This is a genomic window from Selenomonas sp. oral taxon 892 str. F0426, assembly GCF_000468035.1.
Taxonomy (GTDB): Bacteria; Bacillota; Negativicutes; order Selenomonadales; family Selenomonadaceae; genus Centipeda.
The window spans coordinates 138649-195473 of the sequence record NZ_KI260540.1; the positions used below are offsets into that span (position 1 = coordinate 138649).

The 56825-nt window shown below is 58.2% G+C and carries 53 protein-coding genes, 2 tRNA genes and 3 pseudogenes (1 of these 58 running past the window's edge); 34 read left to right on the forward strand and 24 right to left on the reverse strand.

Annotated elements, in window-relative coordinates; all coding sequences use genetic code 11:
• The 3 genes and pseudogenes from HMPREF1992_RS11225 to HMPREF1992_RS07595 all read left to right on the forward strand — a co-directional run.
• Positions 1–631: pseudogene (locus HMPREF1992_RS11225) on the forward strand (hypothetical protein); the annotation flags it as partial.
• Between the two features lie 12 nt (positions 632–643).
• Positions 644–1960, forward strand: a complete 1317-nt coding sequence (locus HMPREF1992_RS11340; protein WP_021685300.1) for a YgcG family protein — start codon at positions 644–646, stop codon at positions 1958–1960.
• A gap of 139 nt (positions 1961–2099) precedes the next feature.
• On the forward strand, positions 2100–2672 hold the full coding sequence (locus tag HMPREF1992_RS07595; protein WP_021685301.1) for a hypothetical protein: 573 nt from the start codon (positions 2100–2102) through the stop codon (positions 2670–2672).
• A gap of 512 nt (positions 2673–3184) precedes the next feature.
• Here HMPREF1992_RS07595 and HMPREF1992_RS07605 read toward each other — a convergent pair.
• Together HMPREF1992_RS07605 and HMPREF1992_RS07610 are read right to left on the reverse strand one after the other, a co-directional pair.
• Positions 3185–3793 carry a transcriptional regulator gene (locus tag HMPREF1992_RS07605; RefSeq protein ID WP_021685303.1) on the reverse strand — a complete coding sequence of 203 codons (609 nt, stop codon included), beginning with the start codon at positions 3791–3793 and terminating at the stop codon, positions 3185–3187.
• A 188-nt stretch (positions 3794–3981) separates the two neighbouring features.
• Positions 3982–4650 (reverse strand): VWA domain-containing protein, encoded by a 669-nt coding sequence (locus HMPREF1992_RS07610; RefSeq protein WP_021685304.1) that lies wholly within the window; start codon positions 4648–4650, stop codon positions 3982–3984.
• A gap of 143 nt (positions 4651–4793) precedes the next feature.
• On the opposite strand from HMPREF1992_RS07610, the gene HMPREF1992_RS07615 reads away from it, so the two are divergent.
• The gene (locus HMPREF1992_RS07615; RefSeq protein WP_021685306.1) at positions 4794–5282 is read left to right on the forward strand and encodes a methylated-DNA--[protein]-cysteine S-methyltransferase; all 489 of its coding nucleotides are present in this window, start codon (positions 4794–4796) and stop codon (positions 5280–5282) included.
• A 258-nt stretch (positions 5283–5540) separates the two neighbouring features.
• Here HMPREF1992_RS07615 and HMPREF1992_RS07620 read toward each other — a convergent pair whose 3' ends face one another.
• The gene (locus HMPREF1992_RS07620) at positions 5541–6104 is read right to left on the reverse strand and encodes an acyl-CoA thioesterase (RefSeq protein WP_021685307.1); all 564 of its coding nucleotides are present in this window, start codon (positions 6102–6104) and stop codon (positions 5541–5543) included.
• A gap of 156 nt (positions 6105–6260) precedes the next feature.
• On the opposite strand from HMPREF1992_RS07620, the gene HMPREF1992_RS07625 reads away from it, so the two are divergent.
• The 4 genes from HMPREF1992_RS07625 to HMPREF1992_RS07640 all read left to right on the forward strand — a co-directional run bounded on the left by HMPREF1992_RS07625 (position 6261) and on the right by HMPREF1992_RS07640 (position 10646).
• Entirely contained in the window at positions 6261–8015 is a 1755-nt protein-coding gene (locus HMPREF1992_RS07625) for a 1-deoxy-D-xylulose-5-phosphate synthase (RefSeq protein WP_037359046.1), read from the forward strand.
• Between the two features lie 191 nt (positions 8016–8206).
• Positions 8207–9964, forward strand: coding sequence for a 1-deoxy-D-xylulose-5-phosphate synthase (locus HMPREF1992_RS07630; protein ID WP_021685309.1), 1758 nt, complete (start codon positions 8207–8209; stop codon positions 9962–9964).
• A gap of 54 nt (positions 9965–10018) precedes the next feature.
• A tRNA-Ala gene (locus HMPREF1992_RS07635) sits at positions 10019–10094 on the forward strand.
• A 63-nt stretch (positions 10095–10157) separates the two neighbouring features.
• Positions 10158–10646 (forward strand): pyridoxamine 5'-phosphate oxidase family protein, encoded by a 489-nt coding sequence (locus HMPREF1992_RS07640; protein ID WP_021685310.1) that lies wholly within the window; start codon positions 10158–10160, stop codon positions 10644–10646.
• Positions 10647–10705: 59 nt separating this feature from the next.
• Here HMPREF1992_RS07640 and HMPREF1992_RS07645 read toward each other — a convergent pair whose 3' ends face one another.
• Complete coding sequence (locus HMPREF1992_RS07645) at positions 10706–12133, reverse strand: aldehyde dehydrogenase family protein (RefSeq protein ID WP_037359050.1); 1428 nt, start codon at positions 12131–12133, stop codon at positions 10706–10708.
• Positions 12134–12345: 212 nt separating this feature from the next.
• Between HMPREF1992_RS07645 and HMPREF1992_RS07650 the strand changes: the two genes are divergently transcribed.
• The 5 genes from HMPREF1992_RS07650 (at position 12346) to HMPREF1992_RS07670 (ending at position 17901) form a co-directional block, all read left to right on the forward strand.
• Positions 12346–12978, forward strand: a complete 633-nt coding sequence (locus HMPREF1992_RS07650) for a hypothetical protein (protein WP_021685312.1) — start codon at positions 12346–12348, stop codon at positions 12976–12978.
• A 162-nt stretch (positions 12979–13140) separates the two neighbouring features.
• A complete protein-coding gene (locus HMPREF1992_RS07655) occupies positions 13141–14172 on the forward strand; it encodes an iron ABC transporter permease (RefSeq protein ID WP_196801395.1) in 1032 nt (343 codons plus the stop codon).
• Positions 14169–14942, forward strand: a complete 774-nt coding sequence (locus tag HMPREF1992_RS07660) for an ABC transporter ATP-binding protein (protein ID WP_021685314.1) — start codon at positions 14169–14171, stop codon at positions 14940–14942. Before HMPREF1992_RS07655 ends, HMPREF1992_RS07660 begins: the two co-directional genes overlap by 4 nt.
• Positions 14939–15988 (forward strand): ABC transporter substrate-binding protein, encoded by a 1050-nt coding sequence (locus HMPREF1992_RS07665; protein ID WP_021685315.1) that lies wholly within the window; start codon positions 14939–14941, stop codon positions 15986–15988. Before HMPREF1992_RS07660 ends, HMPREF1992_RS07665 begins: the two co-directional genes overlap by 4 nt.
• On the forward strand, positions 15985–17901 hold the full coding sequence (locus HMPREF1992_RS07670) for a TonB-dependent siderophore receptor (protein WP_021685316.1): 1917 nt from the start codon (positions 15985–15987) through the stop codon (positions 17899–17901). The genes HMPREF1992_RS07665 and HMPREF1992_RS07670 overlap by 4 nt, the downstream gene beginning before the upstream one ends.
• Before the next feature lie 374 nt (positions 17902–18275).
• On the opposite strand, the gene HMPREF1992_RS11820 is transcribed toward HMPREF1992_RS07670, so the two are convergent.
• Positions 18276–18425: a secretion protein HlyD gene (locus HMPREF1992_RS11820; protein ID WP_071782456.1), complete on the reverse strand. Its 150-nt coding sequence runs from the start codon at positions 18423–18425 to the stop codon at positions 18276–18278.
• Between the two features lie 185 nt (positions 18426–18610).
• Here HMPREF1992_RS11820 and HMPREF1992_RS07675 point away from each other — a divergent pair, with 185 nt between their 5' ends.
• Positions 18611–19342: an NAD-dependent protein deacylase gene (locus HMPREF1992_RS07675; RefSeq protein ID WP_021685318.1), complete on the forward strand. Its 732-nt coding sequence runs from the start codon at positions 18611–18613 to the stop codon at positions 19340–19342.
• Positions 19343–19507: 165 nt separating this feature from the next.
• Here HMPREF1992_RS07675 and HMPREF1992_RS07680 read toward each other — a convergent pair whose 3' ends face one another.
• Complete coding sequence (locus tag HMPREF1992_RS07680) at positions 19508–20392, reverse strand: DMT family transporter (protein WP_021685319.1); 885 nt, start codon at positions 20390–20392, stop codon at positions 19508–19510.
• 61 nt (positions 20393–20453) lie between these two features.
• Positions 20454–20529: transfer RNA gene (locus HMPREF1992_RS07685), tRNA-Thr, on the reverse strand.
• A gap of 149 nt (positions 20530–20678) precedes the next feature.
• Here HMPREF1992_RS07685 and HMPREF1992_RS07690 point away from each other — a divergent pair.
• The 5 genes from HMPREF1992_RS07690 (at position 20679) to HMPREF1992_RS07710 (ending at position 26020) form a co-directional block, all read left to right on the forward strand.
• A complete protein-coding gene (locus tag HMPREF1992_RS07690) occupies positions 20679–21668 on the forward strand; it encodes a hypothetical protein (RefSeq protein ID WP_037359053.1) in 990 nt (329 codons plus the stop codon).
• 176 nt (positions 21669–21844) lie between these two features.
• On the forward strand, positions 21845–22765 hold the full coding sequence (locus HMPREF1992_RS07695) for a DUF3829 domain-containing protein (RefSeq protein WP_037359056.1): 921 nt from the start codon (positions 21845–21847) through the stop codon (positions 22763–22765).
• A 151-nt stretch (positions 22766–22916) separates the two neighbouring features.
• The gene (locus HMPREF1992_RS07700; RefSeq protein ID WP_021685323.1) at positions 22917–24041 is read left to right on the forward strand and encodes a hypothetical protein; all 1125 of its coding nucleotides are present in this window, start codon (positions 22917–22919) and stop codon (positions 24039–24041) included.
• A gap of 345 nt (positions 24042–24386) precedes the next feature.
• Positions 24387–25058 (forward strand): CsgG/HfaB family protein, encoded by a 672-nt coding sequence (locus HMPREF1992_RS07705; protein ID WP_021685324.1) that lies wholly within the window; start codon positions 24387–24389, stop codon positions 25056–25058.
• 59 nt (positions 25059–25117) lie between these two features.
• Positions 25118–26020 (forward strand): LPP20 family lipoprotein, encoded by a 903-nt coding sequence (locus tag HMPREF1992_RS07710; protein WP_037359060.1) that lies wholly within the window; start codon positions 25118–25120, stop codon positions 26018–26020.
• A gap of 95 nt (positions 26021–26115) precedes the next feature.
• On the opposite strand, the pseudogene HMPREF1992_RS07715 reads toward HMPREF1992_RS07710, so the two are convergent.
• Positions 26116–26301, reverse strand: a pseudogene (locus HMPREF1992_RS07715) (IS3 family transposase); the annotation flags it as partial.
• Between the two features lie 74 nt (positions 26302–26375).
• On the opposite strand from HMPREF1992_RS07715, the gene HMPREF1992_RS07720 reads away from it, so the two are divergent.
• Positions 26376–26681: a nucleotidyltransferase family protein gene (locus tag HMPREF1992_RS07720; protein ID WP_021685327.1), complete on the forward strand. Its 306-nt coding sequence runs from the start codon at positions 26376–26378 to the stop codon at positions 26679–26681.
• A 145-nt stretch (positions 26682–26826) separates the two neighbouring features.
• Here the strand turns inward: HMPREF1992_RS07720 and HMPREF1992_RS11825 are convergent, their stop codons facing one another.
• A complete protein-coding gene (locus HMPREF1992_RS11825; protein ID WP_071782457.1) occupies positions 26827–26952 on the reverse strand; it encodes a secretion protein HlyD in 126 nt (41 codons plus the stop codon).
• A gap of 73 nt (positions 26953–27025) precedes the next feature.
• Between HMPREF1992_RS11825 and HMPREF1992_RS07730 the strand changes: the two genes are divergently transcribed.
• On the forward strand, positions 27026–27394 hold the full coding sequence (locus HMPREF1992_RS07730; protein WP_021685330.1) for a TIGR02328 family protein: 369 nt from the start codon (positions 27026–27028) through the stop codon (positions 27392–27394).
• 103 nt (positions 27395–27497) lie between these two features.
• Here the strand turns inward: HMPREF1992_RS07730 and HMPREF1992_RS07735 are convergent, their stop codons facing one another.
• On the reverse strand, positions 27498–28697 hold the full coding sequence (locus HMPREF1992_RS07735) for a diaminopropionate ammonia-lyase (protein ID WP_021685331.1): 1200 nt from the start codon (positions 28695–28697) through the stop codon (positions 27498–27500).
• A 294-nt stretch (positions 28698–28991) separates the two neighbouring features.
• Here HMPREF1992_RS07735 and HMPREF1992_RS07740 point away from each other — a divergent pair, with 294 nt between their 5' ends.
• The 3 genes and pseudogenes from HMPREF1992_RS07740 to HMPREF1992_RS11515 all read left to right on the forward strand — a co-directional run bounded on the left by HMPREF1992_RS07740 (position 28992) and on the right by HMPREF1992_RS11515 (position 31435).
• Positions 28992–30260: an S-layer homology domain-containing protein gene (locus HMPREF1992_RS07740; protein WP_021685332.1), complete on the forward strand. Its 1269-nt coding sequence runs from the start codon at positions 28992–28994 to the stop codon at positions 30258–30260.
• A gap of 176 nt (positions 30261–30436) precedes the next feature.
• Positions 30437–30673: a hypothetical protein gene (locus HMPREF1992_RS11505; protein ID WP_021685333.1), complete on the forward strand. Its 237-nt coding sequence runs from the start codon at positions 30437–30439 to the stop codon at positions 30671–30673.
• A 106-nt stretch (positions 30674–30779) separates the two neighbouring features.
• A pseudogene (locus HMPREF1992_RS11515) lies at positions 30780–31435 on the forward strand (alpha/beta hydrolase fold domain-containing protein).
• 72 nt (positions 31436–31507) lie between these two features.
• Here HMPREF1992_RS11515 and HMPREF1992_RS07755 read toward each other — a convergent pair.
• Positions 31508–33256: a malolactic enzyme gene (locus tag HMPREF1992_RS07755; RefSeq protein ID WP_021685336.1), complete on the reverse strand. Its 1749-nt coding sequence runs from the start codon at positions 33254–33256 to the stop codon at positions 31508–31510.
• A gap of 31 nt (positions 33257–33287) precedes the next feature.
• Here HMPREF1992_RS07755 and HMPREF1992_RS07760 point away from each other — a divergent pair, with 31 nt between their 5' ends.
• Entirely contained in the window at positions 33288–33557 is a 270-nt protein-coding gene (locus HMPREF1992_RS07760; RefSeq protein WP_037359070.1) for a GNAT family N-acetyltransferase, read from the forward strand.
• A 178-nt stretch (positions 33558–33735) separates the two neighbouring features.
• Here HMPREF1992_RS07760 and HMPREF1992_RS07765 read toward each other — a convergent pair whose 3' ends face one another.
• From HMPREF1992_RS07765 to HMPREF1992_RS07790, 6 genes are all read right to left on the reverse strand, one after another.
• Entirely contained in the window at positions 33736–34503 is a 768-nt protein-coding gene (locus tag HMPREF1992_RS07765) for an ABC transporter ATP-binding protein (protein ID WP_021685338.1), read from the reverse strand.
• Complete coding sequence (locus HMPREF1992_RS07770) at positions 34500–35513, reverse strand: iron ABC transporter permease (protein ID WP_021685339.1); 1014 nt, start codon at positions 35511–35513, stop codon at positions 34500–34502. The genes HMPREF1992_RS07765 and HMPREF1992_RS07770 overlap by 4 nt, the downstream gene beginning before the upstream one ends.
• 8 nt (positions 35514–35521) lie before the next feature.
• Entirely contained in the window at positions 35522–36586 is a 1065-nt protein-coding gene (locus HMPREF1992_RS07775) for an ABC transporter substrate-binding protein (protein WP_021685340.1), read from the reverse strand.
• Positions 36587–36669: 83 nt separating this feature from the next.
• Entirely contained in the window at positions 36670–38883 is a 2214-nt protein-coding gene (locus HMPREF1992_RS07780) for a TonB-dependent siderophore receptor (RefSeq protein ID WP_021685341.1), read from the reverse strand.
• Between the two features lie 86 nt (positions 38884–38969).
• Positions 38970–40580 (reverse strand): nitrogenase component 1, encoded by a 1611-nt coding sequence (locus HMPREF1992_RS07785; protein ID WP_021685342.1) that lies wholly within the window; start codon positions 40578–40580, stop codon positions 38970–38972.
• Positions 40577–41488 carry a LysR family transcriptional regulator gene (locus tag HMPREF1992_RS07790; protein ID WP_037359074.1) on the reverse strand — a complete coding sequence of 304 codons (912 nt, stop codon included), beginning with the start codon at positions 41486–41488 and terminating at the stop codon, positions 40577–40579. Before HMPREF1992_RS07790 ends, HMPREF1992_RS07785 begins: the two co-directional genes overlap by 4 nt.
• Positions 41489–41705: 217 nt before the next feature.
• Between HMPREF1992_RS07790 and HMPREF1992_RS07795 the strand changes: the two genes are divergently transcribed.
• The 8 genes from HMPREF1992_RS07795 to HMPREF1992_RS07830 all read left to right on the forward strand — a co-directional run bounded on the left by HMPREF1992_RS07795 (position 41706) and on the right by HMPREF1992_RS07830 (position 49884).
• Positions 41706–44342: a heavy metal translocating P-type ATPase gene (locus tag HMPREF1992_RS07795; RefSeq protein ID WP_021685344.1), complete on the forward strand. Its 2637-nt coding sequence runs from the start codon at positions 41706–41708 to the stop codon at positions 44340–44342.
• Between the two features lie 141 nt (positions 44343–44483).
• Positions 44484–45008: a hypothetical protein gene (locus HMPREF1992_RS07800; protein WP_021685345.1), complete on the forward strand. Its 525-nt coding sequence runs from the start codon at positions 44484–44486 to the stop codon at positions 45006–45008.
• 134 nt (positions 45009–45142) lie between these two features.
• Positions 45143–45883: an AzlC family ABC transporter permease gene (locus tag HMPREF1992_RS07805; protein WP_021685346.1), complete on the forward strand. Its 741-nt coding sequence runs from the start codon at positions 45143–45145 to the stop codon at positions 45881–45883.
• Positions 45876–46187, forward strand: coding sequence for an AzlD domain-containing protein (locus tag HMPREF1992_RS07810; RefSeq protein WP_021685347.1), 312 nt, complete (start codon positions 45876–45878; stop codon positions 46185–46187). Before HMPREF1992_RS07805 ends, HMPREF1992_RS07810 begins: the two co-directional genes overlap by 8 nt.
• 55 nt (positions 46188–46242) lie before the next feature.
• Positions 46243–47343 carry a DUF4178 domain-containing protein gene (locus HMPREF1992_RS07815; protein ID WP_051290503.1) on the forward strand — a complete coding sequence of 367 codons (1101 nt, stop codon included), beginning with the start codon at positions 46243–46245 and terminating at the stop codon, positions 47341–47343.
• A 44-nt stretch (positions 47344–47387) separates the two neighbouring features.
• Positions 47388–47819 (forward strand): DUF350 domain-containing protein, encoded by a 432-nt coding sequence (locus tag HMPREF1992_RS07820; protein ID WP_021685349.1) that lies wholly within the window; start codon positions 47388–47390, stop codon positions 47817–47819.
• A gap of 201 nt (positions 47820–48020) precedes the next feature.
• A complete protein-coding gene (locus HMPREF1992_RS07825) occupies positions 48021–48581 on the forward strand; it encodes a hypothetical protein (protein ID WP_021685350.1) in 561 nt (186 codons plus the stop codon).
• 1 nt (position 48582) lies between these two features.
• Entirely contained in the window at positions 48583–49884 is a 1302-nt protein-coding gene (locus tag HMPREF1992_RS07830) for a glutathionylspermidine synthase family protein (RefSeq protein ID WP_021685351.1), read from the forward strand.
• 89 nt (positions 49885–49973) lie between these two features.
• On the opposite strand, the gene HMPREF1992_RS07835 is transcribed toward HMPREF1992_RS07830, so the two are convergent.
• From HMPREF1992_RS07835 to HMPREF1992_RS07865, 7 genes are all read right to left on the reverse strand, one after another.
• Positions 49974–50681 carry a CsgG/HfaB family protein gene (locus HMPREF1992_RS07835; protein WP_021685352.1) on the reverse strand — a complete coding sequence of 236 codons (708 nt, stop codon included), beginning with the start codon at positions 50679–50681 and terminating at the stop codon, positions 49974–49976.
• Positions 50678–51523 (reverse strand): hypothetical protein, encoded by an 846-nt coding sequence (locus tag HMPREF1992_RS07840; protein ID WP_156023447.1) that lies wholly within the window; start codon positions 51521–51523, stop codon positions 50678–50680. The genes HMPREF1992_RS07835 and HMPREF1992_RS07840 overlap by 4 nt, the downstream gene beginning before the upstream one ends.
• 15 nt (positions 51524–51538) lie before the next feature.
• Entirely contained in the window at positions 51539–52318 is a 780-nt protein-coding gene (locus HMPREF1992_RS07845) for a hypothetical protein (RefSeq protein WP_021685354.1), read from the reverse strand.
• The gene (locus tag HMPREF1992_RS07850) at positions 52308–53168 is read right to left on the reverse strand and encodes a hypothetical protein (protein ID WP_021685355.1); all 861 of its coding nucleotides are present in this window, start codon (positions 53166–53168) and stop codon (positions 52308–52310) included. Before HMPREF1992_RS07850 ends, HMPREF1992_RS07845 begins: the two co-directional genes overlap by 11 nt.
• Entirely contained in the window at positions 53165–53842 is a 678-nt protein-coding gene (locus tag HMPREF1992_RS07855) for a CsgG/HfaB family protein (RefSeq protein ID WP_021685356.1), read from the reverse strand. Before HMPREF1992_RS07855 ends, HMPREF1992_RS07850 begins: the two co-directional genes overlap by 4 nt.
• A 186-nt stretch (positions 53843–54028) precedes the next feature.
• Entirely contained in the window at positions 54029–55483 is a 1455-nt protein-coding gene (gene panF, locus HMPREF1992_RS07860) for a sodium/pantothenate symporter (RefSeq protein WP_021685357.1), read from the reverse strand.
• Positions 55480–55743 carry a DUF997 family protein gene (locus HMPREF1992_RS07865; RefSeq protein ID WP_021685358.1) on the reverse strand — a complete coding sequence of 88 codons (264 nt, stop codon included), beginning with the start codon at positions 55741–55743 and terminating at the stop codon, positions 55480–55482. Before HMPREF1992_RS07865 ends, panF begins: the two co-directional genes overlap by 4 nt.
• Positions 55744–56037: 294 nt before the next feature.
• Between HMPREF1992_RS07865 and HMPREF1992_RS07870 the strand changes: the two genes are divergently transcribed.
• On the forward strand, positions 56038–56825 hold the beginning of the coding sequence (locus tag HMPREF1992_RS07870; RefSeq protein ID WP_037359082.1) for a methyl-accepting chemotaxis protein. Its footprint extends 1186 nt past the window's final position; 788 of the gene's 1974 nt are visible here — the first part of the coding sequence; its start codon is at positions 56038–56040; its stop codon lies beyond the right edge, outside the window.

The following is a 56825-nucleotide window of genomic DNA, read 5'->3' on the forward strand; positions in this document are numbered from 1 at the left end:
CCAGTCCATGTACGTCCCCTTCTGGCTGTTCGACGCACATGTGAACGTCGATGCAAATTTCAATGCGGAGCTCACGAACACCCGCGAAACAACGAATGAGACCGTCACCGAAATATCCCACTACCGCTGCGAGCGCAGCGGCGAGATGACGTTCCACGGGATCCCCGTCGATGCCAGCAAGCGCATGGACGACTCCTTCATGGACAGCATCGAGCCATTTGACTACAAGGATCTCGTTCCCTTCTCCGCCGCATATTTCACAGGACACCTCGCGGACAAGTACGATGTCGATGTGAAGGAGTCCCTGCCGCGTGCCGACAGCCGTCTCGCAGAGAGCGCCTCCTGGGTGCTCGCCACCAGCGTCAAGAACTACACCAACGTCACCCCCGAGGGCGCGCCGCTGATCCATAAGGAAGAGGGAAATGTTCGCTATGCGATGCTGCCCGTCTGGATCCTTACCACGAATTACAAGGGAAAGCCGTACACATTCATGATGAACGGACAGACCGGCAAAGTCGTCAGCTCCTCACTGCCGCGGGACGAGTTCAAGGAACGCTATTACCCCCTCGTGCCCGCTGTCCTCGTCTTTCTCATCACCTGCTGGATCGGGTGGCTGATCTTGGACTGGTAGGAGGTACGGCACATGATGAACGAAATGAAACACGGACGTAGTGCACTTCTCGCGCTGCTCCTCCTCTGCCTCAGCCTCCTCGCCCTCACCCTGCCGCAAAAGGCAATGGCAGCGCCGGAGGTACCGGGACTCAGAGAGTCCTGCGTCATCGACGAGATCCACATCCTCACGAATGCAGAGATGATGCGGCTCGACGCGAAACTCAAGAAGATTGAGGACGCACACCACATCCGCATCCTCGCGGCAACGGTCAAGGACTGGAAGGACAAGCCGCTCGAACCGCTCGCGCGGCAGATGATCGCCAGCGATCTTGCCGCTGGCGGCGAGAACGGTGCCATTCTCCTCCTCCTCGCACCGGAGAACAGGAACTACTACCTCATCACCGATGGAAAGATGCGCACACGCATCTCTGATGAGGGACTCGAACACCTCACGGAGAAATTCCTGCCTGCCCTCAAAGAAATCCGATATGCAGACGCATGCAATGCATACGCTGCGACCGTCGATGAGATCCTAACCTACTACGAGCGGGAGCAGCGCCCCTTCACCAGAGCGGGCGTCCTCAGCGCAGTCGCTGCCGCCGTGGCGCGCGGAGGCGCGGATGCCGCCCCCATCGGAGCGGTGCGCGTCATGGACGAGGCGGATCTCCTCACCGATGCAGAGGAGCAGGCACTCGATGCCAGCATCGCCGCGTTTGAAAAAGCACACGGCGTACGCATCCTCGTCGGCAACGTCAAGGACACGCACGGGCAAGTCCTCGGCAAGATCGCAAACGCGGCCGTCGATCGGATCATGGATGGCGGTGCGAACGGCACGATCGTCTTCCTCCTCGCGCCGAAAGACCGTGATTTCTACGTCTCCACCGACAACAAGATGCGCCAGCGCATCACCGATGAATACGGCATCGAGTACCTCGCAGACAGCTTCGTCCCCGATCTCAAGGACAACGAATACGGCAAGGCATACACCGCATTTGCCGCCACCGTGGACGAGATGCTGACCTACTACGAGAAGGAGGGCAAACCGTACATCCCTCTCGATCCATGGGCGATCGTCGGGATTCTCGGCACGGCTCTTCTCCTCGCAGCGCTCGTCCACGGTTCGATTTCCTCCTACCTTGAGGAGGGGATGGATACCACCGAGCACGCCTCCGAGGCGGATGACTACCTCTCATACACGAGCGTCCGCATCACACACAGCAAGGACACCCATATCCGCACCTCAGAATCCCGGCGGGCGAAATATGAGCCAAAACCCTCGTCCTCCGGTTCCCACATCACCTCTTCCAGCAGTGACAGCGATCACGGCGGTGGCGGTGGGAAATATTAGGAAAGTCCCAGCCTCCCCCGTCGGTACGGGGGAGGGGGACCGCGTAAGCGGTGGAAGGGGCGCTTGCAGCGATACCGCTGACATAAGGGCAAGGGTCGCCTTGAGCGTCTAGAAAAACTCTCACAAAGGAGCGATCATCATGAAAACACGATTCCTCAGTCTTCTCTGCACTGCCCTCTTTGCCGCAGGCATCCTCCTCAGTGCGGCGACAGCATCTGCCCACGGTATGACCTATTGGGAGGCGACACTTGTTCTGGATGATACGGCTACGGGCGGACAGAATCAACTGGAACCGCGCAAATCCACACTCGGCGATGCCCGCAGGGCAGTCGTCCGCGCAGGACTTGCGGATGACTACCAGGAGAAAGACTCCTCAGGCGACGGCATGCGCTTCGTCACCTTTACCTTCAACGGTGCCGAGCCCTTCGTCTTCCGCGCCGTCACAGGAGCGAAGGACACGCGCGATGCGGGCGACCTCACCATAACGAGCTATGATGTCATGGGGCAGAGCGTCCGCACCCTCAGCGGACTCCGTGTCGGAAAGAGCTACGAGGACATCGAGGAGATGTACGGCGAACCCTCCTTCTCCGAGACAAACGAGGACGGGCTCACCGCCTGCACCTACGCATTTGACGACAAAGCCGCTACGCTCACCTTCGACATCGACGGCGCAGGGATCATTCAGGCAATCCACTTCCGCAGCGAGATCTGAGTATTTGTGCACACAAAAAACCACCCGTAAAGGGTGGTTTTTCTATGTGGAAGAACATATCTGATTTTCTCCACAGGATTCACGGGAGATAGCGTACTCGTCCATCAGGAAGCCTGAAATAATGCGGCTGCGGCTCAGACAGCGTCCGTGGACGAAGACGCTTGTATAGAGAGCGTCCCATCCATTTGGTCAACATATAAAAAGCGGCAAGGATGCATAGGATCATCCCAGACCAAAGACAAAACACGATCAAAACGGCGACCAAATACAGAAAAGCAGCCATGTTCGTCTCCTCCAATCTGACAATGCCCGATTCCTTAAGGAATCAAGGACGTTCGTCACGCCAGCAAAGCACTCCGCCCCTGTGTTCCTCCCGCATCATATCCATCGTTCACCCACACTCCCCTCCTAACGTTTTCGCCTTCATCTATGCTCATTCCAGCAAAACATCCATCGCCGCAGGTCGCCCAGCGGGCGACATTTTCTTTATCGGTATAGTAAAAAGTCTCACGTCACAGCACATCCATCCCCATCTCGTACAGGATTCCGTTCACCGTGTCGATATCGTAGCCCTCCATGATGCAGAACTCCATGACGAGATCGAATTTGCTTGCCGGCGAGATGCTGTACCCCGCGCTCGCGAGGAGATCCCGTGCCTCGTCGATGTTCAGCCTGAGTGCAAAGATAAATGCATAGATGACCTTCGCGGACGGTGCCTGTCCGTTACGAATCTTGGAGAAATACTTGCGATCAACGCCCGCGCGCTTGTACGCCTCCGCATCGGTCATACCGCGCTCGCTGATGAGGCGCAGGAGGCGTTCGGAGAAAGTTTCTTTCGGCTTGTCGAGTTTGCTCTTGAGGCGCGAGAGAATGCCGTCCAGACCAACATGCAGACAGGGAGGCTGGACGCCTAATGCGCGGGGCTCTTCATGTACGCCGGGGCTGCGCGCAATGCCGTGCCGCTCGCGCACCTCCTCAAAGGGGCGCGGCGCAGGATGCTGCATCTTGCACTGTGCTTCCTCAATCACGTCACCGACATCGAGCAGGTGCTCGGCGATATAGCGGCGAATCTTTGCAAGAAGCTCTGCAGATGGCGTTTTGTGCAGCGGTATCATGGACATGCCCCTCTCAGTTTCTTTTCATAAAATTTTAACACAGGGGTTTTGTCCCTGCAAGAGATTTGTTTTCATTGATTTACCACAGATACAACCGTCCTTGTTGATATTTGCGATATCGCAGCAAGCGCCCCCACCGGCTCACTTCGTTCGCCACCTCCCCCGCTGCAGCAGGGGAAGCTTTTCGTTCTCGTTCAGCGGCGACCTCTCTTCTTCTTTGCGAGGTGCTTACCGATCTTCTCCGACCATCCGGTCGGCACTTCGCCCACCGCAGAAAATGCGCAGGTCATCTCCGCAAGCGACGCGAAGTTCTCGCGCACCCCCGCCGCGTCACAGGCAAACTCGACAGCATTCTCGGCGTGAATGCCAAGTCCGCCTGCGACCTGCACTGCGTCGATGTTCGCCCCCAAGAAGACGAACTCCCAACCCGCCTCCTTTTCCTGTTTCTTCACCATCGCACGCACCTGATCCGCCGTATAGCACGTGCTTGCGTTCTCCATGCCATCGGTGGTGATGATGAACATGGTGCGTGCGGGACGATCCTCGGGGCGGGCGTACTTGTGCACGTTTTTGATGTGGTGGATCGCGCCGCCCATCGCATCGAGCAGAGCCGTTGAGCCGCGCGTGTAGTACTCCTTGTCCGTGAGCGTTGGCACCTCTGCGATCCGCACGCGGTCATGAATGACCGCGTCCTCATGGTCAAAGAGCACCGTCGAGACGAGCACATCCCCCCCGTTCCCTTTGTGCCGCGCGATCATGCCGTTGAATCCGCCGATGGTGTCGCTCTCCAGCCCCTCCATCGACCCGCTCCGATCCAAGATGAATACGAGTTCCGTCTGTCCGTTCGTCTTTGCCTCTGCCATGATGATCTCCTCCTCTATACTGTGTGACCTCTTCTATGGTGTCGAGTATAGCAGGGAAGCGAGGACGGGTGGTCGCATGACAGGCGACATTTTGAAAAAGGACACTTTTCTTCTATAATAGAATAACAGCAGGAGGGATTCCAATGATCTACACAGCACACTACAATTCCCCGCTCGGCGGGATCACGCTTACGAGTGACGGCATGGCACTCACGGGGCTGTACTTCGATGGGGAGAGAGATTTCCCTGATCTTTCGCCAGGGCGCAAAAAAGACCTCCCCCTGTTCGGAGATGTCATGCGGTGGCTCGATCTGTATTTCGACGGCAAGGAGCCAGACTTCAGCCCTGCGCTCAATCCCACAGGCACGGCGTTTCAGATGTCGGTATGGGCGATCCTGCGGACAATCCCATACGGGGAGACGACGAACTATGGGGCGATCGCGAAACGTCTTGAGAAAAAGACAGGAAAACGTATGTCGGCGCAGGCGGTCGGCGGCGCGGTCGGGCGCAATCCGATCTCGATCATCGTCCCCTGCCATAGGGTGATCGGCGCAAACGGCAGCCTCACGGGCTATGCGGGCGGACTGGACAAAAAGGAGTATTTGCTAGAACTCGAAGGAGCAATCGACTAAATCCCCCACACAAGAAAGGGGGTGTTGCATGAAGCCAAAAACTTCGTGCAACACCCCTTATCCATTATGTCAGCGATATCGTTACAAGCGCCCCTTCCACCGCTTACGCGGTCCCCCTCCCCCGTGTCTCACGGGGGAGGCTAGGATTATGGTATCTTAGCTTCCCCCGTCACAACGGGGGAAGTGGCGAGCACAGCGAGCCGATAGGGGCGTTCGTGCAACACCCCCTTTTCGTTTACAATATACGAAGTGCTGTTTTTACTTCTTCGCTTCGTTCGGCGTGTGCGCTTCGTTCGCCGCCGTGGTCTGCTGCGCAATGGCCTCACAGACGCAGCCGCCCGCAGGTGTGACAGTGCGGCGCTTGCGTGCCTTGTGCTCTGCGTAGCGGCGCTTGCCCTCCTCGAACGCGGCACGCGCCTCCTCGGTATCGAGCGTGAGCGGCGGCACGGACTTCGGACGTGCATTGCGGTCGAGTGCAACCATGGTAAAGTACGCCGAGAGCGCGAGCTGCGGATCGCCGCCGTCGTCCAGATCCTCGACGATGACGTTGACCGCAACCTCCATCGAGCTGTGCCCGACGTAGACGATGTCTGCCGTTACAACGACGAGATCGCCGATGCGGATCGGCAGATGGAACTCCAGCTCATCCACGCGCGCCGTGACCACGTTCGAACGCGCATAGCGCCGCGCCGCCGCATACGCCGCCGAGTCCATCAGCTTCATAATCTCGCCGCCGTGCACATTCCCGTTCGGGTTCGTCTGACTCGGCATCATGACCTCACTGATGACAATGCGGCTGCCCTTCATCTTACATTCCTTCATATGTATCCTCCATCAAAATTTCTGTCACAGTTTCGGCGTTTACTTTACCACTGCTCTCTGAAAATAATCCGTTGCATTTGCTACGCTCCTTGACATTCATGTACATTTCGGTGATATAATTCGCTCAGGGAAATGATCTTGCAAAGGGGGATTTCTATGTATTTGGAAACGATCACATCGCCCGCCGACATCAAGGGCTATACGGCGGAGCAGCGCAGAGTGCTCGCACAGGAAATGCGCGACGCACTCCTAAAGCGTGCAAGCATTCACGGCGGGCATTTCGGTCCGGACTTCGGCATCATTGAGGCGGTCATTGCACTGCACACGGTCTTTGACTCGCCGACGGACAAGATCATCTATGACGTATCGCACCAGTGCTACCCGCACAAGATGCTGACGGGACGCGTGGAGGCGTACATCAACGAGGCGCAGTACGACGAGGTGTCGGGCTATACGAATCCGGAGGAAAGCCCGCACGACTTCTTCAACATCGGCCACACGTCGACCTCGATCAGTCTCGCCTCGGGTCTTGCAAAGGCGCGGGATCTCGCGGGGCGCAGGGAGAACATCATCGCCCTGATCGGCGACGGCTCCATGTCGGGCGGCGAGGCACTTGAGGGGCTGAACGTCGTCGGTGAGATGGAGACGAACTTCATCATTGTATTCAACGACAACGGGCATTCCATCGCAGAGAACCACGGCGGGATGTACCGCACGTTCAAGGAGCTGCGCGAGACAAACGGCGCAGCGGAGGACAACCTCTTCCGCGCGATGGGACTCGACTACCGCTATGTGGCGGACGGCAACGACTGCGAGGCACTGATTGCGGCGTTCTCTGCGGTCAAGAACAGTACAAAGCCCGTCGTTGTGCATATCGTCACGCAGAAGGGCAAGGGCTACCAGTTTGCCGAGGAGGATCCCGAGACCTGGCACTATCGTATGCCATTCGACATGGAAACGGGCGCGCTGAAACATCCATACACGGATCCATATCAGGAGGCGACAAAGGCCTTCCTCAAGGAACAGACGCGGACAAATCCGAACATCGTCTTTCTCGCGGCGGGTACGATGGGCGCCATCGGACTCTCCCCCAAGGATCGCACGGAACTCGGCAGTCAGTACGTCGACGTGGGCATCGCCGAGGAGCACGCGGTCGCGATGGCATCGGGACTCGCACGCGGCGGCGCGCGCCCGATCTTCGGCACGTACAGCACATTCTTCCAGCGCGTCTACGATCAGATGGCGCAGGATGTCGCTGTCAACAACAGCCCCGCCGTCTTTCTCTCCGTCGGCGCGTCCATCTACTATATGAACGATGTGACGCACCTCGGCTTCTTCGACATCCCGATCTTCGCGAACATTCCGAACCTCGTATTCCTCGCACCCGCAAGCCTCCCGGAGTATGAGGCCGTGCTGCGCTGGTCGGTGGAGCAGACGCGCCATCCCGTCATGATCCGCATGCCGGTCGGCGGCTATGAGGAAAGCCCCTATCCCGTGCGCACAGACTACAGTGCGCTGAACAAATATCAGGTCGTGCAGGAGGGCGCAGATGTCGCCCTCATCGGTGCGGGCAACTTTGCCGCGCTTGCGGGCGCTGCCGCCGCACAGCTTGAGGCAGAGGGGATCAAGGCGACCGTCGTGAGTCCGATCTTTCTCTCGGGTCTCGACACCGCCCTCCTTGACCGCCTCAAGGAAAAGCACCGCCTCATCCTCACGCTCGAGGACGGCATCCTCGACGGCGGCTTCGGGCAGAAGGTCGCGGCATTCTACGGCATGGACGCAGCCGTCCGCGTGCGCTGCTACGGACTCTCGAAGGAGTTCCACGACCGCTACGACGCCGCCGAGCTTGCGCGCGAGCACCACCTCACCGCCGACCAGATCGCCGCGGATACGCTGGCGACACTGCGGTGATACGCGCTGAATGAATTGCGCCCCACATCGAATAATACCTGTACAACGCCTCGGAGATATGTTCCGAGGCGTTTTGCTTTCTGTTCTGTCTGGAAAATAACTAAAATTTATCCGATCGTGCTATTTTCTCAGAATTTATGCTATAATGAGAACGGTTCATTCACAAATGTCAACCTAGGAGGGCATCCGCCTTGTATCTTGAACATATCAGCAGCCCTGCGGACATCAAGGGCTATACTGCCGAGCAGCGACGCCTCCTCGCAGAGGAGATGCGTACGGCACTCATCCACCGCACAAGCCTCATTGGCGGGCACATCGGACCGAATCTCGGCATCATCGAAGCGACCATCGCACTCCACACGGTGTTTGATTCACCGCGCGATAAGATCGTCTTCGACGTGTCCCACCAGTGTTACCCCCACAAGATGCTTACAGGACGCGCCGGTGCATACGTCAACGAGGCAGAATACGGCGACGTCTCCGGCTTCACAAACACGGACGAGAGCACACACGATATCTTCAACATAGGGCATACCTCGACCGCCATCAGTCTCGCCTCTGGACTTGCAAAAGCACGCGATCTCGCCGGCGGTACGGAGAACATTGTTGCGCTCGTCGGCGACGGCTCGATGTCGGGCGGTGAGGCACTCGAGGGTCTGAACGTCGTCGGTGAGTTGGGCACGAACTTCATCATCGTATTCAATGACAACGACCAATCCATCTCTGAGAACCACGGCGGAATGTACCGTAAGTTCAAAGAGCTGCGTGAGACAAACGGCACTGCACCGGACAACCTTTTTCGCGCAATGGGGCTGGACTATCGCTATGTGAAGGACGGCAACGACGTCGAGGAGCTCATTCGCGTGTTCCGCGCAGTCAAGGACACGCCGCACCCCATTGTCATCCATATTCATACGCAAAAGGGCAAGGGGCTGACCTTCGCCGAGGCGGATCCCGAGGGCTGGCACCGTCATGCACCCTTTCATCTTGAAAACGGCATCGCCAAGAAGCCTGCCAAGCCCGACCCATACGCTGCAGCAACCGTGGATTTCGTTCTGGAAACGGCGAAAAAGCACCCGAATTTTATTTACCTGTCGGCAGGCATCGTCGGCGGCATCAACCTCAGCCCCGCCGACCGCGCACAGCTCGGCAGCCAATATCTTGACGTAGGCATCGCCGAGGAGCACGCCGTCGCTATGGCATCCGGACTCGCGCGCGGCGGCGCACGCCCGATCTTCGGCACATACAGCAGCTTCTTTCAGCGCACATACGACCAAATGGCGCAGGATGTTGCGATCAACCGCAGCCCCGCCGTCTTTCTCGCGACAGGCACATCGCTCTACCGTTCGACCGATGTGACGCACCTCGGCTTCTATGACATCTCCATCTTCTCCAACATCCCGAACCTCGTCTATCTCGCGCCGACGAGCGTCGCCGAGCACATCGCCGTCCTGCGCTGGGCGGTCGAGCAGCGCGAGCACCCTGTCATGATCCGCATGCCGTACACGGGCTACGATGAAAGCCCCTACCCGGTGCGTGCGGACTACGGCACGCTGAACAAATCCATCGTGGTGACCGAGGGCGCGGATGTCGCGCTCATCGGCGTCGGCAACTTCGCCGCGCTCGCGTCCGCAGCGGCAGAGGAACTCGCGCGCGAAGGGCTGCATGCGACCGTCATCAATCCGCTCTATCTCTCGGGGCTTGATGCGGAGCTGCTCGATTCGCTTCGTGCAAAGCACCGCCTCATCCTCACCGTCGAGGACGGCATCCTCGACGGCGGGTTTGGTCAGAAGGTCGCCGCGTTCTACGGAGCACAGGACAGTGTACGCGTGAAGAACTACGGTCTGCCGAAGAAGTTCTTCAACCGTTACACCCCCGCCGCCCTTGCGCGTGAGTATCACCTCACCGCCGAGCAGATCGCAGCGGATGTGCTGCGTGAGATGCGGTAAAAAAACCGCTTGCATTTTCCCCGTGTGCGCGTTATAATGTCCCTTGTCAGTCACGGGGACGTAGCTCAGCTGGGAGAGCACCAGGTTCGCAATCTGGGGGTCGAGAGTTCAATCCTCTTCGTCTCCACCATTTTTGACCATATACGGAGGAATCCATTCGGATATCCTCCTTTTTTTGATATGGAGGTGCGTGATGTTCCACAAAATGCGCCGCAAGGTACAGCAGCTTTCACCAGAGGAGACGGAGGCTGTGCTTCTGCGCGGAACGGCAGGCGTACTCGCCCTCACGGGTGACAAGGCATTCCCATACGCCGTGCCCATCAGCTACGTCTATGACGGCGAGCACATCTACTTCCACAGTGCGCTCGAGGGGCATAAGATCGACGCCATCCAGCGGAATCCGAACGCATCCTTCGCCGTGATCGATCAGGATGAGGTCATCCCCGAGAAATACACGACTGCATACCGCAGCGTTATTGTCTTCGGCAGCATCCGCATCATCGAGGACGAGGAGGAAAAGCGTATTGCCGTCCGCAAGCTCTCCCTCAAATACGCGCCCGACAATACTGAGCAGCAGCACAACGAGATGATCGACCGTACATGGGAGCGGTTCTGTATGCTCGAGATGAGCATCGCCCACATGACGGGCAAAGAGGGACGTGTCCTCACAGAGAAAAGATAATACAACGACAAAAACGGTCACGCATATTGCGTGACCGTTTTTTGACGGAGCAACAACATCTATCCCTCGATGTTCAACACGATGAGCTTCTCCTCGGTGAGTTCACGGATGGCATAGGCAGGTCCCTCGCGGCCGATGCCGCTGTCCTTGACGCCGCCGTAGGGCATATTGTCCATGCGGAAGGTTGCGCCGTCACCGATGATGACGCCGCCGACCTCGAGGTGCTCAGCGCAGTAGTTCGCGACAGCGAGGGAGTGCGTGAAGACGCCTGCCTGCAGTCCGTAGCGCGTATCGTTGACCGCTGCAACAGCCTCCTCTATCGTATCATAGGGGATGATGCTGACGACAGGCGCAAAGGTCTCCTCGGAGACAATCTTCATCGCTGGGGTAACGTCCGTCAGCACAGTCGGCTCATAGAACGCACCCCGTCGATTGCCGCCCGTGAGCACGCGCGCCCCCTCATCCTCCGCCTCATCTACCCACTCCTCGATGCGCTGGGCCTCTCGCTCGGAGATCATGGGGCCGATCTGTGTGTGCACATCCATGAGATCGCCGCTCTGGAAATTCTGTGCCGCCTCAACTGCCGCAGTACAGAACTCCTCGTAGATGCTGCGCGATACATAGACACGCTGGCAGGAGATGCAGACCTGCCCCGCATTCACGAACGCATGGCGTGCGCAGTGTTCGGCAACCCACGTGATATCATCCACATCCTCATGCACGATATTCGCGGAGTTCGATCCAAGTTCGAGCGAGATACGGCGAAAACCCACCGCCTCATGAAGCGCCTTGCCGACGGGCACACTGCCCGTGAACGAGAACATCCGAATACGGTCATCTGCTGTGAGGATACCCCCGATCGACTCTCCTGCCCCATATATGAGATTGAGGCAGCCCGCAGGAAGCCCCGCCTCTTGAAACACGTCGCACAGGAGTGAAGCCGTAAGCGGGGTCGCCGATGCGGGCTTATAGACGACGGTATTGCCGGCCGCAAGCGCCGGGCCGATCTTGTGTGCCGCAAGGTTCACGGGGAAGTTGAACGGCGTAATCGCGCAGACGACGCCAAGCGGACGGCGGATCGTGAACGCCATGCGGCCTCCGCACCCCGGTGCACCCGCAATCGGTACGGTGTCACCGCGCAGACGCTTCGCCTCCTCCGCCGAGAGGATGAAAGTCTGATAGGCGCGGTCGATCTCGCCGCGTGCGTCGCGGATCGGCTTGCCCGCCTCCGCTGAGAGTGTCGCCGCGAACTCCTCACGGCGCTCATGCATGAGGTTTGCCGCGCGCATGAGGATCTCGTAACGCTCGTAGGGACTGAGCCGTGCCTCATGAAAGGCTCGCTCCGCTGCATCCACTGCCGCACGCACTTGCTTTTCGCCTGCCGCGGCAATCTCGGCGATCTGCTCCCCCGTCGCCTTGTTGTGGACGGGAAGCGTGTCCTCCCCCGCGACGCGTCTGCCGTCGATGAACATTTTGATGGTCTTCATTTCATCGGTCTCCCTCCGAAAACGGTTCATATTGGCTGTCTTTTTATTTTCATTATAGGGACACTTCTTCCAAAAATCAAGAAATCACAGGCGCCGGATTTTTACGGATATATAACGCTATCCTTACGCCCTCCTCCATTCGATCTGCTACACTATCATTCGTCGATAATAATTAAGGAATCGCTGATCCCTTAGAGAACAACGGAGGAACCATGATGAAGAAAACTCTGCGCGCCGCGGCGCTTACCGCGGCAATGACAGCAATGCTCTCCGGCGCGGCACTTGCCATGCCGACCGTCACAGACGGACAGGAGACCAGCGAGGGCGCAGTCCTCACCTATCCCATCGTCCAAACCGACGCACCTGACGCACAGCAGCGCATCAACACCGTGATCGAGGACGATGTAAAGGCATTCATGCAGGAAATCGATATGGCACGCATGGGCAGCAAAAAGGCCTCTGCCCAGATGAGGTACAAGATCACAAACAGCAGCGGCGACCTGCTCAGCCTGAAAACGGAGCAGGTCATCTCCGAAGAGGGCGCAGCACCTCCGATGTCCTACACGCGCGGCTATCTCTTCCGCCTGTCCGACGGCAAGGCTCTCACCCTCGACGACGTGCAGCAGATGTCGGATCGAAAGGATCGTGCCGGTCGCTATACGCTGGACGCGCTGAACCGCCGCCTCACGGAGCCGAAGAACGGCGCTCCCGAAGGATATAAGGCGCTTGAAACGGCGCCCAAGGACATCTACATGGATGCCGACGGCCACATCCACGTACTCATTCAGCGCTATGAGGCCGCCTCCTATGCGGCGGGCGTCCTCGACATCGACCTCGACGCATAACACTTCCCAAACCTCCCATTTCCCGTCTGTACCCGCGCGGTGCAGGCGGATTTTATTTTGCGAAAGATTTTCATTGACAGCGACTATAAAATGCCGTATTCTCAACATGAATATCATTCGCTTTTAAGAACGTTTCAATGTACTCTCAGAAAGGAGCCTGCGTTGCCTATCCGCCAACTACTCTCCTCGCCCTTCGCGCTCACCATATTTCTCGTCCTCGCAGCTGTCTGTGCAATATCGGCAGGCAGTGTCTCCGTGCCGCTCGCCGATACGCTCGCCATCATCACGGCAAAGCTCGCGGGGCGCATCCCCGCCGTTGATCCTGCGCTCACGGACATTATATGGTCGCTGCGTGTGCCGCGCGTCCTGCTCGCAATGACGGCAGGGGCAGGACTGGCGCTTGCGGGTGTCGTCATGCAGGCGAGTGTGCAGAATCCGCTTGCGGAGCCGTTCATCCTCGGCATTGCCTCGGGCGCATCCGTCGGCGCAACACTCGCGATCCTCATTGGGACGGCGGCAATCCCCTTTGGTGTGCCGGGCGCGGCCTTCCTCGGGGCAATCCTTGCGACGCTCGCCGTCCTCATGCTCGCGGGGATTCATCGGCGCGTCTCGACCGTGAAGCTCGTGCTCGCGGGTGCGGCGATCAGCGCACTCTGCGTCGCAGCGACCAATTTTATCGTCTATATGGCGGCGGACGCGGAGGGGATGCAATCGGCGGCGTTCTGGACGATGGGCAGCCTTGCTGATGCGAAGTGGCACAGCCTCTTCCTCCCCGTCCTCATCGTCACCGCGCTCACCATCTATTTTCTCTCCCAGCTGCGCACACTCGATGTGCTCCTACTCGGCGAGGAGCTGGCCGTGACGCTCGGCATTGATGCGAGTGCAAAACGACGTCTCTACATGGGGCTCCTCGCACTCCTCACGGGTGTCCTCGTCGCAACTTGCGGCATCATCGGCTTTGTCGGACTGGTCGTCCCGCATCTCGTGCGTGCGTTTACGGGTGCGTCCCATCGTCGGCTGCTGCCCGCCGCACTCCTCGTCGGCGCAATGTTCCTCGTTGCCTCCGATCTGCTCGCACGCACCCTCCTGCCGGCGGGCGATCTGCCCATCGGCATCATCACCGCACTCATCGGCGCACCGCTCTTCATGAAGCTGCTCTTCGGCAGCAGCGGAAACTTCGGAGGCGGACGATGAAAAATATTCACATCGAAGGTCTGAAATTCTGCATCGGTGCAAAGGAGATCCTGCACGGCATCACCGCCGATCTCCCCGCTGATCGCTTCGTCGCACTCCTTGGACCAAACGGCTGCGGCAAGTCCACCCTGCTGAAGCACCTCTACCGCGTCCACCGCGTACAGACGGGAAAGATTACGATGGATGGCACACCGATTGCGGACATCCCGCTGCGCGCGGCGGCACAGGAGATCGGTGTCATGGGGCAGTTCCACGCCGTCGACTTTGATTTCAGCGTGGAGGAGATCGCCCTCATGGGACGCGCTCCGTACAAGGAGAGCTTCGAGGAGGACACGGAGGAGGATCGCGCACTCGTCTCTGCGGCGCTTGCGCGCGTCGGCATGACGGACGCGGCCGAGCGCTCCTTCAATGAACTCTCGGGCGGCGAGCAGCAACGCGTCATGCTCGCGCGCTGTCTCGTGCAGGAGCCGCAGCTGCTCATCCTCGATGAGCCGACAAACCATCTCGACATCAAGTATCAGCTGCATATACTTGAGCTGGTCAAAAGCCTCGGTATCGGCGTGATTGCCGCGCTCCACGACCTCAACCTCGCGGCGATGTACGCCGACCTCCTCGTCGTCATGAAGGCGGGGCGCATCGAACGGATCGGCACGCCGAGGGACATCATCACAGAGGAAATGCTCGCACACATCTACGGCGTGCGTGCAAACGTTACCTACGATGCGGCGGGGCTGCCGCTTGTCGACTACCGCACGGAGCAGATGCCATGAATGCGACGCAGACAAAGGGAAGGACACTCCGCCGCATCACTAATATGCTGCGCCTCCTCCCCCTGCTCGCCTTCAGCGCCCTCATCCTATCGCTCGCGGCGACCGATGGGCGCGGCTCGTACGCGAGGGACACGGTGTCGGACGGCATTGCATACACAACATCGGACAGTGAGGGACGTCCTGCTGCGTTCACACTCGCCCATACACCGGAGCGCGTGCTCGTCTCCTACCCGGGGGCGACGGAGCTGCTCATCGACCTTGGCCTTTCGGATCGCATCATCGGAACGATTGCACCCTACGGTGCAGAGCCGCCCGCCTACGCAGACGCATACGCGGCACTTCCGATTCTTGCCGCGCCCTACGTCCCGAGCCGTGAGGAGGTTGTGGCGCTCCGCCCCGATCTCATCATCGGGTGGTCGCATCATTTTACGCCCGAGGCGCTTGGCGATGTCTATTCCTATTTCGACCGCAGCATCGGTGCGTACATTGTCCCCGCCACCGTGCGCAAGGGACACCCGAGCCTAGAGGAAACGGTCTATCCGTTTATCGCAGATATGGGTCATATCTGCGGTGTGGAGGAGCGTGCGGCGGCGTATACCGCAGGGCTGAAGGAGCGCGTCGCCGTTGTGGAGGCACGGACAGCGGCGCGCGGACAGCGCTATACTGCGATGATCTTACAGGCGCACGGCAGCAGTCTCTACAGCATGTACGGCCCTGCCTACATCATCGACGACATCGCACGCAAGGCGGGGGCGGACAACATCGTCGACCGCCAGATGCGCGCCGTCGGTCCCGAGCGCGTCCTTGGCTTTGCGCCCGAGGTCATCATCTATGTGAATCCGGAGGATTGCACGGAGGAGGAGGCACGCGCGGAGCTGCGCGGCGATCCAAATCTCCAAAATATGAAAGCCGTACGGGAAAATCGCATCATCATCGTGAATTTTTCCGATGTCAACAACGGGAATGGGCGCTGTATCACGGCGCTTGAAGATATAGCCGCAGGGCTGGATGCCCTCAGGGATGAATTAGAAGGGATGAAAAGATGAAAAAATCAATACTCAGCGGACTGATTGCGGGCGCACTCACCGTTGGCATGGGCTGTGCAGCAGCACCGGCAAGTGCGGAGGAGGCAGCAGGTGAAGCGATGCAGTCCTACACACTGGACGATATCGTCGTCACGGCGAGCCGCAGCGAGACGGCAATCAGCGACGTGCCGGCGGATGTCACGCTGATCTCGGAGGAGCAGATCGAGCGCGGCAACTACAAGAGTGTCTCCGATGCCCTCAAGGGTGCAAACATCAACATCGTGCAGAAGGGCTTTGCCGCCTACCCGGTCATCAACGGCGACACACGCGTCCTCGTCATGGTGGACGGCAAAAAGGTCAACTGGGATCACCTCATGGTCAGCGGCGATGATAACGCAATCAACGTTGATCAGGTTGCCATCGGCGAGGTGGAACGGATCGAGATCGTGCGCGGGCCAAACTCCTCGCTGTACGGCGAACGCGCCGTCTCGGGTGTGGTTAACATCATCACGAAGCGTCCGGCGGCGGGGAAACCGAGCGGCTCCGTCAACATACAGCTCGGCTCGTGGGGTGAGAAACGTGCGGGGATAAACGTCAGCGGCGGCGATGAAAAGAATATGATCCGTATCGGCGCAGCACATGAGCGCCGCAAGGATTTCCAGTATAAAAATGCCGAAGGAAACAAACGCACCTTCGGAAACAGTGATATTGAGCATACAGACTATAACATCGCCTATGACCGTATCATGGGCAACGACCGCCTGACCGTGGACTACAGCCGCCATGAAGCAGACGACGGCTATGGCATTTTCCTCGGCGACCCGAAAGAAGGCATCCCTTATTACAAATCCCGTCTACGTACGACGGACAGTGTATACGGCATAAGCTATATGTTCGGCGCGAAAAAGGACGGCGAGGGCACGTTCCTGCGCTACTATCACAGCACATCGAATGCCGACGGTCCTTTTGATTCCTCGTTCGGACCGTCCCCCTACACCCACAACCTCCGCCGCGATACCTTCGAGGGACAAAAACTCTGGATGCTCGGCAATAAAAATATGCTCGTCGCGGGAGTCCTCTGGGCGCGTGACAAGATGCACGAGGAGAACAGCGGAACGCTTGATGTGTCCGCCACAACCAAGGCACTCTTCCTCGAAGACGACTGGCAGCTCGGACACGGCTACGCGTTCAAACTCGGCTCGCGCTTAGAGCATCACAACGAATACGGCTCCGATGTCGCGTCGCACATCAGCCTGAACAAGAAGTTTGACCGCAAAACGCACGCCTACATCTCGTGGGGACAGGCAGTCAACAACCCGACGCTCAAGATGCTCCATGCCAATACAGCGTTCATGCTTGGCAACCCGAATCTCAAGCAGGAGAAGTCCCACACCTTCACCATCGGTGCTGACAGTCAGATCACGCGCAAGTGGAATGTGTCCGCTAGCCTCTACCGCAGCAAGGTGAAAAACGCGCTGAACTGGGTATGGAGCGGACGCACAAGCTATTACAACACGGAGCGTGAGGATCGGCGTGGGATGGAACTGAGCACACGCTATCGGGCGAGCGATATGTGGACGATTCGCGCCGCATACAGCTATGCACACGTCGAATCTACCGACCGCTATAAAGGCTACCTCTCCACAAATACCCGCCCGAACGGCTACAATCTCGGACTCTCCTACACGCAGGGGAAATGGGACGCCGATCTCGACCTCAACTATGTAACGGGACGCAGCAAAGAGCGCTTTACAGATTCCCGCTATCTGACGCTCGACCTCGGCGTGAACTATCACATCTCGCCGGAGTTCAAGGTCTATCTGAAGGCACTGAACCTCACGGATGAGAGCTATGAGACCATCGGCTATACGACGCTTGGTGCATATGCCGCGCCGAGCCGTCACTTCATCCTTGGCGGAACGTACAATTTCTGATTTCCCCATCGCACGCAAAAGGGGCTGTTGCACGAACGCCCCTATCGGCTCGCTGCACTCGCCACTTCCCCCGCTCTGACGGGGGAAGCTAAGATTCGATAATTCTAGCCTCCCCCGTGCGTCACGGGGGAGGGGGACCGCGTAGCGGTGGAAGGGGCGCTTGTAGCGATACCGCTGCCATAGACAAGGGCTGTTGCACGAAGTTTTCTAGCTTCCTGCAACAGCCCCTTTATACTTTATTATAACGAATCTATGTGCTATAATGAACCCATCGACTGGTGAATGTCGGTTTACTCCCTTTGTGGGGGTGATGTGCGTAACGCTTTTTGAAAAGCTCTCGCTTCTGATTGCAGCGGCAACGCTCGTGGTCAACATTACGGAATCACTGATAAATTCAGCACTGCCATCTTGGCGCATCTTTTCCGCCCTGTCTGTGTCGACAAATCCTCCACATAGCCTTTGCTATGCGTCCGGTTTGTCTTCTTGACAGGACAAAAAATCTGCACCAATCTAACAGACTTCATTTTATCAGTGATTCCTTATATTTCTGATTAAATAACAGAAAAAAGAACCGTACGCGCGGTTCACGTCGGCTCCTCTTTCAAGAACATAAAATTCTGCGGAGAGACCGGCGGATCCAATCACCAGTCGTCCTTTTGTATTCTCATTATATCCACCCCCCACAAAATGTCAAGCAAGGAGGTACACGATGGACAAGATCGCGAGACTCAAAGAAATCCTAGCAGGAAGCCGCCGCGCAGTGTTCTTCGGCGGGGCGGGCATGTCGACGGAGTCGGGCATTCCAGACTTTCGCAGCGCGGGCGGGATCTACAGCGAGACGCTGCATCAGGAGTTCGCACCTGAGCAGATGGCATCGCACAGCTTCCTCATGGCGCATCCGGAGGAGTTTTTCGATTTCTACCGACGACGCTTTGTCTACCTTGCAGCGGAGCCGAATCCCGGGCACTACGCGCTTGCGGAGCTGGAGCGGCGCGGCATTCTCGCGGCGATCGTAACACAGAACATCGATGGACTCCATCAGGCGGCAGGCTCACAGACCGTCTACGAGCTGCACGGCTCGATTCGCCGTGCGCACTGCATGGACTGCGGGACGCATTACGAACTCGACTACATCCTCCACCACCGCCCCATCCCTCACTGCAGCTGCGGCGGCATCGTCCGCCCCGATGTTGTGCTCTATGAGGAAAGTCTCGACAATGACACCATCGCCGGCGCAGTCGCGGCAATCCGCGCGGCGGACACGCTCATCATCGGCGGCACGTCACTCATCGTCTACCCTGCGGCGGGGCTCATCAACTACTTCCGCGGGGCACATCTCGTCCTCATTAACAAGAGTGAGACGAGTGCAGACCGCCATGCCGAGCTCGTCATCCGCGAGCCGATCGGCGACGTGCTGCACGCGGCGCTGCCGGATGAATAAAGGCTTCATTTGGGGCGCCCCTATCGGCTCGCAAGCTCGCCACTTCCCCCGCTTCGGCGGGGGAAGCTAATATGCCGTAACCTCAGCCTCCCCCGTTCACAACGGGGGAGGGGGACCGCGTAAGCGGTGGAAGGGGCGCTCCGAGAGCAGCCCTCCTTTTGTTTTTCAACGCACCTTCCCCCGCCGCACACTCTGCAAGAGGATCCCGCCCATGATGAGGAAGAGCGCGAGGAGCGCGGCGCGCGACATCTCCTCCCCGAGCATGACGGCAGAGACGACGAGCGAGAGGAGTGGCACAAAGTAGGCGAGGTTCGCCACCATTGCTGCGTTCTGCGCCTCCTGCAGCGCCATCGCCCACCAGAGATAACCCACGGCGTTGACAAAGATGCCGAACCAGAGCATCCCGCCCCACTGCGACCACGAGAGCGGAACCCACGTCTCTGTCATGAGCATCACCGGCAGGGCGCAGAGCGCGGTCACGCCCCACTCGACCGTCATCAGCACCGTCGGATCCGCATTCCGCTTCCGGTTCAGCACGCAGAACAGCCCGTAGCAGACTGCCGCCAGCACGCAGGCGAGCGCGCCGAGGACGGCATTTCCATCCGCACGCCCCTCTTTGCCGAGCGTCAGCACCAGTACACCCGAGAACGAGAGAAGCAGCGCGGCGGCAGTACGCAGGGTGATCTGTTCCCCGAGAAGCAGTGCCGCAAAGAGGACGATCATCATCGGCCAGAGATAGTTGAGAATGCACGCCTCCTGCGAAGTCAACTGCGTCAGCCCATAGAAATAGAGTCCCGAGTAGACAAAGAGCCCGACAAATCCCAGCCCCGCCATCGCGAGGTAGCTGCGTCCGTCATACGCGCGGAATACCTGTAGCCCCCCGCGTACGCCCTGCTGGACAAGCAGGAAGATCGATGCGATGAGGCTACTCAGAAAAAGCGCCTCAAATGTCGGAATCACGGTGAGAATACTCTTTGCTACCGCCGCGAGCGTTGACCAGATCACTACCGCACTGATGGCGTAAAAATAGACGCGCCCCTGTCCCTTCATCGCAAAGCTCCTCTCATATGATAAAAAGGCTTCCGATCTCTCGGAAGCCTTTTGTTTCAAATGGAGCTGATTATAGGACTTGAACCTACGACCTGCTCATTACGAATGAGCTGCTCTACCAACTGAGCTAAATCAGCATACCGCCTCACAGGCGATAGTGGAATTATCCCCGAGGGCCGTGTTCCTGTCAACCCCGCCGAGAAAAATTTTTAATCAACGTCTGTCTCATCTCTCTTTTACCGTCCTTTAATCACATTTTGGAACAATACAAATGGGAGTGAATATCATGGTAAAACAAATCCTGCGCATGATCCTATGTGCGCTGATTCTTATAGGGGCGGCCAATGTTGCCGTCGCCTCCCCCGAGATCATCGAAGCAGACGGGGTCTATATGATGGGCGACAACGATACGCCGAAGAGTGCCCGCGATGCAGCACGAAGCGAGGCAATGCGCTCCGCAACGGAGCAGGCGGGCGTCTACATCGAGAGCTACAGCGAGACGCAGGACTACACCCTGACTCATGACGAGATTCGCACAGTCGCCGCCGCTGTTCTGCGCGTCCTGCATGAGGATGTGACCCCTGAGCTTGTCGGCGATGCCTGGCGCTACCGTGTCCACCTCGTCTGCTCTGTGGACACCGAGGGGATCGATCTAAAGGCGCTCGCTGAAAACAAGGCAGAGCTCAGGCGCCTCACGCAGGAGCGCGACGCCCTGCAGCGTGAGAACGACAACCTGCGCAGCCGCCCCGCAATGCCGCACGGCGCAATTCTCATCCCGCCCGTGCCCGTCTATGGAGAGGCGTCGCGCTCCCGTGCTCCCACGCCCATCGAAACCATATTTGCGGACGTGGAGGCAATGATCCTGCGCGGCGAGAACGAACACGCCATTGCCGACATCTCCCTTCTCCTGGAGGATCCGAGCATCACGGGCGACGCGCGTGCCTATGCCTATGTCCTGCGAGGCCGTGCCTACTATGAACGACACGCAAACGCCCTCGCACAGGCAGATTTTACAGCGGCAGAGCGCACACCTCATACGAACAGCTCCTACCCCATCTGGCGTCTCTACCAGTACAGAGGCATGATTTCCTACGATGCAGGGCGCTATGAGGATGCAGTAAACGACCTTGTGAGCGCGTGGGACGCCTCGGACAAGACAGACAATGACCTCTGGATGACCCTGCGCCGCGCTGAACGACGTGCGGAACAAGAACGCCGTCACCGTGAGCGTGGGGACGGCGGTGCACGCAGCTGGGGTGTTGTCGTCGTTCCATAACCAATGCGCACAGGTATATTGACTCAATTGTTATAGGACAATCGTCTTATTTTTGACACAAGTGTTTTATTTCGTTATACTTATGAGTGTTATGAGCGTTAGACGAGCCTCCACACGTATCTCGTCTGTTTCATTGACACGTACGCTGCGTGTCCTGTTTCAAAGGAGGATTTTTTATGTTTCATCCCATGCGTCGTACACTCTCCATCCTCGCCGTCGGCGGACTCCTGTGCGCCCCCGCTGTACTCCTCACGGGCTGTTTCGGCAGCGATAAGGGCGACACCCCCGCCGCCGGCGTGAGTGCACTGCTCGCCGGCAACACGACCGAGGACAAGATCGATGCGATCTCGCCCTACCTCGACGCGACGAACGACTACAATCGCTTCATTGTCACGTTCGACTATGCCATCACCCCCTCACTCGAGGAGATGCGCAGCGGCGAGCGTATGACCAACGTCACCCTCCCGCACTTCACCGATCTGAAGAAGAATCTCGAAGAAGCGCGTGCGAATCCGCAGACTGCGGGCGTCTACCCGGACATCGACGCAGAAGCGGACGCCGTGCTTGCGATCCTCAAGGATCTCGCCCCGCTCGCGGACAAGATGGAGAGCTACTACTCCTCCAAGGGCTACATGGCAGACAACTATGCCGCCGCCGCGCAGATGACCGCGCAGTATCTCCCGCTCTACGACGCATTCGAGCCTGCGTATGACAAGTTCGACGCCGCTGTCACGACACATTTCAAGGAAGTGCAGCTTGCCCGCCTCGAAGATATGCGCAAGGAGGGACGTGTGAATGCCGCCGCCTTCCTCGAACTGAACATGAAGGTGCGCGAGCTTGCCGATATGCTCGACAACGAGAACATCGACAAGGCTGCCGCCGAGGCGAAAATCACGGAGATCAACGAACTCACAGCAAAAATCCCCGATGTACCCGCGCTCGGCTCCTACAAGTCGAGCCTCAACCGCTTCATCGGTACGTTCCGCGGCTATGTCGCAGGTCAGGAAGACGGCAACGAGGTTGTGGAGGACTTCAACGACTTCGTGCGTTCCTCGCAGAACCTCGATCTTGCTGAGCTGGATAACAAGAAGAAATAATTCCCCAGACGACGGTGCCGCGGCAATATGCTGCGGCACTTTTTACATATCATCCAATTTCTCCTATATACGTTTGCCCGTTTTTATGGTATGATAAATATGCAGAAAACAAGCGCGTTTCTTTATACAAAAGAAAGGAGCTTCTATTCGTATGAAAAAAATTTTTATCGCACTCTGCCTCTGTATGGCGATGGCGCAGAGCGCATTCGCTCAGACCGTTATCGTCGACGGCGTTGGCATTGACCGGGACTCTGCCATGCGTGATGCGGCACGCACCGCAGTAGAGCAGATCGCCGGCATGTATATCAACTCCAACACAGTCGTCAAGAACACCTCCGTGGAGCTGGACGAGATCCTCTCCCACGCACAGGGCTACGTTCAGAACATCCAGGTCATCAGCGAGTCAAATGTAAACGGCGAGTACCGCATCCGCGCGAACGTCGATGTGAACACCGATCCGAACTCCGCGTTTATGAAGCGCATGGATGCAGTCATGCGCCTGAACGATCCGCGCATCGGTGTCGTCATCCTCACGGATGATTCGGACATTGATCACGACTTCTACGCACTCCCCGGCCATGATACGATCCTCGAGACCGCACTGAACGAGCGTCTCCTCACCGTCGGCTTCAAGCACGTTGTCGACGTGAACCTCCTCTCGCAGCTCCAGGACTCGGCCGTTCTCAATGCCATCTATCGTGGTGACTCCCGCCTCCCATACGGCGGCAGCAATGCCGATCGGCCGATAGACTACCTCGTCATCGGGCGCAGTCATGCGGAAGGCTATGACATCAAGATCCCCAACAACCAAGGCGGCTATATCACGACACCGATGGCATCGGCACGCACCCAGCTTGATCTGAAGATCATCTCCTTCGGCACGAGCACGATCATCGGTACCTACTCCGTCGAGGGTCAGGGCGTCGAGAACAGCCCCAACCTCGCGCGCCGCAAGTCGCGCCAGGCAGCAGCGGTCAAGGCCGCCGAGAAGCTCGAGCAGCAATTCCTGAAGGCGGCTGCAAGCGCATTCTCCGGCATCCAGCTCACCGTCCGTGCGAATAACTTCTCCCTCGTCGAGCAGCTCGTAAAGGAGCTGAAAGAACTGCGCGGCGTACAGGATGTCTACGTGCGCGGCACGAACGCGGGCAAGACGACCATCGACATTGCCTCCGCGCAGCAGCCATTCACTATTCTCCAGATGCTCCAACGAAATACCAGCCTCTCCATCTTCGTAGAGAGCACCAGCGGCAGTGAGATCAATATCGCACTGCGCTGATACACCACTCACTATAGATCACACAAGAACTGCCGAACGGCGTATTTCGTTCGGCAGTTCTTTTATTTTTTCCTAAAAAATTTTTCATATCGCAGCGTACATTGCACTCAAAAAAACCTAATTCCCCGCGTCATAACTGAAGGAATTCAAATAATAGGACTTTTTTACCTGGTGTTTACTACAGTATCAATTCTTTTTAATGTGTGCTAAAATACAGGTGACATGAGAGATGTCAATACGCACCCGTGGCGGGCAGCGCGTTGCTGTTTTCTGCTAAGTCCTCGTTATCCGTCCGTCGACAGTGTGCGAACCACAGCGTCCACAATCATTTTAAGGAGGAATTCTATGTTTAGGAAAATGATGGGCGTGCTTGTCCTTCTCGGAGGGCTGATGATGGGTTCTGTCTGTCAGGCAGGTCTGTACGACAATCCCACCGTTGCCATCATGCCCTTCCAGAACAAGGTGCCGGACAAATGGGAGGGCTTCGGGGACCGCGCAGGCATCGCAAATGAAGCGCTCACTGCCCTCATATGTGATCGCCCCGATGTGTTCCAGGTGGTCGAGCGTATCGAGTTTCAAGGGCTTGTGGATGAGCAAAGCCTCGGCATGACCGGCCTTATTAGCGCCGACAGCGCGGTCGCTGTCGGCAACATGAGCGGCGCAGAGTATAAGATCTTCGGCGCACTCACAAATCTCTCGGCGAAGGAGGACACCTTCGGGCTCGGCAGCCTCACGGGCGGACTGGTCGGCAGTCAGGCAAGTGTCGTTGCAAATGTCACGATCCGCGTCGTCGAGGTCTCGACAGGACGCATCGTCCTCGTCGGACAGGGCAAGGGCAGCTCGAACCGCGTATCGGGAGGCATGGCCTCAGAGGGCGGTGCGTTCATGCTCGGCTCCGCGAACGTCTCCGAAGAGATGGCGTTCAATGCCGTCGTAAAAGCGACCAAGGACGCCGTGAACGGCAAAGAGGGTATCTTTACGAAGATGGGCGTCAACACCAAGGGTAAGAAGCACTAAGGCCGCAGTGTGAACAGATGGATCTGTTTCCGCTGAAACAATGTAAAGGAGCGACAACGATGAAAAATCTGAAGAAAAAGGCACTCGTCAGCGCAATGGCAGGTGTGTTTGCATTTGGTGCGGGCTTCTACACAGCGCCGGATACCGCTGTCCCCGCACTCACCCTGATGCAAGCAGCAGAGGCAGCCGCACAGTGGGAGCAGGGCACGATCACGGCAGAGGGCTTCGGCACGCCGCCGGCGGGCAGCTACGGATCCAAGGCGAGCATCATGGCGCGCCGTGCTGCAATCGTAGATGCGCAGCGCAACCTTGCCGAGCAGATCAATGGCGTGCAGGTGGATGCGGAGACGACCGTCATGAACTTCGTCACGACGAGCGACATCATCAAGTCGAAAGTCAGCGCACTCATCAAGGGTGCCGTTGTCGTCGAAGAGCAGGCGATGATGGACGGCAGTTACCGTGTCGTCATGTCCATGCCGATGTACGGCACACAGGGTCTTGCAACGGCAATCCTTCCCGCCATCCGCGAGAACACGCCGCCCGCGCCGCCTCCGCCGGTCATCTCCGCCACCATTACGGCCGAGATTACAACGCAGGTCCAGACGAGAGGTGTCGGCTATACGGGCGTTATCGTCGATGCGGGCGGCATGGGGCTCAAGCCCAGCTTCTCCCCCGTCATCTATGACACAAGCGGCCGTGCCATTTACGGCGTCAGCAACATCAACTACGATCAGGCAATCTCGCAGGGCATGGTCGGTTACTCCGCCAGCGTCTCCGCGGCACAGTCTCTCCCGCGTGCTGGCGGCAGCCCGCTTATCATAAAGGCGGTGCAGGTGCGCGGCGGCAATAACTCCACGAATCCCGTCAATGTCGTCGTCAGCGTCGATGATGGCGACCGCATCCTTGCAGCAAACGCACAGAGCCAGATGCTCATGAACGGAAACGTCGTGTTCGTACGCTGATCGGCAAGAACGACAGATACGAAACTCCCGAGGGCTGCAGTGACCCCCAAAAGTTAGACCTGAAAGCGTAGGAAAGCAAAATCCTGCGCTTTTTGTTATGCGGCACAGTGTCTACGTCGGTATTCCACTGGACTGATCCAACCAAGAGACTTCTTAATGCGGCGCTCGTTATAGTAGACGATATACTCTTCGATTGCCGTCTTGAGTTCCTCGTAGCTATGGTAGACGCGCCCATAGTAAATCTCTTGCTTTAAGAGTCCAAAGAAGTTCTCCATCACGCTGCGGGACGTTGAGACACTCGGGAAAAAGATACAGGAAGACATTGCCGCTCTGTTCGAGGATTGGAGGGTCTGATATGTCGGAGATGATTTTTTCTTTTGACGAAATAAAGCAGCGGTTACAGCCAATTTTTGCAGGGCATCAGATTTGCCAGGCGATTCTCTTTGGCTCTTATGGAAAAGGGACTGCAACGAAAACGAGCGCCGCGGATTTGCTCGTGGACAGCAATCTGCGCGGACTGAAATTCATGGGGTTTGTGGAGGAGCTGCGGGAGTCTCTGGACGATAAGGACATGGATGTGTTCAACATCACCCATATCGAGCCACGGTCGAGAATTGCCGAGGAAATCAAACAGACGGGAATTGAGATTTATACGCGATAAAATTATTGTTGACAAAATGCTCCGCTATGTTAACAAAGTGTGTGAATACTGCAAAGGCGTTTCCTATGAGGATTTTCGCGCCAATGATATGCTCATTGAGGCTTACGTGTTCAATCTCGGTCAAATCGGGGAACTTACCACGAAGCTAGGGAAGCCCTGATAAATTCAGCACTGCCATCTTGGCACATCTTTTCCGCCCTCTCTTCGTCGGCAAATCCTCCACATAGCTTTGGCTATGCGTCCGGTTTGCCTCCTTGTTCGGACGAAAAATTTACGCCAATCTGACGGACTTTATTTTATCAACGATTCCTTAGAAAAATCAACTTTGTTAACAGGAGAACAATATGAGACTATGGCATGAAAAACTTATCCACTTATTGCCCAAAAATCAGCTTCTTGGACAACATAGGGAATGTTGTGCTCTGAGGGGCAATGGATGGAAAAAGAAACATAAAACTGTGGACTATGTGTTTACATATTCCCCGTATCGTCTTTTTATTTACCATGTATTGGTTATGGAGGAGATGGAAAAAAGAGGATATAATGTTTCTGCGGAATGGAAAGATAAAAATTATAGAGGAAGGACAGCAGAAAAGTACGATAATCTTAAAGAGGAAATTATAGGCAGTCCAATTTACAAAGAGCATAATATGGAATATCTGGCTGATTGCATAGAAAATTTAAGAGGTAAAGGTATACATTTAAAAGTATAGAAGTTGTGGAGGAGTAAATTGATATGATGCGACAAGAACACTTTCGCCTATGACAATGCCCCTGCACCGTTTCGGCGCAGGGGCATTTTGTGTCTATTTATGGTCAATAGCTCGGATACAGCCCGTCCCATACGACGCGGCGGTAGTTCGCGCGGTCAGTGTCACCCTCGGTGGAAATACAGAGGATGCGGGAGTCCTTGCCGAGGCCGATGCGGTCGCGCAGGTAGTCGAGGCTGCGGTTCTGCATGAGCTCTGCGACAAGTCCCGTCGTAACCGCACCGCTCTCACCCGAGACAACGCGAGGGTCATCGTCCAGTGGATTGCCGAGGATGCGCATGCCCTTCGCCGCGACCCACTCGGGCACGGAGACGAAGTGATCGGCATAGTCTTTCAGAATCTCCCACGCAATCGTACTCGGCTCGCCGCAGGACAGCCCTGCCATGATGGAGCTGATCTCTCCTGTCACAATGTGCGGCGCACCGTCGTTCGCGGCAGCCGTGCGATAGATGCAGTCTGCATGATTTGGCTCGACAATCGTGATGACGGGGCGCTTCTCCCCATCATGCGCTGCAAAATATGCTGCAATAGCCCCCGGCATCGAGCCGACCCCCGCCTGCAAAAAGATATGCGTTGGTGGTTCATCGTACTGCTCTGCCGCTTCCTGCGCAAGCGTCGTATAGCCCTGCATAATCCGGAGCGGGACCTCAGTGTAGCCCGTGAATGCCGTATCCTGTACGAGCACCCATCCCTTTTCCTTTGCGAGATTTGCTGCGTGACGCACGGTGTCATCGTAGTTGTATGTCGTAAACGACGCCTCTGCACCGAGACCGCGGATGTTCGCCAGGCGCTCGGTCGAGCTGTCCTTTGGCATGAAGACATGGGCAAACAAGCCAAAGATCTTCGCCGCCCATGCGATGCCTCGCCCGTGGTTGCCGTCCGTCGCCGTGACGAGCGTGATATTGCGCAGCTGTTCGCGATACTCGGGCTTCGTGAGGTTCTCGTAGGTCATCTCGCCCTCGGAGAGTCCAAGATACTGCGCGAGATAACATGCGACCGCGTAGCTCGCCCCGAGTCCCTTGAACGCATTCAGTCCGAACCGCGTACTTTCATCCTTGACCGCAAGCCGTCCGAGCCCCAGCACTGCCGACAGTCGGCGAAGGTCGGCAAGCGGAGTCGGCTCATAGTCCGGCAGACTCCGATGAAAGGCTACGGCATGTGCCGTGGCAGCGGGGCCGAATGCCGAGACATCCGCAAGATCGCTGTCCGTATGAGCAAGATGTACCGCCTTGATGGATTCGTTCATCGTGTATTCCTCCCAACAATCATTGTCCCACGTTTTCCTTCATTATAGCACACACGCAAATCATTGGTAAGGAAATCATCGAATATATCCTTCTATAGTTTATTTATTTTTCTGAATCTTTCGCTTGACAATCGTTTTCGTCATCCTATATAATAAGATTTAATCTCAGTGTTAATGCGGAAGGAAGACATACGCTGCAGACACAGTGTACATCATTGGAAACATAGGCAGGTCTCCTCCCGCAGATGTAAGGGAGCACGGAATCACTCCGCGCTTTCAGAAGGAGGATTTTCCATGAAGAAAACTCTGGTATCCGCGCTCAGCGCGGCGCTCGTCATCGGCGCAGCATCGACGACATTTGCGGCGGCGAATCCGTTCAGCGATGTGCCGCGCGACCACTGGGCGTACGATGCCGTGTCGCAGCTCGCGGCGGACGGTGTGGTCGAGGGCTACGGCGACGGCACCTATCGCGGCGATCGCAACATCACGCGCTACGAGATGGCGCAGATGGTGGGCAAGGCGATGGCAAAGGGCGATATGTCCGCCTCGGATCGCGCGCTCGTCGACCGTCTCGCAGCGGAGTTCGCAGACGAACTGAACAACCTCGGCGTACGTGTATCGAACCTCGAGCGCAATGCCGACATGGTCAAGTGGAACGGCAAACTTGAGTACACCTACACGAGTGAGCGCGTTGAGACCTTGCGTGACAGCGGCAAAAAGCGGACGAATGACGACAATCTCCTCTTCCGCCTTGAGCCATCTGCAGAGGTGAATAGCCACTGGCACGTCAATGCACGCCTCGATGCGGAGACCAAGATGAACAAGGATGCCGGTGAGGCTGGCAGCGATAAAGTCGAGCTGAAGTACGCATGGGCGCAGGGCGACTACGGTGATTTCCAGGTCAAGCTCGGCAAAATGGAGCTGCTCTCGGCAGAGGCGTATGCGAAGCCGGGTGCGCTCATCTTCGATCACCACTTCTCGGGCGCAGAGGTCTCGTTTGGTAAGGATTTGCGTGTAAAGCTCCAGGCAGGCCGCATCAGTGACGAGGAGCTTACAGATCCGGCGAACTATCAGGCTGCAGAGCTTATGTATAATGGGCGTCTCACGGGCGGTGTCGGCTATTACCGCCTCAGCTCAAAAAACTATATCCCCTTTACCGGCGGCAAGGAACAGATAAACATCTGGGGCGTAAACGCAGGATACAGTTTCGATAAGAACAACTTCCTCTCTGCGGCCTATGCACGCAACAACAACCTTGCAATGGACAAAAAATACAAGAAATCCTATCAGGTCAGCTACGACTACAAGGGGGCAAACCCGGAGGATCGGGGCTCGTGGGGTGCATACGTCTCCTACCGCTACATTGCAGGAGCCGCGCTTGGAGCTACAACAGACGGTGCAATGGAATTCACAAAGGGCGTTGAGGTTGGAACGGACTATACACTGTTCCCGAATGTCGTCCTCTCAGCAAAGTATTTCCGCGGCAAGGATCTTAATCCACGTGTTATAGACGGCCAAGACAAGGTCTCGAAGCTCTTCGGACGCGTCGAATTCTTCTTCTGATTTCTCCCTCTCTCCACGAACCGAATACCGCCGGAAAACCGGCGGTATTTTTTTGCGCAGGACTGCGGCAGCCCCTTGACCTCGCCCCCGCCTCATCATGTATACTAACAGAGAAGCAGTCACAGAATACGCTGCATATTCATCGTCACCCGCTTCTGAGAAAAGAAGATGAAGCAATGAAGATCCGTTCCATTCGGAAGATCCTTGCGGCCGCCGTTCTTGCATCCGTCCTCACATGGGCTCCGCAGGCAGCACTCACTGCAGCGTATGAGCAGCCCGCGCACGGTCTTATCCTCACGGACGAGGTGAAGCAGGCATACATCACGGAGAAGATGCAGGCATTCTTCCATCCCGCGCCGTCCGGCAGCTCCTCCTGCATTCGAGCTGCCGGACGGCTGGACGATCGCACATGAGCGCATCAACGGCGTCACGGTCGACCGCATCACACCCGCGGAGAAGCGCTCTGACCGCGTGCTGCTCCAGCTGCACGGCGGCGGCTACATCATGGCACTCACCGACATGCACCGCAGCCTCGCCGTTCGTCAGGCAGTCCTGATGAACGCGGGCGACATCTACTGCGTGGACTACCGCACGGCGCCCCCCACCTCTATCCCGCGGCGCTCGAAGATGCCGTGCATGCATATGAGGGCATTCTTGCGCGCGGGATAACGGCAGAGAACATCATCCTCGTCGGAGATTCTGCAGGCGACAATCTCGCGCGGGGCCTCGCACTCTATTTAAAGGACCACGGCATTGCACAGCCGGGCGTGATTGCGCTCGCCTCCCCGTGGACGACAATGGAACACCGCGCGGGCACATCGCGCACGACGAAGGCAGCGGCGGACCAGGTGCTCGGCATCGGCACGCCGCTCTACGGTCCCGTACAGACGGGCGACTACTCTGGCGGAGCCTTTCCGCGCAGCGACCCGCGTCTCTCGCCGATCTACGCCGATCTCAGCGGGCTCCCGCCGATCCTCATCCAGACCGGCGGCAACGAGCTCTTTCTGACGGAGAACGAGGAGCTCGAGCAAAAGGCGGCTGCGGACGGCGTCACGGTGACGCTCACCGTCTACCCCGGCATGCCGCATGACTTCGCCCTGCTCTTCCCCGAACTGGAGGACTCTGTCCAGTCACTGCAGGAGATTGCAGACTTTGTAAATAGGTACATGGATTGAGGCGTAAACGGCAAAATCCCCCTGCGTTCGTATCGTGAATGCAGGGGGATTTATCATATGCAAAATGCCGTGTTAATACTCTGCCTTCCAGACCATTTCATCCACAGCGGCCTTTACATCCGCGACCGCGCGTCGGTTCAGTCCCTGCTTCACGGCACACTCCGCAACGGCAACAGCGACAGCGGCAGAGAACTCAATGAGACGCGTAACGGGCGGAATGACGGCAGCGCCCTTTGCCTCGGGCGTAAGGAATGCGCCGAGTGAATGCGCCGCGGCCGAGATCATCTCATCGGTCACGAGCTTCGCGTCGACCGCCATGCTGCCGAGTCCGAGTCCCGGATAGATGAGTGCGTTGTTCGCCTGTCCGATCTCGTAGGTCGTTCCTCGGTGGGAGACCGGATCACGCGGAACGCCGGTCGCAACCAACGCACGCCCGTCCGACCAGCGAATGAGGTCCTCCGCTGTCGCCTCGGCAAGCTCCGTCGGATTGCTCAGCGGAAAAATGATCGGACGATCACACCACGATGCCATCGCTCGCACGATCGTCTCCGTGAACGCGCCTGGCATTGTCGACGTGCCGACAAGGATGGTCGGCTTTACCGCCATCACGGCGGCCGTAAGCGTCGTGAGCGAATCCGCATGGTCGAACTCGCTGCGTTTTCGCGCGAATGGCTTTTGCTCCGGCGTCAGGTCGCCCATGTCGTCAAAGAGGAGGCCCTGCTTGTCCACGAGGTAGAAATGCCCGCGCGCCTCCTCCTCGCTGAGCCCCTGCTCGACCATCTCGCGGCAAATACGGCTCGTGATGCCCGCGCCCGCCGTCCCCGCGCCGAAGCACATGTATCTCTGCTCCGTGAGCTTCTGCCCCGTGATCTTCATCGCGCCAAGGAGTCCTGCGAGTGTGATGATGCCCGTCCCCTGACAGTCGTCGTTGAAGACGGGATAGGTCTTCTGGTACCGGCGCAGAATCGGCGCGGCGTTCGGCCGTCCAAAGTCCTCGAAGTGAAGATAGAGGCGTGGGAAAAGCCGCTCCGCCGTCTGCACAAAGGCATCGATGAAGTCGTCGTATACCTTGCCCCGCACGCGTTCGTGACGATTGCCGAGGTAGAGCGGATCCTGCAGGAGGCTCTCGCGGTTCGTCCCGCAGTCGAGCATGACCGGCAGCACCGACGCGGGGTCAATTCCCGCTGCTGCGGTATAGACCATCAGCTTCCCGACGGCAATATCGGCACCGTTCGTCCCCCAGTCGCCGATGCCGAGAATGCCCTCTGCGTCCGTTGCAACGATGAGACGGATCTCCCGGTCGCCCGCCGCCTGCCGCAGCGTCGTCTCGACCTCCTCCGGATGATCGATCGAGAGATACGCCGTCTCCTGCGGATTGATAAACTGCTCGCTGTACTGCTCGATGCTCTCAGCGATCACGGGATCGTAGACGATCGGCATGAGCTCTGCGATATGCTGACGGAACACATAGTAGAACAGACGGCGGTTGCGGTTGAACACATCCATCAGGAAGCGGCGCTTCTCGATCCCCGAGCTCTTGCGCTCCATCTGCTGATAGATGCGCTGCGCCTGCTCCGCAATCGTGTCAACATGCGGCGGCAGGAGGCCCGTAAGTCCAAACTGTGCGCGCTCGTCAGCACTGAACGCCGTCCCCTTGTTTTGGAACGGATCGCTCAGCAAAGCATACCCTTTCTTGTCCATATTTTTCTCCTTTCGCTGACAAAATTTACCTGCATTCGGTATTCGAGAAAAGCCCTCCGTTTTCCTGCGCCGCAGCAATTTATAATCTGCTGCCGCATACTGGACAGGCACATTCCTCATGCGTTACAATACGGGCAAAGGAGGAATCACCATGCAGATCGTATTTGAACCCGAACATTTCCGCAGCGCGGCCTATGACGGCGAAACGCGCGTCGGCGTCGCTGAGATCGAGGACACGCGCGAATGCTGGGTCATCACACATACCGAGGTTGACCCCGCCTACGGAGGGCAGGGCATCGCCCGCCGCCTCATCGAGGGGGTCGTCGCCGAGGCACGCCGTGCGGGGAAGAAGATCGTCCCGCTCTGTTCCTACGCGGACAAGATGATGACGGGCAAAGAGGAGTACCGCGACGTACTGTAATCTCAGTATTCGCTGAACCCGAAATTCAGACCGATCCGCTCGCCCGTCGTCGTATACTCCTTGAACTTGTAGATGATCGGGCGACGCTCCATACAAAAGAAAGGCCTGCACACATCCGAACGTGTGCAGGCCCTTTTTTGCGTATATTGTGAAGATGTTCCGTATCTCAGTCAAGCCGTCACAGCAGCGTCAGCAGCCCCCGATGCACCGTATCCCCGACACGTGTCTCGGTGACGCGGCAGTCGATGTCGTAGTAGCGGCTGAGATTCTCCTCGATGAGCAGCTCTGCGGTTGCACCGAAAAGATACTCCCCGCGCCGCATGAGGAGGCTCTTGTCCGAGATCTTAAGTGCGTTCTCGGGTGAGTGGGTATTCATGACGATGGTCATCCCCTGCTCATGTGAGAGTTTCTGCAAGAGCCGCAGGACAATCATCTGATTGTGAAAGTCCAGATGTGCCTCCGGCTCATCGAGGATCATCAGCTTTGGAGAGGCGGCGAGGGCGCGGGCGATGTAGACCATCTGCAGCTGACCGCCGCTGAGTTCCGTTGCGGAGCGTTCCGCGAGCGGCAGGACGCCGACGAGATCGAGCAGCTCCGTCACACGCGTACGATCTGCCATCGACGGCGTCCGAAAGAGGCCGATGCGCCGCGCACGTCCCATCATGACCATCTCAAATACGGTGTAGGGAAAGGCGGGGGCATGACTCTGCGGAACATAGCCGATCTTTGCGCTGACAGCGGTGGGATCGGGACGCTCACCGTCGACCAGGCATTCTCCGCGCGTCCATGGCAGGATGCCGAGCAGGCAGCGCAGGAAGGTCGTCTTGCCGATGCCGTTGCGCCCAAGGATCGTGAGCACCTCACCCGCCGCGAGGGAGAGGGAGAGCTCGGAAAAGATTTCATGTGTCCCATCGTAGGAGAACGCAGCATTTTTTACCGTGATCATGACCAGTCCCCCCGTTTCTCCCGCGTACGCTTCAGAAGGAAGGCAAAGAACGGTGCCCCGAGCAGCGCCGTGAGAATGCCGATGGGAAGCTCTGCTGCCAGCAGGCTCCGCGCACAGATGTCGACGAGCGCAAGAAAGATCGCCCCCGTAAAGCACGCAGCAGGCAGGAGACGCGCATGATCAACACCGACGATGCGGCGGCACATATGTGGAATGACGAGGCCGACCCAACCGACAATCCCGCAGGCGGTCACAGAGAGCGCCGTAAGGATGGTCGCAGCGACGATGGCGATATTGCGGATGCGTGCAGGGTTCACGCCGAGGGAACGCGCCTCCTCCTCCCCGAGCGAGAGAATGTTGATGCGCCAGCGCATCGCGAGCAGAAATCCCCCCGCGACGAGCATCGGCACAGCGATCACCTGCAGTCGATCAAAGTCCGCCTTTCCAAAGCTGCCCATGAGCCAGTACGTGATGGCAGGCAGCTTGTCATACGGATCAGCGGCGTATTTTACGAGCGAGATGAGCGCGGAGAAGATCGACGATATGATGATGCCTGAGAGGACAAGTGACATCATGGACACGGAGCCGCGGCTGCGCGAGAAGTAATACGCCAGTGCAACGCTCGCCATGCCGCAGAGGAATGCGATGACCGAGGTCTCGCTGCCCGTTCCCCAGAGAAGGATGCCAAGCACCGCCCCGAATCCTGCCCCGCTCGAGACACCGAGCACATCAGGGCTCACGAGCGGATTGCGAAAGATCCCCTGATAGACCGCACCTGAGAGTGAGAGGGCGGCACCGACGAGCATCGCAAGGAGCGTACGCGGCAGCCGCAGCTCGAGAACGACCGTCGACGCCATATCTGTACGCGCCGTCCCCGTCACGGCACACGCGAGGATGTCATAGACCTCACTCGGTGCGATGGCGTAGCGCCCCGCCGTGAGGGAGAGGAGGAACACGGCGACGAACAGAATACCGAATACAGTCCACAGGAGTCCGTTACGTTGTTTCATACACGTCCTCACTCGTGCAGGATCGACCTGAGATCGTCGTCCGTCAGCTGATATGAGAAAAATTTCTGATAGAACTCACGCAGGTCACCCACCAGATGTGCGTGGTCAAAGATCTCCGGATGCAGTTTCTGCGCGATCCACTCGATCATCAACGGCGTCTCGACACACGGCGCATCCCAGCGATAGAGACCGTTCGGTGCCTTATAAACGCGCCCTTCGCGCACCGCCTTGATGTTCCTCCAGTTCTGTCCCGCGAGGCGATCCTCATAAAGGTCGGCGGGCTGGATCTGTGCAAAGTTGCTGAGGATGACGACATCGGGATCCCACGCAGCGACCTGTTCCATCGTGACCGGCGTCCACTGCCCCTGCACAGCCTTCGCGACATTCACACCGCCCGCCGTCTCAATCATCATCGTATTGACGGTGCCGTCCGCCGCGACCTTCAGATCGCCGTCGCGCAGGTAGAGCACCTTCGGCCTTGGCTGTCCCGCGAGCGCTTCCTTTTTCCCATCGAAATAAGCCATCATATCCTGCTGAGACTGGATCAGTGATGCGGCACGATCCTCCTTGCCAAGTACCTGACCGATAACACGGATGCCGTTCTGGAGATCCTCCATCGTGCCGTACTTCAGTGCGATCGTCGGAACCTTCAGCTTCTCAAGCTGTGCAATCTCGTCCTCCTGGTAGTTCCAGACGATGATGGCGCTTGGATTCAGCTTGCCGAGTTCCTCCATGTGGATGGCAAAGTCCTGCCCGACGAAATCCGTCGAGGCATTCGCCATCTCCGGCGCTAGTTTCTTCAGCATAGACGTCTCATACGAGGCCTTTGCCGACGGATGTATGCCCGAAATGCGCTCCGCCGAGCCGTCCACCGCATAGACGACCGATGCCCACGGGATGGGAACGATGGAGAGGCTCCGCACCTCTCCCGGCAGGCGCACCTCGCGCCCCGTCGTATCCGTCACGACACGCTCCTGTGTCGGTGCAGCGGTCTGCTGCCCGCAGCCAACGAGGGCGAACATCGTGCAAATAATGGTCAGCCGTGTGAGATATCGCAAAGCTGTCTGTATCATAGAAAATCCTCCTTCCAATGTGCAGAAAATCCCCCAAAAACCAAGATAGGACGGTGCATTCCGCACCGCCCTGCCCTTTATGCTCAGAGATCGAATGTCGCCGACAGCATGAATGTACGCGGCATCGAGAGGAGGAGCTTGCTCCCCTGGCCCGGCTGGAGGATCCAGTAGCTGTGGTCGAATACGTTGTAGATGGACGCCTGCAGAGACACGGGCGTCGTTCCGATCTTCGTCCGATAGTTCGCAAAGAGATCAAATACTGCCGATGACGGTACGGAGAGTTCACGGCGGCCATTTCCGATAATCGTCCCGCGCGAGACATAGTTCATGCGGCCTGTAATGCTCCAGTCGTTATTTGGCATATACTCAAGACCGACAACTGCACTCCACGGTGCTGAGCTGTCCGTCGGCAGGCCGTCGTTTGCGCCTCCCTGCGTCCGCTGCTGGCGCGCATGGAGATACTGAATCCCGCCGAACACATTCCACTTCGGTGCGGCCGCGCCCGTGATGCTGAGATCAACTCCACGGTAGCGGTTCTCGCCGTCAAGCCGATAGAACGGCAGCAGGGGATTCGCAGGATTCGGAACCTCGACGTAGTTCGGCTGGTTCACATCAAAGTATGCGAGTGCTGCATACATGCTGCCGAACTTATATTTGACACCGAGCTCCTTCTGTGTCACCTTGACTGCCTCTGCAATCTCGCCCTCGTTGGCATAGCCGCTGCCGACAACCTGCCCGCGCGTCGTAGATTTTGCATACGCACCGTAGACCGAGATGCGATCCGTCGGTGCATACGTCACGCCGAATGTCGGCGCATACTGCGTGTCGGACACCTGATTCCAAGCAGCTGCGGCGCGGTAGTTGCCGTGGCGGCGCGTGACGGCTGCGAGCAGGTTCCACTTGCCGATCTGCACCTTGTCCATCAGGTTGATGCTCGTATCCATTTCCTGATACTGGAACTTCTGCCCGAGGCTGTCTGAGATGTCGTAGTTATAGATTGAGGGCTTGTAGATGATGCCGGAGTAGATATTGCCTGTCACATGAGCATTTGGAGCGTCGCGCCGCGTATTGTTGTACTGCACGCGCCAGGAACGGTCCACGGCGAGCGTCACGTCATGCTCCGCCGCCCCGGTCTTGAACTTGTGGTTCACACCGGCCTGCCCGTAGCGGCTCTTGAGATAGAAATACTGCGACCAGACGCGGTTGCCGCGCAGGTTGCCGTCTCCATCAATCGTCACCTGCGACCAATAGATGAAGCGGCGGTTCGTCATATCGTTCGTACCCGCGTTCAGGAACCACTTCGTATGGGGATTGATCCGCTGCTCGTGGTTGAGTGTGATCTGATAACCGTCCCAGGCGCTGTACATGAGATTCGGATCATCGTAGCTGCGGCTCGCATCGGGCGCATTCGGCACCTGCCGCACCGTGCGCTGAATCTGGAAGCGCCGCTCTGTCCCGCGCAGGTGATCCTTGTAATAGCCGCCGAAAAGATTCGTCGTGGTCTTCGGTGTCTCGCGGCTCACATCGACAAAGATGTTGCTCTTTCTCCGTCCCGCACCGCTGACGGAGAAGTTCCCCTCGCTGTGCTCGCCGTAGACACGCACGCCGAACGTACCGTCGCCGAGACCGCTGCGGTTCACATCGATATAGCTGCCGTAGTGGCCGTAGCCGCCCATCGTCTGCCGGTAGCGCGTGAAATCGCCCTTCTCCGGGCGTTTCGTATAGAGATACACGGAAACCGGCTGACCCCCGTCAGGGCCATTGTACGACTGCACCGAGCCGGACAGCGTCGCTGCAGGCCCGACCATCACATCGGCACGTCCAATCGTATTCGTCACGGGACCCGCTGCCATGATGAAGAAGCCTGGCACATTGTTGAGGTACATCGCCGAACCGTTTGCAAGCATGCCGCGCGCGGAGAAGTCCGTCTTAATGAGTGAGGTTCCGACGCGCAGCGAGGGAACATTCGCGAGCACCTGGTTCACGTCCCCCGACGGTGCAGCGAACGTATCAAAATTCTTTGTCGTGAGACTCTGTGCCGTATATGGCACCTGCATGACGTCCTGGTCTCCCATCAGGCCAAAATTTGTCTGCTCCGCCTGGAATCCGCCGGGCAGAGCAGCCTGCGATGCCGCATCGGCATGCAGACGCCTTCCCTCCACCGTCACCACAGGCAGATCATACGTATCGACCTCCTGCACAGCCTCCTCCGAGTGCGGACTTTCTGCAGCACACACCATGCTCCCGCTTGAAAGGCACGCGAGAATAAGTGCAGCGAGTTTTTTCTTCCTTGTCATTTCTGAACCATCCTTTGTATGAAAGTGTATAAATCGATTGGAACGATACCACAATATACGCTTAAATACAATCGAATAGATTCAAATTAACACTTCATTGTTTTTGAATCATCGAGAAATCCCTGCAAAATTTCTGCGAACTGTGCACCAAGCACGCCGCTGCCTGCTCCCGCGCCATCACGGCCCGAGAGAAGCCCGCTCGGCAAAGGCAGGATGCGTTTCTCCCCCATCGCAGGGAGAAGGATCGGATCGGCAATAACAATGTCCGCCGCGTCCCATGCAGGCTGCAGCTCCGCAGCCGTTCGAAAGATCAGCAGATCTCCCTCTGCCGCACTCCGATAGAGTTCCGCCGTCTCACTCGACCACGCATATGCGGCGCAGTGCACCTCCTGCCATCCATGCAGCTTGAGCAGGCGCACAATCGCCGCCGCTGCGATGGGGTCGGCAACAACGAGAATGCGTTCTGGATGTGCCGTCCGTTGTGCGCACGACACATCCCATGACGACGGTGCATCATTCGCTCTGCCGAGCGCCCCCATCAGCTCCGCTCGCCACGCTGCACGTCCCTCTCGCCCGAGCGGCAGAGTGCGGACAACAGGTATGCCATAACGCGTGTTCAGCCACGCGGCCGCCCTCGTGCCGGCTGCAGAGACGAGCCAAACGGCTGCAGGGCGCTCGGTCAGAGCATCGCTCCCTGCAGTCACCATGCTGCAGCCAAGATCCGCAAGTGCAGCGCTCGCCTCCGCGAGTGCTGCTGCATCACCGAACAGGAGAGGACTGTGCCCGAGTACGAGCACCGTCTGCCCGCCTTCTTTCCAACGAGTCGCCGCCTCCTCCACGAGATGCTGCAATAACTCGGCCACACCAAAAACACCATCGTGAAACCCATCTGTAGGGGAGCAGCCCCCACGACAGCCATGCATCTCCGCTGCATCCAGAATAGGGGCAGTCTCCATCGCCATAAATGCGGGCACGGGAGAAGTAATGAGGTGAATCGCCCGATGCCCTCCCTCTGCTGCGAGCTCTGCCACCTCCGCTGCAGCCGTCTCCTCCATGCCAAAGACATAGTCCTCCGCATGCGGGATAAGCGCATAGACATCGTGCCGATCGGGCATGAGATCCATCCGAGCAAGTGCCGTACGGCACCCCGAGGGGGTAACAAGCACCTGTGCGGTTCCCGTCCCGCGCAGAACGTCAACAACGCCCGCAGCATCGCTCATCGGCGGAGGCAGAGCCGACGAGGCGACGACCTCGCCCTCCTCCGGCGGCAGATGTACAAGAAGCTCCTCTGCCGGCTCATGTGAGAGCGCATCCGCCTTGGCAAGAGGACCTCGGAAAAAGCAGCGGATCATACAGCCAGTCTCCTCCGTGAGGCTCCGCTCGATATCGGCAAAGTCCGGCCGCACGAGAATGTCCAGGCACGACAGATAGAGCACGACAACGCGTACGCCAGGCAGCCGCGCCGCATCGCGCACAGCGTCCCGAATCACCTCCTCCGCCGTCCCCAAAACATAGTCTTCTGCAGAGATCACTGCATAGCGCAGACGCGGCAGCGCACCGATCAACGCCGCACGCCGATGGATGGAGCGCAGGCAGATGAGCGCACCCGTTGCGAGAACGACGAGATCACGGCGCGCCCACAGACGATCCAGGCTCGTGTTAAAGTCCTGAATCTCCTCGGCAGCGATCTCCTTCATCCGGCCTCCCCCTCTCTCCTCAGAGCCCCACACTCCTCCGCGAGAATCTCAAGAAAGAGCTCCATCACGGGACTGCGCCATTTGTTCTTATGTACCCCATAGTACGCCGTCAGTGTCAGATGATCGGCGAGGACGCGCCTCAACAGCCCGCGCTCCGCCAGATCGTCCACGGAAAAATCCGGGAGGAGAGCGACACCCATATCGTTTCGGATCAGGTTGATGATCGTCTGCGTGCTGCGGAGCTCAATCAGATTCGTAAACGTGATTGCCTGGCGCCGGAGATAGTCATCCACCATCTGGCGCACCTCCCCCGGATGCGGCATCGTAACCAGCGGCAGTTCATCGATCACCATCCCCCGCTCGCTCAGATCAGGACACCATGGTGCTGTACGCATCGACGCGTAAAAATGCATCGGCGTCTCCTCGAATCTCCAAAGCGACAGCGTGTCCTCGTCGCGCTCCTGAATACTGTACGCAAAGCCGATATCGAGCTGACCGTCGCGCAGCGCAGCGACCACATCGCGGCTCGTCAAAGAGCGCAGGCGTAGGTCAACACGCGGCGCATGTGCATGCAGGCGTTTGAGCAGCATGGGCAGACGAAAGCACAGCAGTGACTCCGGTGCTCCGATGGAGAGTGTCCCCTGGTAGGATGCGATATCATATTGAAAGTTTTTGATCTTCTTCGCCGCACTGAGCACCTCATCCACATAGGGAATCAGCGCCTCACCCGCCTTCGTCAGGATCATCCGCCGCCCGCTCTTCTCAAAGAGCGGCACGCCGACGAGCTTTTCGAGCTGGGCAATGTGGAACGTGATCGTCGAAGGCGTATAGCTGAGAATACGCGCCGCCTTCGTAAAGCTGCCCGTGCGCACGATCGTCTCGAATGTCGTAAATATCTTGAGTTCCATCACGACCCCCCCCATGTATGAATCTAAGGAATCGCTGAATTTATCAGTGCTTTCGTATCTGCCAAACATCATACGATATATGAAGTTCGTTTTCAAGAGCCATAACTCCTGCGCTCCCATACCTAAGCATTTTGAAATTTTTTATCATTATTAAATTCTCTTGACAGGAATGTTATACTGTAAAAAAAATCTACCCAATCTATAGAAAAGGCTTTTTATGCAAAAGGAAACATTCAACGTCACGGGCATGACCTGCTCGGCATGTTCGGCGCGTGTGGAACGCGCCGTAAAGAAGATGGAGGGAACGGCGGAGGTTTCCGTCAATCTCCTCACGAATACAATGACGCTTGCCTACGATGCGGCGATCACCAGTCCCGCCGCAATCATCGCCGCCGTTGAGGACGCGGGCTACGGGGCAAGCGTAAAGGGGGCTGCGGGCGCACAGGCAGCCCCGCAGGCGGGCGGATCGTCAGAGGCGGGCGCGAACACAGCAGAGAAGGAGATGCGTGCGATGCGCACCCGCCTCCTCATCTCCATCCTCTTCCTCCTGCCGACGATGTATATTGCGATGAGTCCGATGCTCGCGATGTGGGGCGTGCCCTACGCGGCTGGATTCAAGGACGTGTTCTGGGGCGCGGAGAATGCGCTGACGTTTGCGCTCGCACAATTTGTACTCGTTCTCCCGATCATGTATGTGAATCGTCCATACTACGTCAACGGATTCCGCAATCTCCTGCACGGCGCACCGAATATGGACTCGCTCGTCGGGATCGGCTCGATGGCATCCGCGCTCTTCGGCGTGTTCGCGATGTTCCGCATGAGCTGGGGACTGGGACACGGAGACCTTGCACTCGCAGCGGAGTACAGCACGAATCTCTACTTCGAGTCGGCGGGCATGATCGTCACGCTCATCACGGTCGGCAAATATCTCGAAGCGCGTGCAAAGGGGCAGACGACGGGAGCGCTCAAGGCGCTGATGCAGCTTGCCCCTGCCGAGGCGACGGTTGTGCGCGGCGGTGTGGAGCAAGTCGTGCCTGTGGCGACGCTTGTCCTCGGTGATATGATCATCGTGCGTCCCGGTGCACGCATCCCCGTGGACGGGACGGTGACGGACGGCGCGACGAGCGTTGATGAGTCCGCCGTGACGGGGGAATCCATGCCCGTGACAAAAGCAGCGGGCGATGCCGTGACCTCGGGCACGCTGAACATCGATGGGACAATCCGCTTCACGGCGACGCGCGTCGGTGAGGACACGACGATCCGTCAGCTCATCCGTCTCGTAGATGATGCTAGCGGGTCAAAGGCACCGATCGCCCGTCTTGCCGACCGCGTGTCGGCGGTCTTTGTCCCTGTGGTCATCGTACTTGCACTTGCGGCGGGCGGCATCTGGCTCATGATGGGCGCGACGGTGGAGTTCGCGTTCTCCATCACGATCTCCATTCTCGTCATCTCCTGCCCCTGCGCCCTCGGGCTTGCGACGCCGGTCGCCATCATGGTCGGTACGGGGCGCGGTGCGGCGCACGGCATTCTCATCAAGTCGGGGGAGGCACTTGAGACGGCGGGGAACATCAGCGCGGTGCTGATGGACAAGACGGGCACGCTCACCGAGGGACGCCCGCAGCTGGTCAGCATCTGTCCCGTCGGCATCGCCGCCGAGGAACTTATCGCGCTTGCGGCATCGCTTGAGCAGGGCAGTGAGCACCCCATTGCAGCGGCGATCACGGGCTATGCTGCGGAGAAGGGGCTGACCATTCCCGCTGCAGCGGATTTTGCCGCAGTGTTCGGCAAGGGCGTGCGTGCGCGTGTGGCGGGCGTGGAATGCGCGGCGGGCAATACGGCTCTGCTGACAGAACTGGGCATTTCCCTCCCCACTGCCGTGGAAACGGCGCGCACGGAGATGGCAGAGCGCGGCGAAACGGCGCTCATCGTCGTACGCGCGGGGCGCATCGTCGGACTGCTCGGCGTGCGCGACGCGGAGAAGCCGACGAGTGCGGCGGCGGTCGCACAGATGAAGGCGATGGGTCTGACTCCCGTCATGCTCACGGGCGACGACGAACGCACGGCACGCGCAATTGCCGCGCGGCTCGGCATCACAGAGGTCATCGCAGGCGTTCTCCCCGCCGATAAGCGCGCCCATGTCGAACGCCTACAGGCGGAAGGGCATCACGTCGCCATGATCGGTGACGGCGTGAACGATGCGCCCGCCCTCGTGCAGGCGGATCTCGGCATCGCCATCGGCGCGGGCACGGATGTCGCAATCGACAGCGCGGATGCCGTACTCGTACGGAGCGACCTCCTCGATGCCGTCTCTGCCATCCGCCTCTCGCGCAGCGTCATGACCAACATCAAGCAGAACCTCTTCTGGGCGTTCTTCTACAACATCATCGGCATCCCGCTCGCGGCGGGCGTACTCTACCCCGCATTCGGCGTCAAGCTCTCACCGATGATCGGCGCGGCGGCGATGAGCCTGTCGAGCGTCTGCGTCGTGCTGAACGCCCTGCGCCTGCGCCTTTTTGCCATCGCCCACGAACCCGTGGCGGCGGAGCACACACAGCACGAAGCAACGATCACGCCCATCGCTCCTGCGGTGGATGAGATCGATGAAAATAACGCGGAGCATCACTCCGCCCTACAGAGAAAGGAAGATTTCACCATGGAAAAGACCATCAGCGTCAAGGGCATGACCTGCCCCCACTGCGTCAAGCACGTCACGAAGGCTCTCAGCGGCATGGACGGCGTGACGGATGTCGCCGTTGACCTCGAAGCGGGTACGGCGAAGTTCAGTGCCAGCCGTGACATCCCGGACACCGAGCTCGCCGCCGTCCTCGACGACGCGGGCTACGAACTGGGCTGAGACTCCGAACATAGGAAAACGGTCATGCGGGAACGTTCCTGCATGACCATTTATTTGCGCAAAAACAGGAAAAGCTCTCGGCGCGTCGAATATAACAAATGATAATAATCTTTTGAAAGAATATAGAAAGGTGTGTCTCCGATGAAAAAACTTTTCCTCCCCCTCATCTGTGCCATGCTCCTCGCCCTCTGCGGCGGACGCACAGCACAGGCATTTGCCACGATGCCGCTCATTGACAACGTAAGCCCTGCCGAATATGTAGAATTTGTCAATACGTTTTTGGAAAACCCGAGCTTTATGCGTGCCCCTACACATGATTTGGGTGCATCCCGTCTCGCAGGTCACGATGTCTATACTTCACGCACGCAAAATGGTACTATTGTCCAGCTGCATACAGATGGAGAGAACATTTTCTATCTGAATGCCACGTTCAACGAGGACAACGAGGACGCAGTCCTCGATGTCTCCAGTCTGAGTGTAGCGACCTACATCGCATGCGACATGAGTGAGTCCGAAATCAATGCGATCATTGATATGGAGAGCGTGCAGGAGGGCAACTCCTTTACCGACAGCATTTACTGCTCTGCCGCACAGCGCATGATTACATCGCGCACGGTTCTGGATGGCACGAACAGCACCGTCGTGCTCTCCGCCTCGCCGAACTGATCTGTCCGACACCAATGCTCCCATGTGAACACGCATGGGAGTTTTTCAATGCGTGAAAAAATACCCCTGCATATCAATTTACAAAAGAGCTGATTTATCTTACAATAGTACGGTACTATGTGAGGTGGGTTGATATGAAGGAGTTAACACTCGGCACCACGCGGCGCGCGGTGTTCATGGAGGGCGTGCACGACGGCGTGCCGATTGCGCTCGGCTATTTCGTCGTGGCATTCACGCTCGGGATTCTCGCCAAGACGGCGGAGCTCACGCCGTGGCAAGGGTTCGTGACAAGTACGATCAACATCGCCTCGGCAGGCGAATATGCGGGCTTCACGGTCATTGCGGCACAGGCCCCCTATCTCGAGATCGCCGTGCTGACACTCGTGGCGAATGCGCGCTATTTTCTCATGGCAGCGGCACTGACGCAGCGTTTCTCTCCCGAGACCTCGCTCCTGCATCGACTCGCCGTGAGCTTCGGCGTGACGGACGAGATCTTCGGCATCACGGTCGCACGCGGAGGCATGCTGAACCCATACTACAACTACGGTGCAATGACGATCTCTATCCCCGCCTGGTCAGCGGGAACATCGGCAGGCATCCTCGCGGGCGGCATTCTGCCCGCTGCGGTCGTCTCCGCGCTCTCGGTCGCACTCTATGGAATGTTCGTCTGGGTCGTCCTGCCCGCCGCGAAAGCGAGCCGCCCCATCGGCGGCATGGTGCTCCTGAGCTGCCTGCTCTCGCTTGCGGCGACCTATGCACCCGTCACGAGTGAACTCTCAGGCGGCACGCGCACGATTCTCCTCACGCTCCTCATCGCGGGCATCGGTGCGGCACTCTTCCCGATCGACATGGAAAAGGAGGACAGCCATGCCTGACATCTGGCTCTACATCGCCGTCATGAGCGCAGTAACGCTTGCGATTCGTCTCACCCCCGCACTCCTCCTCCGGCGCGAGATCAAGAATGTGTTCGTCCGCTCCTTCCTCTTCTACGTCCCCTACGTAACGCTCGCCGTCATGACCTTCCCCGCCATCATTGAGGCGACACGCACGCCCCTCGCGGGCGCGGCGGCCTTCGTCTTTGCACTCTTCCTCGCATGGAACGGTGCGAGCCTCTTCCGCTGTGCGGCAGGCGCATCCGTCATGGTGCTGATCGTGGAGGGCATCTATTTTTCGCTGTAATCAATCGTAGTTTGCTGAAAAAGCGCCCGCTAAACGAAATGAAGGGAGCATGCACATGGAGTTCGATTGTTGGACAGGCATAAAAATCGGGGAGAAATCATACATTATCGCGGAGAAAATTCGCTATAAGGAGAAAACATCGGACGATGTATGGACAGAGTACGGTCTTATTACAGAAGACAGCGACGCACGCATCTGGCTGAGCATCGCGGAGGGAGGACTCTCCTGCAGCCTCTCCTCCCCTGTGGGAAACAAAGTGCCGAAGGGCTACCGCCTCCATGACAGCGGCACGGAGGTCGTGACGGGCGTATGGGGCGATACGGACGCCTCCGTCGGCGATGAGACGGAATACGAGCAGTACGAGAGCACAGATGGCCAGGAAACCTTCTTTGTCGAGCATTGGAACGGCCGCCGCAGCAGCTCTGCGGGACGAAAGATTGCCGCCGCCGTCATCACCGCAGACACGGATATGAGGCCGCGTGCGCGGGGAATGTTTCTGCGGGCACAGCTTCGCGATCTCGCCGTCAATATGGGGAGCGGGCTCACTGCAGTCGCCGTTGTCCTCCTCATTATGTACGGGATCCCCGATTTCGGTACGCGGGACTGGCATGATGTCCGCCGCTTTGTAAACATGCCCTATGCACAGCATGAGCGACTGGCGGATGCGCCTTACTATGCGGAGAATGAGGAGGAGGGCGGTGCGCGCATCTACACGGCGCATATCGACGCCGCCAGCACCGCGCTCGATCTCATCGAGGGCGTGGACGGCAGGGTACAGGATGCCTATGAAGATCTGCATGATGCGGAGCACCCGCTCATCGTTCGCACGCAGACGGAGCTCACACGCATTACAGCGGCGGCAGATGGAACGGCACGCATTGTCCTCATTGAGGCGCCCCCCGACTCCGCTCCCGCCGCCGAAAAACTGGAGCGTGGCTACGTCCTCATGCGCTATGCTGAGCTCGTACGTACGGGCGATCAGCGCGGGCGTGCCGCAGTGGTGCTGCAGGAAAGTCCGAAGGTAGGCCCTCCCTCCGCCGCACCTGCGGACACCGCGTCTGCCGCAGCGGAAGCCGCGAACCATACAGCCGCACGCGCACCGACTACCCCCGCAGCCGAGGAGACACCGCGCCGCACACGCCATCTTGTGCACTAATCCCTCGATTTTTCAAAGGACTCACAGACGATAGGAGAACTCAGATGATCGATCTGCCCACCCTGATGCTTACCGCATTCTACGCCGCATTCGGCATTCTGCTCATGATTGTATCCAACATCGTGATCGACTTCTTCATCCCCGGCGATTTCGCCGAGGAGATTCGGCGCGGCAACCGCGCGGTCGCATGGCTCTCGGCCGGCTCGTTCATCGGCATCGGCGAGATCCTGCGCGCCGTCATCATCTCGCCTGGCTGCGAGGTGCTGACAACGGACTTCGTGCAGGGCGTCGTCACAAGCGTGGTTTACTCCGCTGTCGGCATCCTCTTCTTCATCATGGGCTTCTTCATCATCAACGCATGGCACCGCAAATACGCACTCGCCGCCGAAATCCAGCGCGGGAATACGGCGGCGGGTATCTTCGTGTTCGGGATCTTCGTTGGGCTGTCGCTTGTCATCAGCGGCGCGGTGCATTGATGAGCATGCCCACGAAAAAGCCTCCCCCGCTGCTGACCTATCCAAGAAGCAAGTCCGTAGGACAAAGCTGATTGGGCAACAGGTCGTATGGGAAAACTCTACTGCAAAAGCCTCCCCCGTGCACCACGGGGGAGGGGGACCGCTTGCGGTGGAAGGGGCGCTTTGAACGATGACAGGAGAAGCAACGTAGGGAGGTTCTGCATGGAAAATATAGGGCGCAAAGCCGCCATCCTCGCCGCTGCATTTGCCTCGGTCGGAGCACTCGGCGCAGCGTATGTCTATCGTCATGACATCGCCTTTTCTGTATGCGATCTCGTTCATCCCGAGTGGAACGCGGGCGAAGCGCGTCTTGCAGATGCCTACGACCGCCGCTACACCCTTCTCAACAACGGCGACGGCACGGAGACCGCACTCTATGACGACAGCACTGCCGTCACCTTTCGCCACGACGGCGCGGGCGACCTCGTCTGGCTGTTCGGGACGGCGAGCCTCCTCGCCCCCCTCGCGCCGAACTACTTCGCATTTCACGGATTCTCCTACGCGGGCGGCACAATGGATCTCGCACATATGACCTACCGCACGAATGCGCCGCTCACACCGCTCCCCGAAACATTCAAGGCATCCTCCCACAGTCACGCCCACGGTTCCCGTGGTTATACGGGGCGCGGCAACTACGACGAGCGAAAGAGTTCCCAGTCGGGCGAGGTCAGCCGCAAGTCCGGCTTCGGTCAGGCGGGCATCCGCTCCTCGGGAGGTTCGTAACGTGAGCAGCACACAGAAAGAGACCTACATCGACGCACTTGACCCGACAATCTTCACCTATATCCAATACGGCGACTATGCAGACCGCTACCCAACACATACCGTGCAGGCATTCCCGCAAACATTCTACGACGAGATGCGCGCAGCATCGGCAGGACTGTTCCGTATCTTCTGCAAGGCCGCACAGGTGCTGCAAAACGCCCCCGACGACTTCGCGCGCGCGATGGATCTGCCGCGCGAACTGCTCCCCTATCTGCGCATCCCGAATGCATTCCGTCTGCCGACGTGGCTCTCGCGCTTTGACTTCGTGCTCGATGAGAAAGGGCATATCCGCATGGTCGAGATCAATGCGGATACGCCCTGTTTTATTGTGGAGTCCTTCTATGCCAACGGAATTGCGGCAGAGTATCATGGGCGGCGTGACCCGAACGCGGGGACGCAGACACAGCTGCGGGATTTTCTCACGCGCATTCATAATCACCTGGCCGCTCCCGTCGCCGATCTGAACCGTCAGACGCTCACGCACCGTCCTTTCGTATTCAGCTGCTTTGACGACTACCCCGAGGATCTGGCAACGACGCGCTTCCTCATGGAGGAGATGCGCAAGGGAGCACCGCACGGCGACATCCGCTTCCTCTCGTTCTACGAGATGGAGATTGATGACATGGGTATTCCTCTCATAGACAATACATATGCATCTGCACTCTATCGTCTGCATCCAATGGAGATTCTGATTGACGAGCGCACGCCGACTGGTGAGCCGCTCGGCGCGCTGTTTCTCGATCTGTATAAGAACGGGACGTTTGCGATGATGAATCCCCCCGAGGCGATTCTCCTGCAAAACAAGTCCTTTATGGCGCTCGTCTACGCACTCGCACGGACAGAGCAGTTCCTCACCCCCGCAGAATGTGCGCTTGTGGAGCGCTGTCTCGTACCCTCTTACTTCGAGGACGATTTTGCCGCGCTCATGGACGGCACATACATCCGCAAGGAGATTTGGGGGCGCGAGGGGAAAAATGTCCGCCTGGTCGAAAAGCAGGGCGGACATACAGAAACGGTACACGAGAAGAATCCTGACAACGCGGATGACATCATCTGCCGTGAAAGCTGCGCGGCGATGTATCAGGACTTCATCCGTCAGCCACACTTCACACACACGGTCGACTCCGGGACGATCGAGGGCTGTCTGACCCTCTCGTGCTTCATGCTCTTTGACGCGCCCTCTGCCGTCGGTGCACGCTTCTCCCCCTCCGAGATCGCGGGGACGGAGGCGTATTTTCTGCCGCTCGTCACTGCGGAATAGTCCTCCTTCATATTCATCAAAAAAAAGCCGATGCACGAACGTCGATCAGACGTCGTTCATCGGCTTCTTTATGCAAAACTTGTACAGCATTATTTATCGCGCTGCTTCCCATCGATATTCGTGAGGAGCTTTCGGACAGCATCGACTGCCGCCGCGCGAAGTGCCCTGTCCAGATTCTCGGTGGAAACGTTGTGCCCGCCCCAGGCGACATCATCGAAGATCAAGCTGACGCTGTGCCCGCCGCCGCTCGTATAGGACGCAATAGCACTTGCACTCTGCAGATCAAGATTCGTGGCGGTGGCGGTGGAGTCCCCCTCGCCCTTGGATGCCATGACGATTGCTCCTGTACGGACATCCACAATGCGCAGGCTTATGTGTGCGGTTATCGTGTGCTGCTCTTGTGCGACAAGGAGGAATCCGCTGCTGCTGTGTGAGTCGCCGAGGCTGAGGATATTTCCGCGCACGACGTAGTCCGCGTCAAAGAGCTTCGCCGTCTCCATTGCAGCGTCATTCTCCGTGAGCCCCGCGAGTGAGAGTCCCAGCTCATCGAGACGGTCGGCGACAATCTCAGGATCGCAGTCGTAGAGGGTGTAGCGGCTCTCCTTCCGCAGTACGGCCATAACATACTCGCTCGCGGCTCTGCCCGCGTCGTAGACGGCGGCATCCCCATACGCACCGATGGGCATGACGGCAATCTTTGCTCCCGCAGGAATCTTCGCGACCGCAGCCTCTGCCGCTGTGGGCAAGATCGCAAAGAGCGCGAGGAGGACGGCAAGCGCCGCGCTGCGCATGCTCATCGGAAGAGCTTGCCCGCATCCATATCCGCGAGCATTGCCTGACAGATTTTCTCCGAGGACTTCTCAATGACCTTTTCATAGGTCTTCGCACTCGGGTTGTCCGTACCGGAGTGGATCCCGACAAGCCAGAGCTTCGATGTGGTCGCCTTCTCAAAGATGCGCTGCGACCAGACGACCTCTCCCGTCGCCGCCTTGATCACGCGCACATCCGTGAGGAGACCAAATCCTCCGTCCGTCTTATTCGAGGCATTGCTGAGTGCAGAGCCGAGGAGGCTGCCGAAGGGTCCCGCGAGACTCAGGAGATTGCCGGCAATGTTCATCGTTGTCTGGAAATTCACATCCTCCCACTGTCCGACACCGATATTCTGTACGGTACACTGGATGAGGTAGTCCGCCCCCTGCTCCTTGCCGACGCGCGCGGTGACAGCGGGGTTCAGCGTCTGCCCGAGGCGTGCCGTAGCGACAGTCTGGGCTGTATCGTCCCCAAAGGAGGGACTTTCAAAGACGGCACTGTAGTCACCGCCCTCGATGGCCGACTTGCCGGCAAGTACTGCGGGATAGTTGTCGTCTGCAATGAGCTGTTCAAGGTCACCGCCGACATAGCTTGTCTCACGCAGGTTGAATCGCCCGCTCTCGAGGAGCTTTACCATGAGGTTCTCCGAAAGGCGCTCACTCGTATCAAGCCCTGCAAAGCGCGTATTGTCCGTAAACTCCATGAGTACACATGTCGGCTTCGTCGTCACTGCGTCAGCCGTCACACCTGCCGCGGGCGCCTCTGCTGCCCAGCAGTGTCCCGTCAGAGCACTCGCGGCAATGCATGCGGTGAGCAGGCTTTTCTTCAAATAGGACCGACGCATTTACTTCACCTCTTTCAAGCCCTTCGGCAGACTCAGATATGCAGCATCCGGCGCTGCATCAAAGCGGTCGATGCGCAGGATGCATTTGTGTTCGTGCACCTTTCCGCCCTCCGTGCGGTAGGTAACGGAGGCGATGCGCGTGAGCTTTGCACCGTCGAAGTAGAATCGCACCGCCTCAAGTTCATTTGTATCCTGGCGGCGGTAGTCCTCATAACTCATGCCGTCCGTGAGACTGCCCGCCCCCGCCGCGGTGAACTGCGGTGTTCCGAGAGGCTTTTTCTCCGCCGGAAGGAGAATGGAGAGGAGGCGCGTCACATCCGCCTCACCGAAACGCTCGCCATAGATGAGAACGTCCTCGGTCTTTTCGCGTTCGCCGCGCACCTTGCCCTTTCCGTAGTTGCCGTAGTAGGTACGCTTGTCCCTGTTCATCTCGCGGTTGAAAATATACTCCTTGCCGTCCTTGATGAGGAAGCATCTGGCGTAGCTGCCGTACGAGCGTTCCTCGTATTTGTCCGTGCCGCCGAGGATGAGCATGCCGCGATAGGCGCGGCTGACGTACTCAGGTGCCGCCGCCATATCCTCCTTTGCCCACATTGAGAGCGTCACCTTGTCACGGTTATGCAGACGCTCGGATGGGGTGATGTTTTCATAGCGGACGGTGCAGCTCCGATTCTCCATCATCGCGCGGTATGCGTCAAGCTTCGCCGCTGCTGCGGGTGAAATGGAGGTAATGGTGAGCGCTGCGCCCATGAGGAGTGCCGCGATAATCTTACTTTGCATTTGCCTTACCTCCTATCGTACCAACGCGTGCGGGGCTGCCAAGCAGGTCGTTCATCCCGCCGGTCCCCGCCTCATAGACAGGAATCTCAAAGCTCGGCGAAAAAGCCCCTGCGGGGATCTGATCGCTGATGCCCTCGATCTCGATGCTGCTGAGAACGGTTGCTTCGGACATGCCGTTCTTTTCGATCACCAGCACCTTCTGGATACGTACAAGGCGTCCACCGTCATAGAGGGCGTTGTACAGAATGGTGCCCGCGGTCGTGTTCGCCTGCGTGCGGATCACGCTCTTATAGACATCAGCAGTGTAGGTCTTGCTGCCCAGGGTGAGCGTCTTCGTCGTTTCATACGCGGGTGCCGTCAGGCTCGGAGCGCGGTAGGAAAACTGATCGTCTGCAAAGAAGATGCGCAGCTCCTCGGGCAGAGCGACATCGTCCGGGACATCCTCCCAATACTCCTCGGGATTCAGTGCGGGACTCGTGAGCATATGCGCGGGCAGTATGCGTGCAAACGGTTTGCTGCCGTTGTAGTCGAACTGGTAGTAGTTCCCGTCCTTATACATAGCCTTGTATCGGATGGCGTTCGCCTTCTTGGCGCCCTCACGTCCCGTCTGCGCCAGGCGGCTGCCGTTCTGAGCAATGAGGCGCTGTGCCTCGCCGTCGCGCACATAGGTCACGCAGAACGTCCCCGAGGCGAGCCGCGTGCGATAGTCTGCTGCACCCGCCTGCTCTCCGGCAGGTACGGCGCTTTCCTGCATGGCCGCAGGCGCGGGATCCGCATAGACCTCTGCCATGCCGGGCAGGGTCAGGAGAGCCGCACATCCTGCAAGCGCGAGGATCTTCCTTGCTTTCATTTTTTACCTCCCTTATTGTTGCCGTAGCCAAGCTGTGTAAGCAGCCCCTCTTTGCCGTAGACGGCATCTGTGATCGCCTTCTCAATGGCGTTGTACGCCTGCTCGGGGCTGACGAATGCCGTGCCGAGCGAGACAAAAGCACTCCTCGTGCCGACTGCGGTGCTCGTGCTCGTCGAGGCACCATCGCCCTGTGCAACGAGGACAATGCGCCCCGTCGCCACCTCAACCATCTTGAGCGAGACATGGGCAAAGACGCGATGCTGATCGTTGCGGACCTGTGCGTCGTTCTCGTAGGAAACGGCGGCAACGTGATTCTCCTTCGTCGTCAGTCCCGTGACGCTCCCGTAGATCTTGTACTCCGCGCCCTTGAGCTGACCGACCCCCGGACCGCCCTCCATGACGCCGGTAAGCCCCATACTTTGCTCTTCGAGGAGATCCTGCAGATACTCACGGTCGACCACTGTAAACACATCGTAGCGTGCAGTGAGGGTCTTGACCAGCGCCTCCATCGCCTGCCCTGAGTAGTCGCCGAAGCTCTCCCAGCCGACATCCGGCGCCTTGTTCTTAAACGACATGACAGCGACCACAGGATGATCGTAGAGCCCTGCACGGCATATACTGCTCATACCAAGCCCAAGCACAAAGGCCATCAACACTGCAATGTTTCGAAACATACAACTCCCCCTCTGCTGTCAGATCACAATAAAACAGCATATATCTGCCGCTATTTTATCACGACTCATCTTTTCGATACAAGATTTTCTTTTATTTCTTTAACTTTTGGCGTATGCAGCATAAATTTAGACAAGAAAAAAGAACCTATCGTTAGGTAACGAAGGCTCTTTCTTCAATCCATCCTCTCAAGCCGTGCGCTCGCTGCGCATCTCCCACCAGCTCCCCAGGAGGAAGAATACAAGGGAGACGGTGATGCCAACGGCGATCGGGTGCAGGCCGAACGGCTTGAACCCTGCCGCCATCGCCGCACAGTAGATCACCGTGCCGCCGCCCATCGCAGCGAGTGCGCCCGTCCTCCGTGCCCACTTCGTAAAGAGGCCAAAGACGAGCACCCAGAAGAACGCAGTCTCAAGTCCGCCGAAGGCAAACATATTGATGAGCCAAATCAGCGAGGGCGGAGCAATCGCGAGAATAAAAACGATGATGCCGAGCGCCGCTGTGACGCCCATCGAGAGGCGGCGGAGCGTCTTCTCAGAGACGAATCTGCCGCGCTTTTGCATATGGTGGAGGTAGACGTCCTTCACCACGGCAGACGACGCCACGATGAGAACGCCAGAGATCGTCGAGATCGACGCCGCCAGCGGCCCGATGATCGCAAGACCCAGCAGCTCAGGCGGCATGACCTGCGCCATCAGCTGCGGGATTACACTGTCCACCCCGCCGAGGGCCTTTGCGTCCACGCCGAGCACGCCGCGCCCGAGAACGCCGACGAGATTCACGGCGATGTTCATAAAGGCAATCACAACCGTCCCGATGATCATGGCACGGTGCATGTCTCGGCTGCTGCGATAGCTGATGCCGCGCACGACCGACTGCGGCAGCGCAATCGTGAGTGCGCCCACGAGCAGCCACTGCGAAACGTAGAGCGAGATCGGCATGCGTCCCGCCGCCGTCGGCGTCAGCATCTCCGGATGGGAGGTGCGCAGCTCCGCGAGGATCGCCTGGAGTCCGCCGCCTGCCTCAAGCACATAGTAAAAGAGCAGAACGATACCAAGCATCATCACAATCGCACAGCACGTATCCGTCAAGGCGACGGCACGAAACCCGCCGATTGAGGTATAGACAACGACCACAATGCCAAAGAGCACAAGGCCAAGCTCATAGCTGTACCCTGTGACCGCCGCGAAGAGCTGTGCCCCGCCGACAAACTGCGCGACCATCGATGCTGCAAAGAACACAACGATGGCAAACGCCGCCATGGCAGCGAGTACATCCGACTGGTAGCGGTGACGGATGATATCCACAATCGTAACGGCATGGATGCGCCGCGCAAGACGTGCAACCTTTTTCCCGAAGATGCCGAGTACGAGGAAGATCGTCATGGTCTGAATGACGGCCATATAGATCCAGCCGAAACCGATCTCATACGCCATCCCGGGGCCGCCGACAAAGGAACTGACCGAACTATAGGTAGCGACCATCGTCATCGCGAGCACGAACGCACCGAGCGTCTGCCCGCCGACGAAATAGCCCGAGAGGAAGCCGCCTGCATGGCTCTGCCGCCGCACATAGATCCCGAGCGCCAGCATCGCCGCCATAAAGCCAAGCAGCGGCAGAAGAACCGCAAGATGCCCGTTCATCGTGCCGCCCCCTCTCCGTCCGCCTCATCGAGAGGAATATCCTCCGCCGTACAGGCGAGATAGACGGCAATCACGGCGCCCACCACGAGCACCCCCACCGTCGACGTAATCGCCCAGAGCGGAAAGCCCGCGATCGTCACATCGAGCGATGAGAGCCCGAAGCCCAGCACCGTCCAAAGGACGGCAAAGAGAATCCCTGCCGCAGCAGTACGCCTCGCCTCACGGGCGGTGGCGTCCGCCGCATTTCTGTCATCCTGCATGATGAACCTCCTATACAGTTGTGCCGTCGGAGGCTCTCGCTCTCCGCAGCATTCCGAGCACCGCCGACACATCGGCGCCGCTCTCACAAATATCGCCTTATCCTACCACATCTTTGAGATATGCGCAATCGTTCTTTATTCAAAATTTTCTTTGTTCAGTTCCGTCCCATTAGTCCTATACACGCCCTTCAGAGGTCATAATTTTTTGGTATAAAATGATAAAATGTCTTGATTCCAGCCTAAAAAAGGTATAGAATTGATCTTATCTATAAAATTTATGAAAGGGAGAGAACATTGGGTATTAAACAAAAACTGCTCCTCATGGGCACACTCATGGCGCTGCTTGTTGCTGCGATCTGCGGGATCGGCTACTACAAGGCGCAGGATGCTCTCACCGAGGCAACTGCGAGTGAGATTGAGGCCCTCTTGGACGTGGAGGCGGCAAAGGTCAACACATGGCTTGCACGGAAGGAGCAGCAGGCGGTCAGCGCTGCGAACCTCCTCTCTGCATACGACGGCAATCCCGTCATGATGGATCGCGAGATGATGAGTCTCGCCTCCAACGACAAGGATGTGCTTGATCTCGCCTACGGTGCTGAGGACGGCCGCTTCATCAGCTGGAGCGACGGGGACATCTCCGCGACCGATCCGCGCGGCCGTGATTGGTACAAGCAGGCGAAGGCGGCCGGCAAGCCGCTCTTCACCGAGGTCTATCAGGACGCCATCTCGAAAAAGATGGTCGTCTCTGCCGCTGTGCCGTACCAGGGGAAGGACGGCGCATTCGCCGGTGCGATCTGCTCCGACATCACACTCGATACGCTTGGGGAGCGTGTCACACACCTGAAATATCGCGGTGAGGGCGCCGGCATCATCGTTGAGCCAAGCGGTCTCATCATCGCCTCCTCCGAGGGACAGGCGATGCACAAGGTCGAGGAGAATCCCGTCCTCAAAGAGCGTTTCCCCGAAATGCTCAAAAATAAGAACGGCTACTTTGCCATGGAGAAGGACGGCGAGCCGCAGATCATCGCCTACGCCACCATCCCCTCCTCCGGCTGGATCGTCGCAATTGCAGTGCCGGAGAG

What these genes read in the sequence shown, in the direction of transcription:
- HMPREF1992_RS11340 (WP_021685300.1), top strand. Translation starts at nt 644, where the DNA reads ATGATGAACGAAATGAAACACGGACGTAGTGCACTTCTCGCGCTGCTC.
- HMPREF1992_RS07595 (WP_021685301.1), top strand. Translation starts at nt 2,100, where the DNA reads ATGAAAACACGATTCCTCAGTCTTCTCTGCACTGCCCTCTTTGCCGCA.
- HMPREF1992_RS07605 (WP_021685303.1), bottom strand. Translation starts at nt 3,793, where the DNA reads ATGTCCATGATACCGCTGCACAAAACGCCATCTGCAGAGCTTCTTGCA.
- HMPREF1992_RS07610 (WP_021685304.1), bottom strand. Translation starts at nt 4,650, where the DNA reads ATGGCAGAGGCAAAGACGAACGGACAGACGGAACTCGTATTCATCTTG.
- HMPREF1992_RS07615 (WP_021685306.1), top strand. Translation starts at nt 4,794, where the DNA reads ATGATCTACACAGCACACTACAATTCCCCGCTCGGCGGGATCACGCTT.
- HMPREF1992_RS07620 (WP_021685307.1), bottom strand. Translation starts at nt 6,104, where the DNA reads ATGAAGGAATGTAAGATGAAGGGCAGCCGCATTGTCATCAGTGAGGTC.
- HMPREF1992_RS07625 (WP_037359046.1), top strand. Translation starts at nt 6,261, where the DNA reads ATGTATTTGGAAACGATCACATCGCCCGCCGACATCAAGGGCTATACG.
- HMPREF1992_RS07640 (WP_021685310.1), top strand. Translation starts at nt 10,158, where the DNA reads ATGTTCCACAAAATGCGCCGCAAGGTACAGCAGCTTTCACCAGAGGAG.
- HMPREF1992_RS07645 (WP_037359050.1), bottom strand. Translation starts at nt 12,133, where the DNA reads ATGAAGACCATCAAAATGTTCATCGACGGCAGACGCGTCGCGGGGGAG.
- HMPREF1992_RS07650 (WP_021685312.1), top strand. Translation starts at nt 12,346, where the DNA reads ATGATGAAGAAAACTCTGCGCGCCGCGGCGCTTACCGCGGCAATGACA.
- HMPREF1992_RS07660 (WP_021685314.1), top strand. Translation starts at nt 14,169, where the DNA reads ATGAAAAATATTCACATCGAAGGTCTGAAATTCTGCATCGGTGCAAAG.
- HMPREF1992_RS07665 (WP_021685315.1), top strand. Translation starts at nt 14,939, where the DNA reads ATGAATGCGACGCAGACAAAGGGAAGGACACTCCGCCGCATCACTAAT.
- HMPREF1992_RS07670 (WP_021685316.1), top strand. Translation starts at nt 15,985, where the DNA reads ATGAAAAAATCAATACTCAGCGGACTGATTGCGGGCGCACTCACCGTT.
- HMPREF1992_RS11820 (WP_071782456.1), bottom strand. Translation starts at nt 18,425, where the DNA reads ATGAAGTCTGTTAGATTGGTGCAGATTTTTTGTCCTGTCAAGAAGACA.
- HMPREF1992_RS07675 (WP_021685318.1), top strand. Translation starts at nt 18,611, where the DNA reads ATGGACAAGATCGCGAGACTCAAAGAAATCCTAGCAGGAAGCCGCCGC.
- HMPREF1992_RS07680 (WP_021685319.1), bottom strand. Translation starts at nt 20,392, where the DNA reads ATGAAGGGACAGGGGCGCGTCTATTTTTACGCCATCAGTGCGGTAGTG.
- HMPREF1992_RS07690 (WP_037359053.1), top strand. Translation starts at nt 20,679, where the DNA reads ATGGTAAAACAAATCCTGCGCATGATCCTATGTGCGCTGATTCTTATA.
- HMPREF1992_RS07695 (WP_037359056.1), top strand. Translation starts at nt 21,845, where the DNA reads ATGTTTCATCCCATGCGTCGTACACTCTCCATCCTCGCCGTCGGCGGA.
- HMPREF1992_RS07700 (WP_021685323.1), top strand. Translation starts at nt 22,917, where the DNA reads ATGAAAAAAATTTTTATCGCACTCTGCCTCTGTATGGCGATGGCGCAG.
- HMPREF1992_RS07705 (WP_021685324.1), top strand. Translation starts at nt 24,387, where the DNA reads ATGTTTAGGAAAATGATGGGCGTGCTTGTCCTTCTCGGAGGGCTGATG.
- HMPREF1992_RS07710 (WP_037359060.1), top strand. Translation starts at nt 25,118, where the DNA reads ATGAAAAATCTGAAGAAAAAGGCACTCGTCAGCGCAATGGCAGGTGTG.
- HMPREF1992_RS07720 (WP_021685327.1), top strand. Translation starts at nt 26,376, where the DNA reads ATGTCGGAGATGATTTTTTCTTTTGACGAAATAAAGCAGCGGTTACAG.
- HMPREF1992_RS07730 (WP_021685330.1), top strand. Translation starts at nt 27,026, where the DNA reads ATGAGACTATGGCATGAAAAACTTATCCACTTATTGCCCAAAAATCAG.
- HMPREF1992_RS07735 (WP_021685331.1), bottom strand. Translation starts at nt 28,697, where the DNA reads ATGAACGAATCCATCAAGGCGGTACATCTTGCTCATACGGACAGCGAT.
- HMPREF1992_RS07740 (WP_021685332.1), top strand. Translation starts at nt 28,992, where the DNA reads ATGAAGAAAACTCTGGTATCCGCGCTCAGCGCGGCGCTCGTCATCGGC.
- HMPREF1992_RS11505 (WP_021685333.1), top strand. Translation starts at nt 30,437, where the DNA reads ATGAAGATCCGTTCCATTCGGAAGATCCTTGCGGCCGCCGTTCTTGCA.
- HMPREF1992_RS07755 (WP_021685336.1), bottom strand. Translation starts at nt 33,256, where the DNA reads ATGAGGAATGTGCCTGTCCAGTATGCGGCAGCAGATTATAAATTGCTG.
- HMPREF1992_RS07760 (WP_037359070.1), top strand. Translation starts at nt 33,288, where the DNA reads ATGCAGATCGTATTTGAACCCGAACATTTCCGCAGCGCGGCCTATGAC.
- HMPREF1992_RS07765 (WP_021685338.1), bottom strand. Translation starts at nt 34,503, where the DNA reads ATGATCACGGTAAAAAATGCTGCGTTCTCCTACGATGGGACACATGAA.
- HMPREF1992_RS07770 (WP_021685339.1), bottom strand. Translation starts at nt 35,513, where the DNA reads ATGAAACAACGTAACGGACTCCTGTGGACTGTATTCGGTATTCTGTTC.
- HMPREF1992_RS07775 (WP_021685340.1), bottom strand. Translation starts at nt 36,586, where the DNA reads ATGATACAGACAGCTTTGCGATATCTCACACGGCTGACCATTATTTGC.
- HMPREF1992_RS07780 (WP_021685341.1), bottom strand. Translation starts at nt 38,883, where the DNA reads ATGACAAGGAAGAAAAAACTCGCTGCACTTATTCTCGCGTGCCTTTCA.
- HMPREF1992_RS07785 (WP_021685342.1), bottom strand. Translation starts at nt 40,580, where the DNA reads ATGAAGGAGATCGCTGCCGAGGAGATTCAGGACTTTAACACGAGCCTG.
- HMPREF1992_RS07790 (WP_037359074.1), bottom strand. Translation starts at nt 41,488, where the DNA reads ATGGAACTCAAGATATTTACGACATTCGAGACGATCGTGCGCACGGGC.
- HMPREF1992_RS07795 (WP_021685344.1), top strand. Translation starts at nt 41,706, where the DNA reads ATGCAAAAGGAAACATTCAACGTCACGGGCATGACCTGCTCGGCATGT.
- HMPREF1992_RS07800 (WP_021685345.1), top strand. Translation starts at nt 44,484, where the DNA reads ATGAAAAAACTTTTCCTCCCCCTCATCTGTGCCATGCTCCTCGCCCTC.
- HMPREF1992_RS07805 (WP_021685346.1), top strand. Translation starts at nt 45,143, where the DNA reads ATGAAGGAGTTAACACTCGGCACCACGCGGCGCGCGGTGTTCATGGAG.
- HMPREF1992_RS07810 (WP_021685347.1), top strand. Translation starts at nt 45,876, where the DNA reads ATGCCTGACATCTGGCTCTACATCGCCGTCATGAGCGCAGTAACGCTT.
- HMPREF1992_RS07815 (WP_051290503.1), top strand. Translation starts at nt 46,243, where the DNA reads ATGGAGTTCGATTGTTGGACAGGCATAAAAATCGGGGAGAAATCATAC.
- HMPREF1992_RS07820 (WP_021685349.1), top strand. Translation starts at nt 47,388, where the DNA reads ATGATCGATCTGCCCACCCTGATGCTTACCGCATTCTACGCCGCATTC.
- HMPREF1992_RS07825 (WP_021685350.1), top strand. Translation starts at nt 48,021, where the DNA reads ATGGAAAATATAGGGCGCAAAGCCGCCATCCTCGCCGCTGCATTTGCC.
- HMPREF1992_RS07835 (WP_021685352.1), bottom strand. Translation starts at nt 50,681, where the DNA reads ATGAGCATGCGCAGCGCGGCGCTTGCCGTCCTCCTCGCGCTCTTTGCG.
- HMPREF1992_RS07845 (WP_021685354.1), bottom strand. Translation starts at nt 52,318, where the DNA reads ATGCAAAGTAAGATTATCGCGGCACTCCTCATGGGCGCAGCGCTCACC.
- HMPREF1992_RS07850 (WP_021685355.1), bottom strand. Translation starts at nt 53,168, where the DNA reads ATGAAAGCAAGGAAGATCCTCGCGCTTGCAGGATGTGCGGCTCTCCTG.
- HMPREF1992_RS07855 (WP_021685356.1), bottom strand. Translation starts at nt 53,842, where the DNA reads ATGTTTCGAAACATTGCAGTGTTGATGGCCTTTGTGCTTGGGCTTGGT.
- panF (WP_021685357.1), bottom strand. Translation starts at nt 55,483, where the DNA reads ATGAACGGGCATCTTGCGGTTCTTCTGCCGCTGCTTGGCTTTATGGCG.
- HMPREF1992_RS07865 (WP_021685358.1), bottom strand. Translation starts at nt 55,743, where the DNA reads ATGCAGGATGACAGAAATGCGGCGGACGCCACCGCCCGTGAGGCGAGG.